The 46,184-nt window shown below is 74.3% G+C and carries 40 protein-coding genes; 18 read left to right on the top strand and 22 right to left on the bottom strand.

The window, feature by feature from the left end; translation table 11 throughout:
- Nucleotides 1–33: 33 nt before the first annotated feature.
- The gene (locus tag ACR807_RS21595; RefSeq protein WP_438923183.1) at nt 34–234 is read right to left on the bottom strand and encodes an antitoxin; all 201 of its coding nucleotides are present in this window, start codon (nt 232–234) and stop codon (nt 34–36) included.
- Nucleotides 235–544: 310 nt separating this feature from the next.
- On the opposite strand from ACR807_RS21595, the gene ACR807_RS21590 reads away from it, so the two are divergent.
- The gene (locus tag ACR807_RS21590) at nt 545–3,358 is read left to right on the top strand and encodes an AfsR/SARP family transcriptional regulator (protein ID WP_438923182.1); all 2,814 of its coding nucleotides are present in this window, start codon (nt 545–547) and stop codon (nt 3,356–3,358) included.
- A gap of 55 nt (nt 3,359–3,413) precedes the next feature.
- Here the strand turns inward: ACR807_RS21590 and ACR807_RS21585 are convergent, their stop codons facing one another.
- The 5 genes from ACR807_RS21585 to ACR807_RS21565 form a co-directional block, all read right to left on the bottom strand.
- On the bottom strand, nt 3,414–5,021 hold the full coding sequence (locus ACR807_RS21585; protein WP_438923181.1) for a S8 family peptidase: 1,608 nt from the start codon (nt 5,019–5,021) through the stop codon (nt 3,414–3,416).
- Between the two features lie 264 nt (nt 5,022–5,285).
- Entirely contained in the window at nt 5,286–5,963 is a 678-nt protein-coding gene (locus ACR807_RS21580) for a hypothetical protein (protein ID WP_438923180.1), read from the bottom strand.
- A 143-nt stretch (nt 5,964–6,106) separates the two neighbouring features.
- Nucleotides 6,107–6,547, bottom strand: coding sequence for a DUF4383 domain-containing protein (locus ACR807_RS21575; RefSeq protein WP_438923179.1), 441 nt, complete (start codon nt 6,545–6,547; stop codon nt 6,107–6,109).
- 32 nt (nt 6,548–6,579) lie between these two features.
- Nucleotides 6,580–6,975, bottom strand: a complete 396-nt coding sequence (locus tag ACR807_RS21570; RefSeq protein WP_438923178.1) for an STAS domain-containing protein — start codon at nt 6,973–6,975, stop codon at nt 6,580–6,582.
- 11 nt (nt 6,976–6,986) lie between these two features.
- Entirely contained in the window at nt 6,987–7,913 is a 927-nt protein-coding gene (locus ACR807_RS21565) for a Ppx/GppA phosphatase family protein (protein WP_438923177.1), read from the bottom strand.
- A gap of 98 nt (nt 7,914–8,011) precedes the next feature.
- Between ACR807_RS21565 and ACR807_RS21560 the strand changes: the two genes are divergently transcribed.
- Entirely contained in the window at nt 8,012–8,815 is an 804-nt protein-coding gene (locus tag ACR807_RS21560; protein ID WP_438923176.1) for an SDR family NAD(P)-dependent oxidoreductase, read from the top strand.
- 187 nt (nt 8,816–9,002) lie between these two features.
- Here the strand turns inward: ACR807_RS21560 and ACR807_RS21555 are convergent, their stop codons facing one another.
- Nucleotides 9,003–9,125 (bottom strand): hypothetical protein, encoded by a 123-nt coding sequence (locus tag ACR807_RS21555; RefSeq protein WP_438923175.1) that lies wholly within the window; start codon nt 9,123–9,125, stop codon nt 9,003–9,005.
- A gap of 51 nt (nt 9,126–9,176) precedes the next feature.
- Here ACR807_RS21555 and ACR807_RS21550 point away from each other — a divergent pair, with 51 nt between their 5' ends.
- The 6 genes from ACR807_RS21550 to ACR807_RS21525 all read left to right on the top strand — a co-directional run bounded on the left by ACR807_RS21550 (nt 9,177) and on the right by ACR807_RS21525 (nt 13,572).
- Nucleotides 9,177–9,554 carry an SRPBCC family protein gene (locus ACR807_RS21550; protein WP_438923174.1) on the top strand — a complete coding sequence of 126 codons (378 nt, stop codon included), beginning with the start codon at nt 9,177–9,179 and terminating at the stop codon, nt 9,552–9,554.
- A 10-nt stretch (nt 9,555–9,564) separates the two neighbouring features.
- Nucleotides 9,565–10,071 (top strand): GNAT family N-acetyltransferase, encoded by a 507-nt coding sequence (locus ACR807_RS21545; RefSeq protein ID WP_438923173.1) that lies wholly within the window; start codon nt 9,565–9,567, stop codon nt 10,069–10,071.
- 40 nt (nt 10,072–10,111) lie between these two features.
- The gene (locus ACR807_RS21540; RefSeq protein ID WP_438923172.1) at nt 10,112–11,035 is read left to right on the top strand and encodes an anti-sigma factor RsbA family regulatory protein; all 924 of its coding nucleotides are present in this window, start codon (nt 10,112–10,114) and stop codon (nt 11,033–11,035) included.
- A 154-nt stretch (nt 11,036–11,189) separates the two neighbouring features.
- Nucleotides 11,190–11,921 carry an alpha/beta fold hydrolase gene (locus ACR807_RS21535; protein WP_438923171.1) on the top strand — a complete coding sequence of 244 codons (732 nt, stop codon included), beginning with the start codon at nt 11,190–11,192 and terminating at the stop codon, nt 11,919–11,921.
- 38 nt (nt 11,922–11,959) lie between these two features.
- A complete protein-coding gene (locus ACR807_RS21530) occupies nt 11,960–12,607 on the top strand; it encodes an HAD family hydrolase (RefSeq protein ID WP_438923170.1) in 648 nt (215 codons plus the stop codon).
- An 8-nt stretch (nt 12,608–12,615) separates the two neighbouring features.
- The gene (locus tag ACR807_RS21525) at nt 12,616–13,572 is read left to right on the top strand and encodes an LLM class F420-dependent oxidoreductase (RefSeq protein WP_438923169.1); all 957 of its coding nucleotides are present in this window, start codon (nt 12,616–12,618) and stop codon (nt 13,570–13,572) included.
- Between the two features lie 17 nt (nt 13,573–13,589).
- Here the strand turns inward: ACR807_RS21525 and ACR807_RS21520 are convergent, their stop codons facing one another.
- Together ACR807_RS21520 and ACR807_RS21515 are read right to left on the bottom strand one after the other, a co-directional pair.
- Entirely contained in the window at nt 13,590–14,945 is a 1,356-nt protein-coding gene (locus tag ACR807_RS21520; RefSeq protein WP_438923168.1) for a serine/threonine-protein kinase, read from the bottom strand.
- A 254-nt stretch (nt 14,946–15,199) separates the two neighbouring features.
- A complete protein-coding gene (locus ACR807_RS21515; protein WP_438923167.1) occupies nt 15,200–16,450 on the bottom strand; it encodes a PucR family transcriptional regulator in 1,251 nt (416 codons plus the stop codon).
- A 71-nt stretch (nt 16,451–16,521) separates the two neighbouring features.
- Here ACR807_RS21515 and gabT point away from each other — a divergent pair, with 71 nt between their 5' ends.
- The 5 genes from gabT to fxsT all read left to right on the top strand — a co-directional run bounded on the left by gabT (nt 16,522) and on the right by fxsT (nt 26,471).
- Nucleotides 16,522–17,778, top strand: coding sequence for a 4-aminobutyrate--2-oxoglutarate transaminase (gene gabT / locus ACR807_RS21510; protein ID WP_438923166.1), 1,257 nt, complete (start codon nt 16,522–16,524; stop codon nt 17,776–17,778).
- A complete protein-coding gene (locus ACR807_RS21505) occupies nt 17,775–19,202 on the top strand; it encodes an aldehyde dehydrogenase family protein (RefSeq protein WP_438923165.1) in 1,428 nt (475 codons plus the stop codon). Before gabT ends, ACR807_RS21505 begins: the two co-directional genes overlap by 4 nt.
- A gap of 452 nt (nt 19,203–19,654) precedes the next feature.
- Entirely contained in the window at nt 19,655–21,154 is a 1,500-nt protein-coding gene (locus ACR807_RS21500) for a VMAP-C domain-containing protein (protein ID WP_438923164.1), read from the top strand.
- Nucleotides 21,151–22,158: an AAA family ATPase gene (locus tag ACR807_RS21495; protein WP_438923163.1), complete on the top strand. Its 1,008-nt coding sequence runs from the start codon at nt 21,151–21,153 to the stop codon at nt 22,156–22,158. The genes ACR807_RS21500 and ACR807_RS21495 overlap by 4 nt, the downstream gene beginning before the upstream one ends.
- Nucleotides 22,155–26,471 (top strand): FxSxx-COOH system tetratricopeptide repeat protein, encoded by a 4,317-nt coding sequence (gene fxsT, locus ACR807_RS21490; protein ID WP_438923162.1) that lies wholly within the window; start codon nt 22,155–22,157, stop codon nt 26,469–26,471. Before ACR807_RS21495 ends, fxsT begins: the two co-directional genes overlap by 4 nt.
- 8 nt (nt 26,472–26,479) lie before the next feature.
- Here fxsT and ACR807_RS21485 read toward each other — a convergent pair whose 3' ends face one another.
- A complete protein-coding gene (locus ACR807_RS21485; RefSeq protein ID WP_438923161.1) occupies nt 26,480–28,216 on the bottom strand; it encodes an HEXXH motif domain-containing protein in 1,737 nt (578 codons plus the stop codon).
- Nucleotides 28,213–28,446 (bottom strand): hypothetical protein, encoded by a 234-nt coding sequence (locus ACR807_RS21480; RefSeq protein ID WP_438923160.1) that lies wholly within the window; start codon nt 28,444–28,446, stop codon nt 28,213–28,215. The genes ACR807_RS21485 and ACR807_RS21480 overlap by 4 nt, the downstream gene beginning before the upstream one ends.
- Nucleotides 28,447–28,632: 186 nt before the next feature.
- On the opposite strand from ACR807_RS21480, the gene ACR807_RS21475 reads away from it, so the two are divergent.
- The 3 genes from ACR807_RS21475 (at nt 28,633) to ACR807_RS21465 (ending at nt 31,177) form a co-directional block, all read left to right on the top strand.
- On the top strand, nt 28,633–29,274 hold the full coding sequence (locus tag ACR807_RS21475) for a hypothetical protein (RefSeq protein WP_438923159.1): 642 nt from the start codon (nt 28,633–28,635) through the stop codon (nt 29,272–29,274).
- Nucleotides 29,271–30,167: a DUF4231 domain-containing protein gene (locus tag ACR807_RS21470; RefSeq protein ID WP_438923158.1), complete on the top strand. Its 897-nt coding sequence runs from the start codon at nt 29,271–29,273 to the stop codon at nt 30,165–30,167. Before ACR807_RS21475 ends, ACR807_RS21470 begins: the two co-directional genes overlap by 4 nt.
- A gap of 494 nt (nt 30,168–30,661) precedes the next feature.
- Nucleotides 30,662–31,177 carry a lytic polysaccharide monooxygenase auxiliary activity family 9 protein gene (locus ACR807_RS21465; protein ID WP_438923157.1) on the top strand — a complete coding sequence of 172 codons (516 nt, stop codon included), beginning with the start codon at nt 30,662–30,664 and terminating at the stop codon, nt 31,175–31,177.
- Between the two features lie 378 nt (nt 31,178–31,555).
- Here the strand turns inward: ACR807_RS21465 and ACR807_RS21460 are convergent, their stop codons facing one another.
- Both ACR807_RS21460 and ACR807_RS21455 read right to left on the bottom strand, forming a co-directional pair.
- Nucleotides 31,556–32,185: a UdgX family uracil-DNA binding protein gene (locus ACR807_RS21460; RefSeq protein ID WP_438923156.1), complete on the bottom strand. Its 630-nt coding sequence runs from the start codon at nt 32,183–32,185 to the stop codon at nt 31,556–31,558.
- On the bottom strand, nt 32,175–32,357 hold the full coding sequence (locus ACR807_RS21455) for a CsbD family protein (protein WP_438923155.1): 183 nt from the start codon (nt 32,355–32,357) through the stop codon (nt 32,175–32,177). Before ACR807_RS21455 ends, ACR807_RS21460 begins: the two co-directional genes overlap by 11 nt.
- 380 nt (nt 32,358–32,737) lie before the next feature.
- Between ACR807_RS21455 and ACR807_RS21450 the strand changes: the two genes are divergently transcribed.
- On the top strand, nt 32,738–33,241 hold the full coding sequence (locus ACR807_RS21450) for an ANTAR domain-containing protein (protein WP_438923154.1): 504 nt from the start codon (nt 32,738–32,740) through the stop codon (nt 33,239–33,241).
- Here the strand turns inward: ACR807_RS21450 and treZ are convergent.
- The 6 genes from treZ to ACR807_RS21420 all read right to left on the bottom strand — a co-directional run bounded on the left by treZ (nt 33,207) and on the right by ACR807_RS21420 (nt 42,624).
- Nucleotides 33,207–34,940, bottom strand: coding sequence for a malto-oligosyltrehalose trehalohydrolase (gene treZ / locus ACR807_RS21445; protein ID WP_438923153.1), 1,734 nt, complete (start codon nt 34,938–34,940; stop codon nt 33,207–33,209). The genes ACR807_RS21450 and treZ overlap by 35 nt on opposite strands.
- Nucleotides 34,937–37,117 (bottom strand): malto-oligosyltrehalose synthase, encoded by a 2,181-nt coding sequence (gene treY, locus ACR807_RS21440; protein ID WP_438923152.1) that lies wholly within the window; start codon nt 37,115–37,117, stop codon nt 34,937–34,939. Before treY ends, treZ begins: the two co-directional genes overlap by 4 nt.
- Nucleotides 37,114–39,237 (bottom strand): glycogen debranching protein GlgX, encoded by a 2,124-nt coding sequence (gene glgX / locus ACR807_RS21435; protein WP_438923151.1) that lies wholly within the window; start codon nt 39,235–39,237, stop codon nt 37,114–37,116. Before glgX ends, treY begins: the two co-directional genes overlap by 4 nt.
- Before the next feature lie 51 nt (nt 39,238–39,288).
- Entirely contained in the window at nt 39,289–39,636 is a 348-nt protein-coding gene (locus tag ACR807_RS21430) for a hypothetical protein (RefSeq protein WP_438923150.1), read from the bottom strand.
- 88 nt (nt 39,637–39,724) lie between these two features.
- A complete protein-coding gene (locus ACR807_RS21425) occupies nt 39,725–41,593 on the bottom strand; it encodes a 4-alpha-glucanotransferase (RefSeq protein WP_438923149.1) in 1,869 nt (622 codons plus the stop codon).
- A gap of 107 nt (nt 41,594–41,700) precedes the next feature.
- The gene (locus ACR807_RS21420; RefSeq protein WP_438923184.1) at nt 41,701–42,624 is read right to left on the bottom strand and encodes a LacI family DNA-binding transcriptional regulator; all 924 of its coding nucleotides are present in this window, start codon (nt 42,622–42,624) and stop codon (nt 41,701–41,703) included.
- 106 nt (nt 42,625–42,730) lie between these two features.
- On the opposite strand from ACR807_RS21420, the gene ACR807_RS21415 reads away from it, so the two are divergent.
- A complete protein-coding gene (locus ACR807_RS21415) occupies nt 42,731–43,192 on the top strand; it encodes a peroxiredoxin (protein ID WP_438923148.1) in 462 nt (153 codons plus the stop codon).
- A gap of 51 nt (nt 43,193–43,243) precedes the next feature.
- On the opposite strand, the gene ACR807_RS21410 is transcribed toward ACR807_RS21415, so the two are convergent.
- The 3 genes from ACR807_RS21410 to ACR807_RS21400 all read right to left on the bottom strand — a co-directional run bounded on the left by ACR807_RS21410 (nt 43,244) and on the right by ACR807_RS21400 (nt 45,681).
- Entirely contained in the window at nt 43,244–43,825 is a 582-nt protein-coding gene (locus ACR807_RS21410) for a TetR/AcrR family transcriptional regulator (RefSeq protein ID WP_438923147.1), read from the bottom strand.
- Between the two features lie 3 nt (nt 43,826–43,828).
- Nucleotides 43,829–44,779 carry an LLM class F420-dependent oxidoreductase gene (locus tag ACR807_RS21405; protein WP_438923146.1) on the bottom strand — a complete coding sequence of 317 codons (951 nt, stop codon included), beginning with the start codon at nt 44,777–44,779 and terminating at the stop codon, nt 43,829–43,831.
- A 113-nt stretch (nt 44,780–44,892) separates the two neighbouring features.
- Nucleotides 44,893–45,681 (bottom strand): M23 family metallopeptidase, encoded by a 789-nt coding sequence (locus tag ACR807_RS21400; RefSeq protein ID WP_438923145.1) that lies wholly within the window; start codon nt 45,679–45,681, stop codon nt 44,893–44,895.
- Nucleotides 45,682–46,184: the final 503 nt, after the last annotated feature.

Genomic DNA, 46,184 nt, shown 5'->3' with positions numbered 1-46,184 from the left:
GGTGCCGCCGGCGCGGTGTCACCGGGCCGCGCGTCAGCGACCCTCGGCGAAGCGGTCGAGGCCCTCCTTGGCCTTGTCCGCGCCCTGCTGGACGTGCTCCGAGTGCCGGCCACCGGTCTTCTCGTCGATGAGCTGACCGGCCTTGTCGACGCCCTGGTCCGCCTTGTCGCCGTGCTGGCCCAGCGCGTCCTTGGCCTTGTCCTTCAGCTCGTCGAACTTGTCACCGATACCCATGTCCGCTGGAACCTCCTCGCCGGCGCGTCCCCCGTGGACACCCCGTACCAGCGGTTACCCGGATCGCGCGCCGCAGACCTCCGACTCACCCGAACGAGTGAGGCCGGAGGTCGGACGTCCCCGGTCGGCGGCCCGTCGGCCGCACGCGCGGTTGTGGAAGGCTTGAGCGAGGCGACCCGCTCCCCCACGCTGACGGGTCGCCTCGACGTGAACTGTGCACGACTTGTCGTGCGAACTGCTTGTACCTTCCTGCAATGCGCAGGTGGGGGTGGGTACCGGTGGGCGCGGGCCCGGGGCGCATGGGGGTGGTATGGCGGTCGGGATCGGGCTGCTCGGCGAGGTCGCGGCGTGCGTGGACGACCAGGTGGTCGACCTCGGTCCGGCGCGGCAGCGGTGCGTGCTGGCCGCGCTCGCCGTCGACGTCAACCAGGTCGTGTCCGCGGACCGGCTGGTGGAGCGGGTCTGGGGGGACGAGCCGCCGCGGCGGGCGCAGGCCACGCTGTCGAGCTACGTGTCGCGGCTGCGGCAGGCGCTCGGCCCGGCCGCGAGCCTCGTGCGCCGGTCCGGCGGCTACGCGCTGCTCACCGAGCGGACCGCCGTCGACCTGCACCGGTTCCGCGACCTGAGGACCCGGGCGACGACCTCGGCCGGCGACGACGCGCGGGTGCACGAGCTGCTGGGCTCGGCGGTGGAGCTGTGGCGCGGCGAGGCGTTGACGGGGCTGGGCAGCGCGTGGGCCGCCGCCGAGCGCGACCGGCTGCACCAGGAGCGGTTCGTCGTCGAGTGCGACCTGACCGACGTGCGGCTGCGGCTGGGGCAGGGCGAGCAGCTGGTGGCGGAGCTGTCGCTGCGGGCCGCCGAGCACCCGCTGGACGAGCGGGTCGCCGGGCAGTACGTGCTGGCCCTGTACCGGGGGCGGCGCGCCGCCGACGCGCTGGAGCACTACCAGCGGTTCCGCGCGCGGCTGGTCGCCGAGCTGGGCGCGGACCCCGGCCCGGAGCTGCGGGAGCTGCACCGGCGCATCCTCACCGCCGACCCCTCGCTGCTGCCCTCGCCGCCCCGGCCCGCGGCCCCGCCCGCCCCGGCGCCCGCGCCCGTCGTGCCGGCGGTGACACCGCGCCAGCTGCCGGGCGCGCCGACGTCGTTCGTGGGCAGGCAGGACGAGCTGGCCGCGCTGGACGAGAACCTGGCCCGGTCGTCGCGGGCGGTGGTGATCTCGGCCATCGCCGGGTCGGGCGGCATCGGCAAGACGTGGCTCGCGCTGCACTGGGCGCACCGCTACGCCGACCGCTTCCCGGACGGCCAGCTGTTCGTGGACCTGCGCGGGTTCAGCCCGGACCGGCGGCCGATGGACCCCTCGGTCGCGATCCGGGGGTTCCTGGACGCGCTGGGCGTGGAGCCGGGCCGCGTCCCGGTCGCGCCGCACGCGCAGGGCGCGCTGTTCCGGTCGCTGGTGGCCGACCGGCGGCTGCTGGTCGTGCTGGACAACGCGGTGGACACCGCGCAGGTCGCGCCGCTGCTGCCGGGCACCGACTCGTGCCTGGTGCTGGTGACGAGCCGCAACCAGCTCAGCGGCCTGATCTCCGGGCACGGCGCGGAGCACGTGGCGCTCGACGTGCTGTCCGACGACGAGGCGCGGAACCTGCTGGCCACCCGGCTGGGCCGGGCGCGGGTGACCGCCGAACCGGGCGCGGTGGACGAGCTGGTCCGCCTGTGCGGCGGCCTGCCGCTGGCGCTGAGCGTGATCGCGGCCCGGGCGCGGATGAGGCCGGACGTCCGGCTGGGCGCGCTCGCGGCCGAGCTGCGCGACCTGGGCCCGGAGGCGCTGGACGACGACCCGTCGGTGGGCGTCTCCGCCGTGCTGTCCTGGTCGCACCGGGCGCTGACCGCCGAGCAGGCGACCGTGTTCGGGCTGCTGGGCGTGGCCCCCGGCCCGGACCTGGACCTGCACGCCGCGGCGAACCTGACCGGCCTGGAGCCGGCCCGCGCGCGGGCCGTGCTGCGCGACCTGGAGCAGGCGTCGCTGCTCTCCCGCGACCCGCGCGGCCGGTACCGGATGCACGACCTGGTGCGCCGCTACGCCGCCGGGACGGCGCGGCGCGACCTCGACGCGGCCGACGTGGACGCCGCGCTGCGCCGCGTCGTGGACTTCTACGTGCGGACCTCGCACACCGGCTACGGGGTGCTCGACCCCGCCGCGACGCCCGTGGAGCTCGCGCCGCCGGTGCCGGGCTGCCGGCCGCTGCCGCTGCCGGACGACCTGACCGCGGTGGCCTGGTTCGAGGCGGAGCAGGGCTGCCTGCTGGCCGTGCAGGCCGCCGCCGCCGAGCGGGGCTGGTGGGCGCCGGTGTGGCAGCTCGCGATGCTCACGATGCCGTTCCACGTGCGCCGCGGCCACCTGCACGACAACCTGCGGCTGTGGCAGGGCGCCCTGGTGGCGGTCGACCACGTCACCGACCCGTCGACCCGCGTGCTGGTGCTCCGCAACGTCGGCTTCTCCTGCGCCAAGGTGCAGCGGCACGAGGAGGCGATGCGCCACCTGGACCGGGCCGTCGCGCTGGCCTCGGCGACCGGCGACGGGTACCTGCTGGCGCACACGCACGTCGCGCTGGCGTGGGCGTGGGAGCTGCACGACGACGTGCCGCGCGCCCTGGAGCACAGCCTCCGGGCGCTCGACGTGCTGCGGGCGGGCGACAACCGGGCGCGCGAGGCGGTCGCGCTGAACATGGTCGGCTGGTACTACGCGCTGCTCGACGTGCCGGACCGGGCCACCGAGCACTGCGAGGCGGCGCTGGCCCTGCACCGGCAGCACGGCGACCGCAACGGCATCGCCGCCTCCCTGGACAGCCTCGCCTACATCGCGCAGAGCGCCGGTCGGCACGAGCAGGCCCTGGAGCGCTACCTGGAGGCCCTCGGCCTGTTCCGCGAGCTCGACCACGTCTACGGCGCGGCGGAGGCCCTGGAGGGCATCGGCCACCCGCTGGTCTCCCTGGGCAGGCTCGACGACGCCCGGGCCGCCTGGGAGGAGGCCGTCGAGCTGTTCCGCGCCCAGGGGCGGGTCGTCCCGGCGGCGCGCGTGGAGCGCGAACTGGCCCGCCTCGACCAGCTGCCGCAGCAAGCCTGACGCCCGGTGCCCGGTGTCAGGCACCGGGCACCGGGCGCGAACGCTTGCGCGCCGGTCAGCCGCCCGCGGCCCCGGCGGTGTTCCCGAAGGTGATCGACCAGCCCTCGACGGTGCCGGTGTCGTAGGTGTGGACGTCCTTCACCCGCAGCTTCCAGGTGCCGTCGCGGTTCTCCGCCGAGGTGTCCACGGTGAACTCCTGGTGGATGCCGTCGGACGAGTTGGGGCCGCCCGCCTCCCGCAGGGGGATCACCGCGCCGCTCGGCGCGACCAGGTCGACGGCCAGGTCCGCCGTGTACGGGTGCGCGATGTCGACCTCGACCGACGTGGACGCCGTGCCGCGACCGTCGCAGCCGGACACGGTGATCGAGGACGTCACGGCCTCGCCCGCGTCCGGGATCGCCACGTCCTCGGTGTTCGAACCGCCCTCGCAGGCGGGCGGCTCCGGGTCGTCGCCGCCGATGAAACCCGTGTGCAGCAACCTGTTCGGCGAACCGGAGCCCGGCGCCTCGACCACGTCGGCGGTGGCGTTGTCGAGCAGGGCCTTGGCCACGGCGTCCGGGGTCGCCGCGGCGCCGGTGGCGTTGGCCGACAGGTACAGGGCCGCCGCGCCCGCCACGTGCGGCGCCGCCATCGACGTGCCGCTGATGGAGTTGGTGCCGCCGTTGTTCCACGTCGACGTGACGCTCGTGCCGGGCGCGAAGACGTCCGTGCAGGAACCGTAGTTGGAGAACGCCGAGCGGTTGTCCGAGCTGTCGGTGGCGTTGACCGTGATCGCCTCGGCCGTGCGCGCCGGGGACGTGGAGCAGGCGTCGCGGTTGTCGTTGCCCGACGCCACGGCGGTGGTCACGCCCGAGGCGACGAGCCGCTTGACGGCGCTGTCCACGGTGGAGTTGGCGGCGCCGCCCAGGCTCAGGTTGGCCACCGCGGGCTTGGCGGCGTTGCGCGCCACCCAGTCGACGCCGCCGATGATCTGCGACCACTGGCCGGAACCCTGGCAGTCGAGGACCCGCACGCCGACCAGCTTCACGCCCTTGGCGACGCCGTACGTGGCCGACCCGATGGTGCCGGACACGTGCGTGCCGTGGCCGTTGCAGTCCTGGGCGACCTCGTCGTCGTCGATGAAGTCGTGGCCGTCGGACGCCCGGCCGCCGAAGTCCGAGTGCGCCTTGTGGATGCCGGTGTCGATGACGTACGCCGTCACGGTGGACGCGGTGTCGGGGTAGGTGTACTTCGAGTCCAGCGGCAGCTTCTCCTGGTCGACCCGGTCGAGGCCCCACGTCGGGTTGTCCTGCGTGCCGGTGGCCCGGGCGACGGCGTCCTGCTCGACGTAGGCCACCGCCGGGTCGGCGGCGAGCCTGCGTGCCTGCGCCTCCTCCATGGTGACCGAGAACCCGCGGACGGTCGCGCTGTAGGTCAGCTCGACCCGGCCGCCGTACCGGGCGGCGAGCTGCCCGGACTGGAGCTGGACCTGCTGGCCCACGGCGGCGTCGTCGCGCAGCACGACGATGTAGCTGCCCTCCACGGCGCCGGGCCCGCCGACGCCGAGGACGGTGCCCTCCGGGGGCGCGGCGCCGTGGCCGGAGCCCGCCCAGGCGAGGAGCAGGGCCCCGGTCGCCAGGCAGGCGGTGACGACCCGTCGCCGGGTCGGGCGGTCGCGTCGCATGGTGGTTCTCCGTTCCACTCGGCCGCCCAGCGGGGGAAGGGTGAAGACCGGCGGCCACGTGGCACCACCTGCGGGTGACCGGTGACCCCGAACGATCCGGGAGCCGTGCGCGGGGCTGCGCAAGTCAGCCCCGCGTCCCCGTCGCCGGCGGGGTCGGCCGGGGGCGGGGGCGCGGGTCGCGACGGGTCCTCGTCATGCTCGGTTGTCTACCCGCGCGGAGGCCGGCCATTCGCGCGGGCATGTCACCTGATCAGGGAAAACCTGTCACCTGGTCGGGGAACTCCGGCCACTCCGGCTGCCCCGGTAGGCCCGGTCGCGCAGGCGCGCGAGGACGGCGGGCGCGAGGGTGACGCCGGCGGGCAGGGCGCGCAGCGGGTCGAACGGCTCCGGGTCGTCCACGTCCGACGGCCGCACGACGAGCGTGCCGACGGGCCGCCACGGGCCGCTCACCTCCAGCGTGAACCGCAGCTCGTCGGGCAGCTCGTCCAGGTCGGCCGACCCGGCCTGCCCCGGCTCGGGCACCGCGGCCAGCCACACCGCGCGGCCGTGCCGGCGGAACGGCGTGATGCTGCCGTAGCGGGCGCTCGACCAGGTGCGGGTGGGTCGGGGCAGGACGCGGGCGAACGACGTGGACAGCAGCACGTCCCACGGTCCGGGCAGCCGGAACGCCACCCCCAGCACGTCGGGCAGCCCGCCGGGGGTGCCGGCGCCCTTGGACAGCCGCGCGACCACCTCGGTGACGCCCTCGGGCAGCGGCAGGGCCGGGTCGAACGTGGTGGTCACGGTGGCCGTGCACCAGCGCCCGCGCGGGTGGAACGCCCGCGCGCCCCGCCCGCGCGCCAGGGCGCGGAAGGCGGACGCGACCACGCCCCACCGCCCGCCCGTCACCGGTTCCCCGGCCGCCGCGGCTTCCCCGGCCCTCGTGCGTTCCCCGGTCGTCATCCGTAGTTCCCCGGTCCTCGTCCGTTCCCGCTCGTCGGTTCCCGCTCGTCGGTTCCCGCTCGTCGGTTCCCGCTCGTCGGTTCCCGCTCGTCGGTTCCCGCTCGTCCGTTCCCGCTCGTCGGTTCCCGCTCAGGCGCTCCCGCTCAGGCGCTGCGCGCGACCGGGCTGCCCTTGAGCGCGAGGCCGAGCGCGACCATGCCCGCACCCAGCCCGAGGTGCAGCCAGTCGTCGGCGTCGTTGAGCGGGACGAAGTTCGCCGCGCTGCCCTTGTCCACGACCAGGCCGTAGAACCACAGCACCAGGTACACCGAGCCGCCGCCGATCAGGTAGCCCCGCGCGCCGAGCACGGTCCGCGCCAGCAGCAGGCCGACCGCGCCGAACAGCAGGTGCACCAGGTTGTGCAGCACGGACACGTGGAAGACGCCGAGCAGGTGCGCGCCCGAACCCGGTCCGGCGAACGCGATCCGGTCCAGGTGGGCGGTGATGCCCGGGACGAACCCGAGCAGCCCCACCAGCAGGAACACGGCCGACACCGCGATCGCCGCACCGCGCACCGGGTGCGGAACGTGCGTGGTGGTGCTCATGCGCTCGTCCTCATGCGCTCGTCCTCCCGGGGTCACCTCGCCTGGGACGGTGGTCCCGGCTCGGCTACCCGACGGGGCGGCGGTGAAACGGCGCGGCCGGTCGCCGCCGATCCCACGTCCGGGTAACGCGGGAACAACCGGTCCAGGTCGGTGCGCTCGAACACCCGCCGGACGTGCGGCGGCACGGCGGCCAACCGCAGCCAGCCACCCGCGCGCTGCGCCCTGGCCCGCGTGCGCACCAAAGCGCTCATCGCCTGCGCGCCGCAGAACGCGACACCGGACATGTCGAGCACGATCCGGTCCCGCCCCTCCGTCACCAGGCGGTCGAGCTTGTCGAGGACCCGGCGCGCGCCGGGCAGGTCCAACTCCCCGGTCGCCACGACCACCGCGCACCCCGTCCGGTGAGTCTCGACCGACAGCGCCAGCATCGCCGTTCCCTTCACGCCACCCGGCAGTACTCGTCATCGGCCTGCGCGCCCAGTTCGAGCAGCAGCCCCTCCCTGGTGGACCAGGGGCAGATCTCCACCACGTCGTGGCCGGTGGCCACCATCAGCGCCTCGGCCACCAGCGCCCCGGCCGCCGACTGCTCGGCGCGGTGCCGTGAGATGCCGGGCAGGCGGGCGCGCTTCGGCGCGGGCATCCGGGCCAGTCGCGGCACCCAGTGGCGCAGGTCGTCCAGGCGCAGCGAGCGCGGCACGAACGGCCCCTCGTGCTGGGGGCGCGCGCCGGTGAGGCGGGCCAGCTGCTGGAACACCTTCGAGCAGCCCACCGCCCGGTGCTCCGCGGAGGACACGTCGCGCGCCACGTCGTCCAGGGCGGCGCGCACCTTGTTCAGGACCTGCCGGCGGTCCACGACGAGGCTGCGGGTCAGCGTGCGGGCGCCCAGCGGGAGCGAGCGGGTCAGCGTCGGCGAGATGCCGTCGCCCGCGGCGACCTCGACCGTGCCGCCGCCGACGTCCAGCACGAGCAGCGGGCCGGCGCCCCACCCGAACCAGTGGCGCGCGGCCACGTACGCCAGGCGCGCCTCCTCGTGGCCGGGCAGCACCCGCAGCACCGTGCCGGTGCGGCGGGCGACCTCGGCGATCACCTCGGCGGAGTTGCCGGCGTCGCGGATGACGGAGGTCGCGAACGGCACCACGTCGACCACCCCCGCCCGCTCGGCGGTGCGGCGGGCCGCGCGCACGGCGGCCACCACCCGTTCGACGCCTTCGGGGATCAGTCGGTTGTGCCGGTCGAGGAGCCGGTCGAGCCGCAGGCGGGTCTTGTGCGAGAGGACCGGGTTCGACGGCGAACCGTCGACCACCACGAGGTGGGCGCTGAAGCACCCGACGTCCAACACCCCGACCTGGGTCCGTCTTCCGGACATCCGTCACCGCCGTTCGCATGAGAGGGGCAGTGGGGGTTGCCCACTGGTGGGTCGGGTGAAACCTGATTGGGTGACTTGACTGTGGGTAGTGGAAGACTATGAGTACATCGGAGAACCGCCCGCTGGCGGTCGTGACGGGCGCGTCGCGGGGGATCGGCCTGGAGCTGGCGCGGGTGTTCGCCGCCGAGGGCTTCGACCTCGTCGTGGCGGCGGAGGACCCGGCGGTGGAGGACGTGGCGCGCGAGCTGTCGGCGGGTGGGGTGCGGACCGAGGCCGTGCGCGCCGACCTGGCCTCGTACAGCGGCAACGAGGACCTGGTGGCGGTGGTCGAGCACCTGGGGCGGCCGGTGGACGCGCTGGCGGTGAACGCGGGCGTCGGCATCGGCGGCGACTTCGTCGACGACAGCGACCTGCGCGCGCACCTGCGGGTGGTGGAGCTGAACGTCAACTCGGCCGTGCACCTGGCCAAGCGGCTCGTGCCGCCGATGGTGGACCGCGGTACCGGACGGGTGCTGTTCACCTCATCGGTGGCGGCCACGGCTCCCGGACCGTTCCACTCCGTGTACGCGGCGACGAAGGCGTTCCTGGCGTCGTTCTCGCAGTCGTTGCGCGAGGAGCTGCGGGACAGCGGCGTCACGGTCACCGCGCTGATGCCGGGGCCGACCGACACCGACTTCTTCCGCCGCGCGGGCATGGAGGACACGAAGATCGCGAACGGGCCGAAGGACGACCCGGCGGAGGTCGCGCGCGAGGGCTTCGACGCGCTGATGGCCGGCAAGGACCACGTCGTGGCGGGCTCGCTGCGCAACAAGGTCCAGGCGACGGCGGGCCGCGCCCTCCCCGACCCGCTCAAGGCCCGCACGATGCGCACCATGACCGAACCGGGCAGCGCCCCCTCCTAACCGCGAGTCATGCACTGACGACCCGCGAGTCATGCATCGGCGACCCGCGAGTCATGCGCTCGCGACCCCTGTGTCATGCACTCGCGACCTGCGTTCCGGCGCCGAGTGCATGACACGAGGGTCATAAGCGCATGACTCGCGGGTCGCGAACGCATGACTCGCGGGTCATAAGCGCATGACTCGCGGGTCAGGTGGGGGTGGGTTCGTCGCCGATCAGTTCGCGGTACTCGTCGACCTCCTGGGGCGTGGGGTCGATCGGCGCCTCTTCGGCCAGTTCGTCCGGGTCTACCGGTTCTTCGGCGGTCGTCATGGCGTCCGGTTACCCGGTGTGCGGCGGACCGAACGGGGTAACCGGGAGGCCGTGAGCATCCACGCCCGACGGGACATCCCCGCCCTGCCCGACCTGGTCTTCAACGCCGCCGCCGATCCCTCGCGGCTGGCGTCGTGGCTGCCCGGCCCGCACGAGGTGGTCGGCCGCACGGACGACGTGCTGATCCTGCGCGACGGTGAGGGCGACGGCCAGCGGCAGGTGCAGCTGGCCGTCGACTACGACCAGCTGCTGCTCACGTGGGAGCCGTTGGCCGACGAGGGCTGCCGGGGCGAGCTGCGGGTGTCGCTGGCGGGCGCGGCGGGCAGCGTCGCCGAACTGCGCGTGGACGACTGCGCCGACGAGCAGTTCGCCGCACGCTTCCTGGAGGCGCTGGCCGACGAGGTTGAGCAGAACCTGACCGCCGGCTGATCATCCCGGGGTGACGCCCCGCACCCGTCCCGCCCGACCGGACGAACTGCCCCTCCTGCCCGAGGTCGAACGCGCCTCCGGCGAACCGTTCCGCGACCACGGCATGCCGGAGGTCGCCGACGACGACCCGATGCCGCTGAGCACCCTGGAACGCCTGCACGTGTGGGTCGCGGTCGACCCGCACCCGGTCGCCTGGATCGCCGCCGAGGAGCTGGACGGCGCCGCGCACGTCGAGCAGGTCAGCGTCCACCCCGCGCACGCCCGGCGCGGCATCGGCGCGGCCCTGCTCGACGAGGTCGGGCGGTGGGCCGCCGCGCGCGGGCTGTCCGGCCTGACCCTCACCACGTTCCGGGACGTCCCGTGGAACGCGCCCTACTACCGGCGGCTCGGGTTCCGCGAGGTCACGGACCCGTCGCCGGGGCTGCGCGCGGTCGTGGCGGCCGAGGCGGCGCGCGGCCTGGACCCGGACACGCGGGTTTGCCTGCACCGTCCGCTCCGCGCGGACCACGGGGGGTGATACTGAGGGGGTTGACCCCCACCGCCCGGAGGTTGCCCCCGTGGTCGATTTCGTGCACGAGGCGTTGCTCTACCGCGATGACGAGCAGTACCTCGCGGGAGCGGTGCCGTTCGTGCGCGACGGCCTGGCCGCGGGCGAGCCGGTGCTGGTCGCGGTGCCGCGGCGCGGCATCACCCTGCTGCGCGGCGCGCTGGGGCCGGCGGCCGACCACGTCGAGTTCCTCGACATGAGGCAGGCCGGCCGCAACCCGGGCCGCATCATCCCCGGTGTGCTGGCGGCGTTCGCCGACAACTCGTCGGCGGCGCGGGTGCGGATCGTCGGCGAGGCGGTCTGGCCGGAGCGCACCGAGCTGGAGTACCCGGCGTGCGTGCAGCACGAGGCCATGGTCAACACCGCGTTCGAGGACCGCCCCGCGTGGATGCTGTGCCCCTACGACGCGTCCGCCCTCGCCCCGCACGTCGTGCGCGACGTCGAGACCACTCACCCGGTCGTGGCGGACGGTGGGCGGCGCAGGCCGAGCACGGGCTACCGGGAGCCGTTCCTCACCGCCGAGGAGTTCAACCGGCCGCTGCCCGAGCCGCCCGCCGACGCCACCACCTGCCGGTTCGACCTGGACGCGCTGGCCGACGCGCGCCGGCTGGTCGCGGGGTTCGCCACCGCGACCGGGCTGTCCGCCGACCAGGTCGAGGACCTGGTGCTCGCGGTCAACGAGCTGACCACCAACAGCGTGGTGCACGCGGGCGGCACGGGCACGCTGCTGGTGTGGCGCGAGGACGACGTGGTGGTCTGCGAGGTCCGCGACACCGGCCGGCTGGACAACCCGATGGTCGGCAGGCACAACCCGGGCGCGCGCACGCCCGGCGGCTACGGCGTGATGCTGGTGAACCTGCTGTGCGACCTGGTCCGGGTGCACGCGCACGGCGACGGCACGGCCATCCGCGTGTACGTCGGCCCGCCGGCCTGACGCCCGGCGGGTGCCGCGCCGTCGGCGTGCCGAAGCGGTCGCGGTGTGTGCTTGACCACGAACCGGCCCCGGATGTCCGTTTTGACCGGTTGCGGAGCGTGCTTCGGGCGGAAGTGGCGGCGCCGTGCGGGTGACGCCCGGCAGAATCGAACGGGTGACTCCCGCACTCCTCCTCGCCCACGGGGCCGGTGGCACCGTCCGGGCGAACTTCAGCCCGCTCATCCCGACGCTGTCGCGCAAGCGGAAGGTCCACGCGGTGGACTTCCCCGGCTCGGGGGCGACACCGCGCGCGGCCGGCCCGCTGGACCTCGACGACCTGGCCGACCGGCTCGTCGCCGCCGCCGACGGCGAGGAGCGGTTCGCGGTGGTCGGGTTCTCGATGGGCTGCGCGGTGGCGGCGCGCGTCGCCCGGCGCTACCCCGACCGGGTGACGGCCCTGGTGCTCACCGCCGGGTTCGCCCGCATCGACGACGAGACGCGGGCCCGGATGGCGGAGTGGCGGCGCCTGCTGGGCGGCGACCGGGCCGAGCTCGCCCGGTTCCTCGTGTCGATCGCGGTGGGCGAGCCCACCCGGCGGCGGATGACCGCCGAGCAGCTGGACGGGTTCCTGGAGCTGGTCGCGCTGACCGTCCCGCCCGGCTCGGCCGAGCAGGTGGCCCTGGTGGAGAGCGTGGACCTGACCGACGAGCTGCCGTCGCTGGACGTGCCGACGCTGGTCATCGGCACCAAGCACGACCGGATGATCTCGCCCGGCACCACGCGCCGGCTGGCCGACCTCATCCCGGGCGCCCGGTGGGCCGAGCTGGACAGCGGCCACGCGCCCGCCGTGGAGGCGCCCGCCGCGTGGGCGAGGCTGGTCGAGGAGTTCCTGGACGAGGTCGGCTGACCTGTTTGCCCGTGGTCCGGCCGGGTTAACCCCCGCCCATGACCAACACGCTCGTCCTCGACGTCGACGGGACGTTGGTGGACACCAACTACCACCACGCGGTGGCCTGGTTCCGCGCGTTCCGCCGCTTCGACATCACCGTGCCGACGTGGCGCCTGCACCGCGCCATCGGGATGGGCGGCGACAAGCTGGTCGCCGCCGTCGCGGGCGACCACGTGGAGCGCGAGCGCGGTGACGACCTGCGCGGCGCGTGGGAGGCCGCGTTCGAGCCGATGCTGGCCGAGGTCCGCCCGCTGGAGGGCGCGCACCGCCTGGTCGCCGCCGCCCTGGAGCAGGACTTCACCGTCGTGCTGGCCAGCTCGGGCAAGCGCCGGCACGTCGACCACTACGTGAAGCTGATCGACGCGCCCGGCGTGGTGTCCACGTCCTCCGACGACGTCGAGGAGAGCAAGCCCGCGCCCGACCTGATCGAGGTGGCGCTGAAGCGGGTCGACGGCGACGGGCGGGCCGTGGTCGTCGGCGACTCGGTGTGGGACTGCGAGGCCGCCAGGCGGGCCGGGCTGCCGGTGGTGGCCCTCCGCACGGGTGGTTTCGGCGAGGCCGAGTTGCGCGAGGCCGGCGCGTCGGCAGTCTACGAGGATCTCGACCGGTTGCGGGCGGACCTGACCGACCTGCCCATGGCGTAGGAGGAAGCGTGCGGATCGGCTACACCCTCATGACCGAGCAGGCCGGCCCCCGCGACCTGGTGCGGCACGCCGCGCTCGCCGAGCAGGCCGGGTTCGACTTCGAGGTGATGAGCGACCACTACTCGCCGTGGCTCGACGAGCAGGGGCACGCCCCGTACGCGTGGAGCGTGCTGGGCGCGGTCACCCAGGCCACCAGCCGGGTCGAGCTGATGACGTACGTGACCTGCCCGACGGTGCGCTACCACCCGGCCGTGGTGGCCCAGAAGGCCGCGACCGTGCAGCTGCTGTCGGGCAACCGGTTCACCCTCGGGCTGGGTGCGGGCGAGAACCTCAACGAGCACGTCGTGGGTCGCGGCTGGCCGCCGGTGAACGTGCGGCACGAGCTGCTGCGCGAGGCCGTGGAGATCATCTCCACGCTCTTCGACGGCGGGTACGTCAACTACTCGGGTGACCACTTCCGGGTGGACTCGGCGAAGCTGTGGGACCTGCCGGAGCAGCGCGTGCCGATCGCGGTGGCGGTGTCCGGCCCGCAGTCGGTGCGCACGTTCGCGCCGCTGGCGGACGCGATGGTGGCCACCGAGCCGGACCCCGAGCTGAGCAAGGAGTGGGACGTCTTCCAGAGCGGCGGGTCGCGCAAGATCGGGCAGCTGCCGATCTGCTGGGACCCCGACCGGGAGCGGGCGGTGGCGCGGGCGCACGACCAGTTCCGCTGGTTCGCGGGCGGCTGGAAGGTCAACGCCGAGCTGCCGGGCACGGCCGGGTTCGCCGGGGCGACGCAGTTCGTGCGGCCCGAGGACGTGGCCGGGCAGATCCCGTGCGGTCCCGACGTGGAGCCGGTCGTCGAGGCGGTGGCGAAGTTCCGCGAGGCCGGGTTCACCGACCTGGCGCTGGTGCAGATCGGCGGCGACCACCAGCAGGAGTTCCTGGACTTCGCCAAGGGCGAGCTGCTACCCGCCCTGCGCTGACCACCGCCCCGGGGTCGCTACTCCCGGCCGTTGTCGTTGCCCTTCCCCCTGCCCGGCGGCTCCGGGACGACGACGACCGGCGCGGGGTTCGGGGTCCGGGCCTGGGTGGTGCCGGGGGCCTGGCTCGTGCCCTGCTCGGGCGGGGTGCCCTGGTCGGGGGGCGTCACCGGGGGGTTCGGGTTGGCGGTCTTCTCCGGCTCCCGCGCCTCCTCGGCCCCCTCCTCCCCCGGACCGGCCGGCGCCTCGCGCACGACGGTCACCGCGGACCGGTCGGCGGCCTGCGGCGCGACCGCCCCCGTGGTGGCCGGCGGCACGGCGGCGACCGGGCGCACGTCCGTGGTGGACGTCGTGCCACCGGGCCGGCCCACCTCGTCCGCGGGCCGGGTCGGGTCGGCGAGGTTCACCGCGGCCAGCACGACCAGCGCCGCCGCGGCGGCCACCGACCCCGCGACCAGCACCTTGCCGCGCAGGCCCCGCGCGTGGTGGTCGGGGCGGTCGCGCGGGGGTTCCCGGTCGTCGACCGGGTCGTCGGCGACCACGAGCCCGGTCAGGGGCGGCACGTCCGCGCTGGCGCGCTCGGCGAGGGCGAGCAGCCGCTCGCACTCGGCGGCCGACGGCCGGTCGGCCGGGTCGGGGGCGGTCATCGCGGCGAGCACCGCCGTCCACTCGGCGGGCAGGTTCGCCGGGACGCGCGGCGAGCGGTGCAACCGGGCCAGCGCGGCCTCCGTGTCGCCGCCGGGGTACTCGGAGCGGCCCGTCAGGCACTCCAGCAGCACGAGGCCGAGCGCGTAGACGTCGGCGGCGGGCGACACGTCCGCGCCGCGCACCTGCTCGGGCGCGAGGTAGCCGGCGGTGCCGACCAGCACGCCGGACCGGGTCACCCTGGTCACCTGGGCCTGGAGCGCGAGGCCGAAGTCGGCTAGGTAGGCGCGCCGCCCGGCCGGGTCGAGCAGGATGTTCGACGGCTTCACGTCGCGGTGCACGACGCCGTGGTCGTGCACGTGGGCGAGGACGCCCGCGACCTGCGCGCCGACGTGCGCCACGACGGCGGGCGGCAGGGGGTCGCGCATCCGGCGGCGCAGCGTGCCGCCCTCGACGGGCTGCATGACGAAGTACGGCCGGCCGCGGTGCAGGCCCGTGTCGTAGACCTCGACCAGGCCGGGGCAGCTCAGCTCGCCGAGCACCCGGGCCTCGCGGTCGAGCCGGATGCGGTCCTCGTCGCCCGCCTGGCCCAGGAAGAACTTGACCGCGACCCGGCGGTCCAGCAGGGTGTCCCGGCCGCGGTACACCTCGGCCATGCCGCCGGAGCCGTACAGGGGGCCCAGCGAGTACCTGCCGTCGACCAGCTCGCCGGTCAGGTCACCGTCCCACATCCGGTAGAACCTCCACCGCGTCGACGCGTCCTCGGAACGGCGGAAGTTACCGGCGACCGTTCCGACTGGCCACAGCCTTCACCGCTTCGGGACCCCGATACCCGTACAAATGCGGGTACAAACCACCCGTTCGTACGACGTTGTTCGGGTTACCGAACGCCGGTTCCGCCCACCCGGGCGACCCCGGCCCCCGGCGCGGTGGCCCCTCCGGGGACTGTCGCGGCGGTGCCCGCCCACCCTACTGCGCGGCGTGCCTACTGCGCGGCGTGCAGCGCCAACCAGAGTTCGGCGCGGGTCCCCGCGGCGTCCAGCGAGCGGCCCAGCAGCTGCTCGGCGCGCCGCACGCGGTTGCGCACGGTGTGCCGGTGCACGCCGAGCCGGGCGGCGGCGGGGTCGGCCTGGCCGTGGTGCGACAGCCACACCCGCAGCGTCTCGCGCAGCACGTCGTCCAGCGGCGCGAGCAGCTCCCGCGCGTGGGCCCCGGCACCGGGCCCGAGCAGGCCGGACGCGGCCACGTCCTCGAACCGGTCGACGCCCTCCTCCAGCGCCCGCAGCGCCTCCCGGTAGCCGCGGGCCACCTCGGTCGGCCCGACCGGTCGCGACGCGGCGGCCGGCACGTCCAGCTCGCGGGCCAGCACGACGACGCGCCCGTCCACCTCGGCCCAGAACCCCGGCGGGTCGGCGGGCGCGCCGCGCAGCACGAAGACGCGGAACGGCGGTTCGGGCAGCCCCTCGACCTCGGCCCCGGCCAGCAGCAGCCGGAACCGCAGCTCCCGGCGCACCGCCTCGACCTCGGCCGACCGGGCCAGCGCGAGGGTGAGCAGCGACGCGGCCACGTTGACCACGCCCGCGTCCAGCACCGGGGCGGCCACGGCCAGGTGCCCGTGCCCGGCCAGGGCCTGCACGCCGACCTTGCGGTCCCCCTCCCACCAGGTGGCGCTCCCCGCACCAGGCGGCTCCCCCGGGCCCGGCAGCTCCCCCAGGTCCGGCGGGTCGCCCGCGACGTGCACGGGCGCGCGGCGCGCGTCGAGCAGCACGACCGCGCCGCCGACGAGCCGGGCCAGCGCCTCGACCACCCCGGCGGGGCCCCGCGCGACCGCCGCCCTGGTCAGCACGCGGTGCGCCTCGTTGACCCGGGCGACCGCCGCCCAGGCGGCCCGGGCGACGGCCTTGGTGATCGCGATGAACGGCGTGGCGCGCGGCACCTCCAGCAGCGCCAGCCCGGCGTCCCGCGCGGCGCGCACCAGGTCGGCGGGCACCTCGTCGTGGCTCAGGCCGGTGCCGAAGCCGAGGCCCACCACGCCCGCCGCGACGAGCCCGCGCACGTACTCGTCGGCGGGCACCGGCGCGAGGCCGGTGGTGAGCAGCAGCTCGCCGCCCTCCAGGAACGGCGCCGGGTCGGCCAGCTCGGTGCTGTGCACCCAGGCGACCTCGCGGTCCAGCCCCGCGCCCACCAGCACGGTCAACCCGACCTCGCGGGCCAGCTCGCCCACCGTCAACGACATGGACACTGTGTACACGCCACTGGCCACAACGGCGAATGGCCGCACCCGCCCGGCGGGATCATGCTGGTGGCATGACGAGACTGCGCACCGAGGTCCCCGGTCCGCGCTCCCGGGAGCTGGGCGAGCGCCGGAGGGGCGCCGTGGCGGCCGGCGTGGGGTCGACGCTGCCGGTGTTCGTCGACCACGCCGAACCGGGCCTGCTGGTCGACGTGGACGGCAACCGGTTGATCGACCTGGCGTCGGGCATCGCGGTGACCGGCGTCGGCAACCCCGCGCCGCGCGTCGCGGCGGCCGTGCACGAGCAGGTGGACCGGTTCACGCACACGTGCTTCATGGTCACGCCCTACGAGGGGTACGTGGAGGTGTGCGAGCGGCTGGCGGAGCTGACGCCGGGCACGCACGAGAAGCGGTCCGTGCTGCTCAACTCGGGCGCGGAGGCCGTGGAGAACGCGGTCAAGATCGCCCGGCACGCGACCGGCCGGCCGGGGGTCGTGGTGTTCGACCACGCCTACCACGGCCGCACGAACCTGACGATGGCGCTGACCGCCAAGGAGATGCCCTACAAGCACGGCTTCGGGCCGTTCGCGCCCGGCGTCCAGCGGGTGCCCGGCTCCTACCCGCTGCACGACGGCCTGTCCGGTCCGGAGGCCGCGCGGCGGGCCGCCGCGGCGGTGGAGCGGCCGGACGAGGTGGCGTGCGTGGTGGTCGAGCCGATCCAGGGCGAGGGCGGGTTCGTGGTGCCCGCGCCGGGGTTCCTGGGCGAGCTGGCCGCGTGGTGCCGCGAGCACGGCGTGCTGCTGGTGGCCGACGAGGTCCAGACCGGGTTCTGCCGCACCGGCTCGTGGTTCGCGTGCGACCACGAGGGCGTGGTGCCGGACCTGGTGGTCACCGCGAAGGGCATCGCGGGCGGCCTGCCGCTGTCCGCCGTCACGGGCCGCGCCGAGGTGGTGGACGCGGTGCACGTCGGCGGGCTCGGCGGCACCTACGGCGGCAACCCGATCGCCTGCGCCGCCGCCCTGGGCGCGATCGACACCATGCGCGAGCTGGACCTCAACGCCGCCGCGCGCCGGGTCGAGGCGGCGGTCCTCCCCCGCCTGCGCGCCCTGCCGGGCGTGGTCGAGGCGCGCGGCCGGGGCGCGATGCTGGCGGTGGAGCTGGGCACCGCGCGGGACGCCGCCCGGGTCGCGGCGCACTGCCACGCGGCGGGCGTCGTCGTGCTGACCTGCGGCACGCGCGGGAACGTGCTGCGCCTGCTGCCCCCGTTGACCATCCCGGACGACCTGCTGGCCGAGGGCCTGGACGTGATCGAAGGAGCGATGCAGCGGTGACGACGCCGTACTGGGTTGCCGGTTCCCCCGCCGAGGGCGGGGACCGGGTCGAGGTCCGCACGCCGCACGACGGCGCCCTCGCGGGCGTGACGTCGAACGCGTCGGCGGCGGACGTGGAGCGGGCCGTGGCCGCCGCGCACGCCGCGGCGGGCGGGTTCGCCGCCTTGCCCGCGCACGCGCGCGCCGCCGCGCTGGACCACGTGTCGCGGCGGCTGGCCGAGCGGGCGGACGAGGTGGCGTCGCTGATCACCGCCGAGTCCGGCAAGCCGGTGAAGTGGTCGCGCGTCGAGGTGGCGCGGGCGGTGTCGACGTTCCGGTGGGCGGCGGAGGAGGCGCGGCGGTTCTCCGGCGAGCTGCAGCGGCTCGACACCGACCCGGCGGCGAACGGCAGGCTGGCGCTGGTCCGGCGCGCACCGCGCGGGCCGGTGCTGGGCATCGCGCCGTTCAACTTCCCGCTGAACCTGGTGGCGCACAAGGTCGCGCCCGCCCTCGCCGTGGGCGCGCCGATCGTCGTGAAGCCCGCGCCCACGACCCCCCTGGTGGCCCTGCTGCTGGGGTCGCTGCTGGCGGAGACCGACCTGCCGGCGGGCTCGTGGTCGGTGCTGCCGCTGCGCAACGAGGACGCGGGCCGCCTCGCCGAGGACCCGCGCCTGCCTGTGGTGTCGTTCACCGGCTCGGGCCCGGTCGGCTACTCGATCCTCGACCGCGTGCCGCGCAAGCACGTCGTGCTGGAGCTGGGCGGCAACGCGGCGGCGGTCGTCTGCCCGGACTGGGACGACCTCGACTTCGCCGCGTCGCGGATCGCGTCGTTCTCGATGTACCAGGGCGGGCAGTCGTGCATCTCCGTGCAGCGGGTGTACGCGCACGCCGACGTGTACGGGGCGCTGGAGGAGGCCGTGGTGGCGCACGTGCGGCGGCTGGGCACCGGCGCGCCCACCGACCCGTCCACCGACGTCGGCCCGCTGATCACCGAGGCGGCGGCCGAGCGGGTGGAGTCCTGGGTGGCCGAGGCGGTGGCGGCCGGCGCGCGCGTGCTCACCGGCGGCACCCGCGACGGGGCCTCCTACGCCCCCACCGTGCTCGCCGACGTGCCCGCGGGCTGCCGCGTCGTGGACGAGGAGGTCTTCGGCCCGGTGGTCTTGCTGGAGCGGGTGGCCGACGTCGACGAGGCGTTCGACCGCGTCAACGCCTCCCGCTTCGGCCTCCAGGCCGGTGTGTTCACCCACGACGTCCGCCTGGCCTTCCGCGCCTCCGCGCGCTTGGCCGTGGGCGGCGTGATCGTGGGCGACGTGCCGTCGTTCCGGGCGGACCAGATGCCGTACGGCGGCGTGAAGGAGTCGGGCACCGGCCGCGAGGGCGTGCGCGCGGCGATGGACGACCTGACCGAGCAGCGCGTCCTGGTGCTGACCGGCCTGGAGCTCTGACCGACCGGTCACCCCGCCGCTCCGCCGATCGGGTCACGCGATCGGCGGAGCGGTTTTCGCTGTGCCGTACCACGAACCCTGTGATCTGTGTCACCCAATAAAAGCGCGCGGCCGTGACGGACGGTCACCCGCGCCCGACTGTCACCCGAACCGCTCATCCCCCGCTGTCACGTCCGGAGGCTCGACCGGACCAGCGGCGACGTTCCGTCACAACGGTTTCCGCACGAGCACGGGTCGATTGGACATCTCCACTAGGTTATTCCCATCTCGTGACGCATATGGGCGCATATGGGATGCATATGTATCGAACGAACACGGTGTTGACGCGCGCTTCGGGCAACCGGTGTTACGACTGCACGAGGTAAGCCGAAAACCCTAACGTGGAGCGCGAACCGGGGCCATGCTGACAGGGGGCCGACCTGCGCACAGAACGCTCGAACGGGGGACCACCGATGGTCCACGCGGACGACAACGGCGGCCGGGGCCTGCTCATTCCCCTGGTCGACGCGCTGAGTCGCGTTCCCGTGCTGGCCGACCGCGCCAGCCGCAATCTCGTCATCCGCATGGTGTCCGCAGAACTGCGGGAGACGCTGCTGGTCGAGGAGCACCCGACGGCCACCGGGCACCTGTTCAGCCTGGCCGAGGTGTGCCAGCAGAGCCCCGAACGGCTGGCCGCCCTCGTGCGGGTCGTGACGAAGTTCGAGGCCGATTCGCACGCGATGACCGAATTGCGCCGGATCATCGCCGAACTCACCCCGCTGGACCTGTTCCCGACCTCTGAACGGGCGAGGTTGTTCACGTTGCTCTCCGGGGTCGTCGTGCCCGACATAGCCGACATCTACCGCGCGGTCGCCGGCCCGACCGCGCCCGGCCTGTTCGGACCCACCACCTATTTCGAGGTCTTCCGCGTTCTGGAAACGCTCAATGCCCGCCCGGATGGAATACCGAGGCCATTGGTCTTCGTCGAACACCTCGCGGCGAAGGTGCGCACCGAACTCGCCATCGAGCTGCACCGCTGGAACGAGGCGCAGGCCGAGCGGATGGACCGGCTCGACGAACTGCTCCTGATCCGCCGGGGCCTGCGACCGGACGTCGCCGAACCGCTCACCCCTCCCGTCGGCGCGCCCGCGTACCTGGTGGTGCGGATAGGCCGCGAGGGCCCGACCGGCGACCGCTACCGGGTGTCGCACTGGCGGCAGCTCGGCGAGCCGCAGGAGTGGTCACCGCTGCACGGCGAGGACGTCGTCGGCACGCTGGACAGGGTCAAGCAGGCCGTCGCCGCGCTGGTCGAGAAGGTCGAGGACGACTGGGCGCAGTACGGCCCGGACATCCGGATCGAGTTCGTCCTGGACTACGAGAACCTCAACCTCGACGTGGACCAGTGGCCGTGGGAGAACGACCCCTTCCTGGCCCAGCCGATGGGCTGCCGCTACCCGGTGGTGGTGCGCAGCCTGGAGCGGATGACGACGCGGCGCTACCACCGGGAGTGGCGGCAGCGCTGGGACGAGCTGGCCCGCCAACTGGCGGGGGCGCGGACCCTCGACCGGGCCGCGACGTGCCGGGCGCAGTCGGGCGCCGAAGCGGGGCTGCGCGCGTTGCAGACGCGGTTCAACCGGGAACGCGGGTTGGTGTCGCTGGTGCTGTCCGCGCCGCCGCGCACCGGGGCGACCGGGCGCGACGAGGTGGCGGTCGGGGTCAAGGCGGGGGTGCCGCTGATCCTGTGGCACCGCGACGACTGCGGTTCGGCCGAGTTCGCCGACCTGGTCGAGTCGCTGCTGCACGACCAGGACGAGGACCACCTGCTCGAACGGGTCCGGTTGGCCCGGACCACGGCGTACGCGGAAGGCCCCGCGCGGCGCCACGTCGGCCAGGCGCTGACGGTGCTCTACGACGACCCCCGGCGGCTCGTCGTGCCCAGCAGCCCGGGGCCCCCGGAGGGGGTTGCGGTATGAGCCAGGCACACGTCGGGGGTCCCGTCTACCGCGGCACGGGCGAGGTCGCGCGGACCCCGGTCACCGACCTGCCCCCACCGCCGCCGTGGCGCACGTTCACCGGCACGGGCACCGCCTCGCGGCCCGACGACGACGGCGGCGAGGGCGACCGCCGCGTCGGCGCCGTGCGCAGCGTCCCCCGCACGCCGCAGCCCGACGAGGTGGCGATGGTCAACGCCGCGATCCGCCTGCGCCGGCCCCTGCTCGTGACCGGCGCGCCGGGCACCGGCAAGTCCTCCCTGGCCTACCTGGTCGCCCGGGAGCTGGGGTTGGGCCCGGTGCTGCGCTGGGCGGTGACCAGCAGGACCACGCTCAAGGACGGCCTGTACCTCTACGACGCCATCGGCCGCGTGCAGGCGGTGGGCTCGGGCGACCCGGACTCCGGCATCGGCGACTACGTCCACCTCGGCGCGCTGGGCACCGCGCTGCTGCCGCACGACCTGCCGCGCGTGCTGCTGATCGACGAGCTGGACAAGGGCGACATCGACCTCCCGAACGACCTGCTCAACGTCTTCGAGGAGGGCGAGTACGAGATCCCGGAACTCGTCCGCCACGCCAAGCACGAGGCCGAGGTGGAGGTGCTCACCGCCGACCGCGGCCACACCGCCACCGTGCACCACGGGCTGGTCCGCTGCCGCGAGTTCCCCGTCGTGATCATCACCAGCAACGGCGAGCGCGAGTTCCCGCCCGCCTTCCTGCGCCGCTGCCTGCGGCTGCACGTCACGCAGCCCGGCCGCGAACAGCTCGGCCAGATGGTCGCCGTGCACTTCGGCGACGCCCACGGCGTGGACCTCGGCCGGCTCATCGGCGACTTCCTGCACCACCGCGACGACGTCGGCACCGTGTCCGCCGACCAGCTCCTCAACGCCGTGCACCTCGCGACCTCCGGCGCCTACCAGCAGGACGAGGAGTGGACCGAACTGCTCAAGGCCATCTGGCACCCCCTGTCGGCGGAGGCCGGATGACCGGACCGCGCGACGGGACACCGGTGCGCGAGGTGCTGCTCCAGCACCTCGACGCCACCGACGGCCGCGTCGAGGAGCTGCGCACCGCGGACCTCACCCTGCGCGAGGTCCGCGACTCGCTGTGGCTCGCCCGCACCACCCCCGCGCCGCCACGACCCCCGACGCACGACGCACGACCGGTCCCGTCACCGCCGGACCGCCCCGACGAGCCGACCACCGGGCCGCTCGAACCGCCCGAGGACCCCGGCGAACCGCCCGCCCGCGAACCGGTCGCCGCCGCGCCCGGACCCGACCCCGACCGCACCGGCCTGCAGCGCTGGACGCCCACGCCGACCACGATGGCCCGCGCCGACCCGGTCATCACCCTCGACGGCGCGGTCAGCGCCGTCTCCGCCTGGCCCACCGTCCCGGCCCTGGCCGAACGCCGCGGGATCAGCCGCGCCCTGCGCCCGCTGACCCGCCGCCGCACCTCCCCCCGCGTGCGGGTCCTCGACGAGGAAGCCACCGCCGTGCGCGCCGCCCAGGACCACCTCTGGCTGCCCGAGTGGCGCGACGCCCCGTGGCGGCGCTTCGAGGTCGCCCTCGTCGTGGACACCACCGTCGCCGCCGAGATCTGGCGGCAGACCGTGCACGAGTTCCGCGACCTGCTCGAACGCCAGGGCTTCCGCGACGTGCGCACCTACGAGCTCGACTCCACCGGCCCCGACCCCGAGCACGTCACGCTGTGCTCCGAGGGCGGCACCACCCACGCCTGGCCCTACCTCGTCGACCCCGCGGGGAACCGCATCGTCCTGGTGCTGACCGACACCGTCGGCCGCGCCTGGCACAGCGGCGCGGTCGGCCACGTCCTGCACCACTGGGGCCGGCACGTGCCCGTGGCCGTGGTGCAGACCCTCGCGCAGCGCCTCTGGTCCTGGGGCGGCCTGCCCACCCGCCGCATGAAGCTGTCCGCGCCCGCGCCCGGCGCGCCGAACCACCGGCTGCGCGTCGCCGGCGCGGACACCCCGGCCACCCCCGTGCCCGTCCTCGGCCTGTCCGCCGAGTGGATGACCCAGTGGGCCAGGCTGATGACGGCCCCCGGCGCCGAGTGGGTCGAGACCACGGCGGCCCTCGTCGTGCCCCGCACCGAACCCGCCCCCGAACCCGAGGCCGAGGAACCGCTCCCCGCCGCCGAACGCGTACTGCGCTTCCGCACCTACGCCTCCGTCGACGGCTTCCACCTCGCCGGCCTCCTCGCCGCCACCCCGCTGAACCCGCGGCTCATGGGCCTGGTGCAGCGCGTGCTGCTGCCGGGCTCCGACCTGTCCGCGATGGCCGAGGTCATGCTCGGCGGCCTGATGACGCGCCTGCCCGGCGTGGACGGCGACACCGACGCCGTCGCCTACGACTTCGACGCCGGCGTGCGCGAGGAGCTGCTGTCCACCTCGCGCCGCTCCGACACCGCCCGCGTCGCCCGCGTGCTCGACCAGTACGCCGGCGACGGCAACGAGGCCCTGCGCAACTACCGCCTCGCGCTCGACGAGCCCGACTCGACCGAGGCCCTCGCCCCGTCGGCGGAGAACCTCCCCTACCTCAAGGTCCAGGAAGCGGTGTTCCGCGCGCTCTCCGGGCCGTACTCCCGCAGGTCGCGGCGCATCGCCGCCGCGATCGGACTGGACCGCCGGCGCTCGGCCGGCGACGCGGACGACCACCCCCCATCCAGTGCGGAGCACCACTTGACCAGTACGAAAACCCAGCCCGCCCACACGGCTGGGTCGCAGCCGTTCGAAGGAGAAGACATGACCTCTCCCGGAACGTCGTCGTTCACCGGCGATCGGCTGCCCGGCGGCACACAGCCGCAGGTGTGGGGTCACGTCCCGCTGCGCAACCCCGACTTCGTCGGTCGCGGCGAGCTGCTCGAACAACTGCGGTTGCGGCTGAGCGAGGCGGGCCCGACCGCGGTGCTGCCGGAGGCGCTGCACGGCATGGGCGGCGTCGGCAAGTCCCAGACCGTCGTCGAGTACATCCACCGGCACGCCGGCGAGTACGACGTCGTGTGGTGGATCTCCGCGGAGCGGGACGCCCAGATCAAGGCGAACTTCGTGGAGCTGGCCAACCGGCTCGGTGTCGCCGCGTCCGGGGCCGCGGACACCGCGGTGCCCGCCGTGATGGAGGCGCTGCGCCTGGGCCAGCCGTTCGGCAGGTGGATGCTGGTCTTCGACAACGCGGACCGCCCGCAGGACGTCCGGCGCTACTTCCCCGCCGGCAACGGCCACATCATCGTCACGTCCCGCAACTCCGACTGGGCCGGGTTCGCCCGACCGGTCGAGGTGGACCTGTTCACCCGCGAGGAGAGCGTCGAACTCCTGCACCGCCGGGGCGGCGACCTGGACGACGCCGAGGCGGACGCCCTCGCCGAGGCCCTGGGCGACCTCCCGTTGGCCGTGGAGCAGGCCGCCGCGTGGCGCGCGCAGACCGGCATGCAGGTGTCGGAGTACCTGGAGCTGCTGTCCCAGAACCGCACCGAGCTGCTGGAGTCGGGCACCTCCAGCGAGGACCAGCTCCCGGTGGCGGCGGCGTGGAACGTCCCGCTCAACCGCCTCAAGCACGACCACCGCGCCGCCCTGGAACTGCTCCAGGTGTGCGCGTTCTTCGGCCCGGAGCCCATCTCGCAGCAGCTCTTCCGCGGCGTGCGCGACGCACCGGTGCCCGAGTCGCTCGGCGACGCGCTGCGCGACCCGATCAAGCTCAGCCGGGCCGTGCGCGAGATCAGCCGGTACAGCCTCGCGAAGATCGACCACCGCGCCAACGCCCTGCAACTGCACCGGTTGGTGCAGACCGTGCTCAAGAACCAGCTCGACGAGACCGGGCAGGACGAGATGCGGCACGCCGTGCACGTGCTGCTGGTCAACGGCGACCCCGTCGACCCGGACTCGACCGCGAACTGGCCGCGCTACGCCGAACTCCTGCCGCACGCGATCGTGTCGCGCGCGGTCGACTGCCCCGACCGCTGGGTGCGCGGCCTGGTCACCAACCTCGTCCGCTACCTGCTCAACGCGGGCGACTTCGACGGCGCGCGGGAACTGGCGTCGCAGGCCATGGAGTCCTGGCGCGAGTCGTTGGGCGAGCGGGAGTTCGACACGCTGGAGATCACCCGGCGCTACGGCATCTCCCTGCGCAGGCTGGGGCGCCTCACCGAGGCCCAGCAGCTCAACGAGCGCACGCACCAGCTGTTCCGCGAGGTGGTCGGCGACGACCACGAGAGCATGCTGAACATGCTCGACACCATCGCCCTCGACCGGCGCGCGCAGGGCTACTTCGCCGAGGAACTGGACATGCGCCAACAGGTCTACGACCGCGCGGTGCGCATCCTCGGCGTGGACGACCCCACCACGTTGACCTACGCCAACAACCTGGCCAGCTCGTTCCGCCTCATGGGCGACTACGCGCGGGCGCTGGAGATCGACGAGCTGACCCTGGGCCGCCGGGCCCAGGTCCTCGGGCAGGACCACTCCCTCACCCTGGCCAGCCGCAACAGCGTCTACATGGACATGCGCGAACTGGGGCGCTACGTCGACGCGGCGAAGCTCCAGGACGAGGCGCTGGTGGTCCAGCGCGAGCTGTTCGGGGACGACCACCCGCGGGTCATCGGCGCGAACCGCAGCCTGTCGGTCGCCCTGCGGAAAGCGGGTGAGCACGAACGGGCGAAGGCGCTCTCCGAGGACTGCATGGTCCGGTACCGGCGCCGGCACGGCGAAGACCACGAGGACACGATCACGGCGCGGATGAACCTCGCCATGGACCTGCGGCACCTGGACGACCTGGACGGCGCGCTGACCCAGGCGACGCGGAGCTACGAGCGCTTCAAGCGGGTCATGGGCGAGAGCCACCCGTTCACCCTCGTCGCCGGGATGAACCTGGCCGTGACGCTGCGCCTGCTCGGTGAGGTCGGCGAGGCGCTCGACCTCGACCGCGACGTGCACGCCAAGCTGGCCGGGGTGTTCGACACCGACCACCCCTTCACCCTCGTGGCGGCCACGAACCTGGCCAGCGACCTGGCCGCGACCGGCGACCACGCCGGTGCCAGGAAGATGGACGAGGACACGCTGGAGCGGTCGACCCGCGTCCTGGGCGCCGAGCACCCGTCGACCCTGGCGGTGGCGCTGAACCTGGCGATCGACCTGGCCGAGCTGGGCGAGGAGAACGAGTCGGCGGTGCTGCACGCCCGCACGGTCACGTCGTTCCGCAAGGTCCTCGGCGACGAGCACCCGGCGACGGTCGCGGCCACCCAGTACGTGCGGGCCAACTGCGACGCGGACACGATGCAGTTCTGACCCACCGGTCACCTGGTGGCCCGGTCGAACCAGCCCACCAGGTCCACCGGCGGTGGCGGTGCGCCCGTGCGCGCCGCCACGCCCCGGTGGACGGCCCGGACGAGTTCCGGGGCGCGGCGCAGGGTCGGGGAACCGAGGGAGAGGCCCAGGCCGGCCCAGGCCGCGACGTCGTGCGGTGCCGCGTCGAGCCGCGCGCCCCACCCGTCGACCGCCGCCGCGCGGTCACCGCGCAGGTGGGCGAACTCCGGCCCGCCCCCCGGCCGCAGGCGGTCGTACTCGTCCGGGTCGAGCGCGCGCAGCCTGAGCAGCGCCGCGAGCAGCGAGTCGCCGGAGGCGGTCGAGGGCACGACCTCGCCGCGGCCGGCCGCGCCGCGCGCCGGCCGTCGTCCCAGCCAGGCGTCGACGGCGTCCTCGACCTCGTCGCCGTCCGGGCGCACGTGCCGCAGGCGCCAGGTCGTGGCGTGCTCGGCGGTGAGGTCGGCGACGGCCGCCACCAGGTCCGGCGGCAGGTCGCCCGGTTCGCACGCCGCCAGGCGCACGGAGACCGCGGCGACGAACCGCCGGCCCAGGTCGGTGAGCTCGACCGCACCGCGCAGCCCGGCGATCGCCGCACCGACCTGGTGGGCGCGCAGGGCGAGGCCGAACTCGGCCCGGCGGGTCGGTGACGCGGGTGCCCGGCCGCGCTGCACGTGCCAGAACTCGACGACGCTGACGAACGCGTAGACGCCGTGCAGGAGGCCGTCCACGGGCCGCGGGTCGTCCCGCCACGGCGCGTAGAACCTCGGCCACGCGTCCTCCTCGTGCAGGCGCACGAGGTCGAGCAGGGCGTTGACCTTGGAGTGCTGGAGCTCGTGCACGAGCGCTTCGCCGAACTCCGTCGCGGACCGCTTCGGCGACATGGCGACGGCGCCGAACGCCGCGGCCGAGGAGGCGGCGAAGACGTCCCGGCCGGCGGGGAGCGGGACCACCGCCGACAGCCCCGCGGACAGCTCCTCCGCCGCCTCGGGGTGCTGCGCGGTCAGCAGGTCCCACGCCTCGCCGAGCAGCTTGCGCCACTCGGCCCACTCGACCTCGTCCAGCGGGTCCGGCGGCACCGGGCTCGTGAACTCGCGGTACGGGTCGAGGTCGTCCACCACCACCTCGACCGCCCGGCCGCGCGCGGTGGCCCGGTGGCGCTTGACCGGTTCCCGGCGCACCGGCGCGGGCCGGCCCGCCACCTCGACCTCCACGCCCCCGGCCGCGGAGCGCAGCGTCGCGTGCCCCACCGGGAAGCGGTTCGGCAGCACGTACGCCCCCAGCGACGGCAGGGTCACCGCCCCGTGCACGACGGGCACGACGAGTTCGCACGCGAGCCCGGCCCGAACGGCCGCGGCGGCGACGACGGAGTGGAACCACCCCACCTCCGACCACAGCGGCGTGGCGTCGGCGACCGTGCCCAGCGCCTGGCGCAGGGCGCGGCTGAGCCACACCCCGACCGACGGGTGCATCAGCACGTCCTCGACGGCGTCCGGCGCGACCTCCTCCGCCCGCGCCAGCAGCACCCACGAGGAATCGAGGTCGGCGAACGGTCCCAGGCGGTCCTCGACGGCGGGAGCGGCGTCGAGCAACGCGCGCAACCGCAACCTGCGGACGCTGTACTGCGTTTTCCGCAAAATTGCCATTCCGGCCGCCGAGACCGAACCGGCGCAGATCTCCTCGAACACGAAACCCGGCAGCCGGTGGCCGCTCAGTCGGGTCGACCTCACACCGGTACCGGGAGCAGGTTCCCCTGCGACTGCTGCTGCACGGAATCACCCGCTCGGCCCCGGCGGAAGCGGTCCAGCGTCCGGTGAATCGCCCGGTCCAGCGCGGGGTCGTGCAGTGATCTCATCTCGGACAACGACGTCGAGGTCAGGTCCAACAACTCCGAGGACAGTTCTTCTGGTGTTTCCACCGCCATGTCGACCGCCTCCTGGTGCCCGCCCGAATCCATCATGCCCGAACGCGTACGCGTTCGGCAGCGGCCAGGCGGATATTCCCCCCACGGCCATCAGGTCCATTCCGCCGCGGGGAACGCGATGCGCGCCCCGGCGCAATGCACGGGCGTGCTCACGTGCACCACCGCGCCGCCTTCCGCCGGAGCACGGACACCGGGCCCCGCGCGCGGGTACGGTCGCCGATCATGGAGACGGTTCGGGTCACGTCGAGGGCCGGGCTGGCCGGCGCGGGGCTGCCGGCGGGACGTCCGGTGCTGGTGCTGGTCGGCGGCGCCGACGGCATGCCCACCGACGACGTGGACCTGCTGGAGCGGGTGCTGCGCGACCTCGTGCCGCTGCTGGAGGAGCACCGCGCGGTGGTGGTGGACGGCGGCACGGACGTGGGCGTGATGCGCGCCGTCGGTCGGGCTCGGGCGGCCGGGCGGGGGCGGTTCCCGTTGGTCGGGGTGATCGTCGAGGCGCTGGCCGGGGAGGCCGTGACCGAGCCGAACCACACGCACCGGGTGCTCGTGCCCGGCTCGGGCTGGGGTGACGAGGCGGCGTGGCTGGCCGAGGTGGCCGACGTGGTGGCGGGGCCGCGGCCGTCGTTGACGGTGCTCGCCAACGGCGGGGCCGTCGCGTTCGACGACGCCGAGCAGAGCCTGCTGCGCGACCGGCCCCTGGTGGTGCTGCGCGGCACGGGGCGCACGGCGGACGCCATCGCGGGCGGCGCGGACGAGCGCTCGGCGAGCGTCGCCGGGTCGCCGCTGACCACGGTGCTGGGCGCGGAGGAGCTGCGCGCGCACGTCGAAGGGGTGTTCACGGTCCGACCGGGAGGTACTGGATGACCGCGAGGGGCTTGGGGGACGAGGACCTGCCCGGCTTGTTCGAGGCGGCCGACACGGCCTCGGTGGACGGCCAGCGGCGGTACGTCCGCACCGTGCGATTACGGCTGCTGCTGGCCGTGCTGGCCGCCGCGACGGGCGCGGTGCCGCTGCTGGTCGGCCGGGTGGACGTGGCGGCGATCGGCACGGCCGTCGCGCTGGCCGCGGTGACCGTGACCGAGCTGAACCTGAAGGCCGCGCGCCCGGAGGACCGCTGGTACGACGGCCGGGCGCTGGCCGAGTCCGCGAAGAGCCTGGCCTGGAAGTACAGCGCGGGCGGCAGGCCGTTCGACCGGCTGGGCCCCCTGGACGCGCAGGCGGACGAGCGCCGGTTCATCCGGCAGGTGCACCAGCTGCTGGAGGACGCGCCGCCGACGAGCATCCGGCCGTCCCGGCGGCCCGCGGTGACGCCGGCGATGAGGGCGCTGCGCGCCGCGCCGCTGGCCGAGCGCAAGGCGGCCTACCTGAAGGCGCGGATCGTCGACCAGCAGGACTGGTACACGGCGAAGGCGGCGCGCAACGAGCGGCTGGCCGGGTGGTGGCGGGCCGGGCTGCTGGGGATCGAGGTGTTCGGCATCTGCGCGGCGCTGGCCAAGGCGGTCGGCGCGGTGACGTTCGACCTGGCGGGCGTGGTGGCGGCGGTGATCGCGGCGGGCACGGCGTGGATCAGCCTGCGGCAGCTGTCCACGCTGGCGCGCGCCTACACGTTCGCGGCGAACGAGCTGGCGATCGTGCGCGGCAGGCTGGAGCTGGTGGAGGACGAGGCGAGCTGGGCGGCGGAGGTCGCGGACGCGGAGGACGCGGTGAGCCGCGAGCACACGATGTGGCGCGCGTCCCGGACCCGCCCGGCGGGCTGACCGGCTGTCCCGCCCGGCGGGGTGACCGGGTGTCCCGCACGGCGGGGTGGCAGGGCTGCTCCCCCTCGTGCCCCGGCCCCCACCCGTTTTCGGGCGCGCGGGAACTTCACCCACCGGAGGACGGACCGGGAGCGCCCGGCCCGATCAGCCGCGGTCGCTTCTCGCGAGCGCCCCGGTCCAGGATCGCCACGTCCGAGGTTGCTCGTCCTCGTGATCCTGGAGGAACCCGACCTCCGCAGCGGTCAGCCCCGTCATCGGCGCCTCTTCCCGCGCCCCACGTCCCGGAGCCGGGTCCGGAGACCGCGAGGTCCGGGTGGACGGGACACCGGCGACAGGTCTGGACCTCTTAACGGTTGTCACCGGGCAATCACAGAGAGTATGGTCTAGACCTGCCGCCGCGTTTGGGTGAACGTCACGCTCGACCACCCAGCGCACCTCACGGGTTGGCGTTCGCCCGAGCGTCTTCGCCAAATCCGACAAGAGGAGTCCCTGACATGCCACTCCGTCGAAGGATCGCCGCGGTAGCGGCGGGCGTGCTGGCCGCCCCGCTCGTGACCGTCGCGCTGCCGAGCGCGCCCGCGTTCGCGCACGGCTACATCTCGTCGCCCGCGAGCCGCCAGGCGCAGTGCGCCCGGAACCTGGTCCCGTGCGGTGACATCAAGTGGGAGCCGCAGAGCGTGGAGGGCCCGAAGGGCCTGCGCAGCTGCAACGGCGGCGTCGCCCGGTTCGCCGAGCTGAACGACAACAACAAGGGCTGGAAGGTCGCCTCGACCGGCCGGACCGTCACGTTCAACTGGACCTTCACCGCGCGGCACGCCACGGCCAACTACGAGTACTACGTGAACGGCCAGCGGGTGGGCAACTTCAGCGGCAACAACCAGCAGCCGCCGGCCACCGTGTCGCACACGGTGACGCTGCCCTCGTCGGGTCGCCAGACGGTGCTCGCCATCTGGAACATCAGCGACACGTCCAACGCGTTCTACTCCTGCGTCGACGTGAACGCGGGCTGACCGCGGGTCCGGGTCGCGCCGTCGCGGCGGCGCGGCCCGGCACCCCGCCGCACCACCACCGGCCCCGCTGACGGGGCTCCGGGGACCGTGGCGCACGAGACAGGATTTTCCGTTGCACGCCACCGCGCACCTCGCATAAGTTCGAGGTACACGAGGAAGGAGGTGGTCCGAAGTTGCATAGCTACAGGACTCGTCGTGAGGTGGCTGTCCGCTAGGACCGGCCTTTCCCAAGGTGGTCTGGGCGAATCCCAGGCAGCCACCCGGCCCCCGTGACCCCGAGCCCAGTCCAGCTCGGCCCCGCGCTCGGCGTGGGGAAGCGGTCAGGGGGCCGTTTCACGTTTTAGCTCGTTCGTGGCAGTTGCGTCACACGAACGGGGATCAGGATGACGCGTACAGGTGGTCGTGCACGACGCGCAGGTCCGCCACGAAACCCCGGTACGCCTCGTCCCGGTCGGGGGCGCGCAGGATCGCCGACGGGTGGATGGTCGCGATCACCGCCTGCTCGCCGACGTGCTGGAGCGTGCCGCGCAGCTCGGTCACCTTCGCGGAGGGGCCCAGGACGGCCTTGGCCGCCGTCGCGCCGAGGCACACGACCAGGTCGGGCCCGATCCGCGCCAGCTCGGCCTCCAGCCACGGCAGGCAGGCCACGACCTCGCCCCGCGCGGGCGACTTGTGGATGCGCCGCTTGCCGCGCTCCTCGAACTTGAAGTGCTTGACCGCGTTGGTCAGGTAGGCGCCCTCGCGGTCCAGGCCGGTCTCGGCCAGCGCCTTGTCGAGCAGGCGACCGGCGGGGCCCACGAACGGTTCGCCCTCGCGGTCCTCGACGTCGCCGGGCTGCTCGCCGACCAGCACGAGGCGCGCGTCCTCGGGTCCCGTGCCGAACACGGTCCGCGTGGCGGGCGCGTGCAGGTGGCAGCCCTCGCAGGAGGCCGCCGCACGGCGGAGCGCCGCCAGGTCCGCGCCTTCCGGCACGAACTCGGCGGCGCTCGTGGAGTTCCTACTTGCCATTGCCGCGGAACGCGTCCTTGACCTTCTCCGCCGCCTGCTTGAGGGAGCCCTTGGCCTGCTCGGCGCGGCCCTCGGCCTGCCACTGCTCGTTGTCGGTGGCGTCGCCCACCGCGGCCTTGGCCCTCCCCTTGAGCTCCTCGGCCTTGTTGTCGAACTTCTCGTCGGCACCCATGGGCCGTGTCCCTTCGCTCGACATCCGTTCTCACGAACGGGGTACCCGCCGCACCCGGCGGGAAACCCGGCGCCCGTCGCGCACGGCCGGCGACCCGCACCTGACCTCACGGCATCGCCGCAGGTCGGAGCCTTACCCAAGGCTGCGTGGCGTGGTCGGCTCGCCACGGAGGGGGCAGTCCAGTTGCAGCGGGCCACCCTCCCTCTACTACGGTGATCGTCTACGCGGTTGAAAAGCCAGCCGCAAGCCACCCCGGGAGCCCGCGAGGGCACGAGGGTCAGCGAGAGCTGTGGGCTTGCCGGTGTTGGCACCCGCGTGTCCACGACTCTCGCACTGCTGGCCTGGCTACCGGTACCGACGTGCGAGAGAGGAGCCCGACCGTGGTCGGGGACAACGGCCGAGACGATTCGCTGACCGCGCGGATCGCCAGCCTCGAGGCCGAGGTGGTGGGGCTGCGCAAAGCCGTGCAGACGCGCACGGTGATCGGTCAGGCCACGGGCCTGATCTCCGCCGTCCAGGGCTGCACGCCCCAGGAGGGCTTCCAACTGCTCGTGCGCATGTCGCAGCACCACAACGTCAAGCTGCACACGATCGCCCTGAAGCTGCTCGACCTGTCCGTCGAACTGGGGCCGCGCCAGGCTGTGCGCGCGGTGCACCACTCGGCCGAGACCAACGGGCGGGTCGCCGCGTCCGAGTGGCCGGGGGTGGACGTGGTGCACGCGGCGCGGCAGCTCGTCGCCGCCTACGACGCCTACGCGGCGGCGCAGGACTCCGGTGACGAGCAGGCCGAGGTGCGAAGACAGCTGGCCGACCAGGTGACCCTGGCCGGCCAGCTGCTGGCGGAGAAGCTCACCGAGGTCGGCTGGCTGCCCGAGGAGAGATGACGGCGAAGGAGTCGGCGGGCAGGTGCACCGCCCGTCCGACCACCTTCACGCCCTCGGAGGCCAGCAGCAGCTCCCCCGGCTCGACGTCGAGGTTCACCGCGGTGTCCGGACCCAGGTTGGCCGCGACCCGGAGGTCGCCCCGGTGCAGCACCAGCACCGAGCCCTCCTCGCGCACCGCGAACCGGTCGAGGCCCGGGTCGGCCAGCTCGGGCCGCGCCCGGCGCAGGCGGATCAGCTCCCGGTACGCGCCGTGCAGCTCCCGGTGGCCGGGCTCGGCCACCTCGTCCCACTCCAGGGTGGACCGGCGCACCGTCTCCGGGTCCATCGGGTCGGGCACCTCGGACTCGCCCCACCCGTGCCGGCCGAACTCGCGCCGCCGCCCGGTGCGCACGGCCTCGGCCAGCTCCGGGTCGGGGAACGAGGCGAAGAACTGCCACGGCGTGCTCGCCGCCCACTCCTCGCCCATGAAGATCATCGGCGTGTACGGCGAGGTGAGCACGATCGCCGCGCCCACCGCGAGCCGCCGCCACGGCACGGTCGCGGACAGCCGGTCGCCGGTGGCGCGGTTGCCGACCTGGTCGTGGTTCTGCAGGTAGGCCAGGAAGCGGTAGCCGGGCAGCCTCGGGTCGACCGGGCGGCCGTGCCGGCGGCCCCGGAACGACGACCACGTGCCCGCGTGCAGGAACGTCCCGCGCAGCGTCGTCGCCAGCTTCCCCGCGAAGTCGGGGTAGTAGCCGGAGGTGTCGCCGCTGAGCGCCACGTGCAGCGCGTGGTGCAGGTCGTCGGCCCACTGGGCGTGCAGCCCGTACCCGCCGGCCTCGCGCGCGGTGACCAGGCGGGCGTCGTTGAGGTCGGACTCCGCGATCAGCGTCAGCGGCCTGCCGAGGCCCGCCGACAGCGCGTCGACCTCGACGGCCAGCTGTTCGAGCAGGTGCACCGCGCTGCGGTCCACGAGGGCGTGCACGGCGTCCAGCCGCAGCCCGTCGACGTGGAAGTCGCGCAGCCAGCCCAGCGCGTTGTCGACCACGTACCGGCGCACCTCGTCGGCGCCGGAGCCGTCGAGGTTGAGGCCGGGGCCCCAGTCGTTGCTGCCCGCGAAGTACGGCCCGAACCGGTCGAGGTAGGCCCCGGACGGCCCGAGGTGGTTGTAGACCACGTCGAGCAGCACGGCGAGGCCCCGCGCGTGGCAGGCGTCGACGAACCGCTTGAACCCGTCGGGCCCGCCGTAGGGCTCGTGCACCGCGCCCCACAGCACGCCGTCGTAGCCCCAGCCCGCGGTGCCGTCGAACGAGTTGACCGGCATCACCTCGACGTGCGTGACGCCGAGGTCCACGAGGTGGTCGAGCCGCTCGACGGCCGCGTCGAACGTGCCGCCGGGCGTGAACGTGCCGACGTGCAGCTCGTAGACGACCGCGCCGGGCAGGGCGCGCCCGGTCCACGCGCCGTCGGTCCAGGCGAACGCCGAGTGGTCGTAGACGCGGGACGGGCCGTGCACGCCCCCGGGCTGCCACGCCGAGCGCGGGTCGGGCAGCGCCTCGCCGGAGCCGTCCAGCACGAACGCGTAGTCCGTGCCGGGCGCGTCCGCGCCGGGGACGTCGGCGTGCCACCACCCGCCCGCGCCCGCGGTCATCTCGTGGTCGCGGCCGTCGACGCGGACCTGGACGCGGTCGCGCGACGGCGCCCACACCGAGAAAGTCACTGGTCTCCTCGCACGAGCAGGGCCACCGGGTAGCGGTCCAGCAGGTCGGCCAGCCGGGGGGCGCCCGACAGGCCGGACCGGGAGGTGAGCACGTCGGTCCACTCCCCCGGCGGCAGCGGCAGCGCGGTGCCGCCCCAGCCGCCCGCGTCGGCCAGGCCCAGGGGCAGGCGGGTGGCGACCGCGACCACGCCGGTCCGCTCGAACGCGACCGCGTGCGCCGCGGCCGGTCCGGAGGCGGGCAGCGGCCGGTAGCCGCGGAACAGCTCCGGCCGTTCCCGCCGCAGCCGCAGCGCGTGGCGCACGACGTGCAGCTTGGCCGCGCCGGAGTCGTCGACGTCGGGCAGCCAGCCCCCGTCGAGGCGGGCCAGCAGCCGCCGCCGCACCTCGTAGTCGACGGGCCGCCGGTTGTCCGGGTCGACCAGCGACAGGTCCCACAGCTCGGTGCCCTGGTAGACGTCGGGCACGCCCGGCGCGGTGAGCTGCACGAGCTTCTGGCCGAGCGCGTTGGACCAGCCCGGCGCCACGACCCGGTCGACGAACGAGGCGACCTCGGCGGCCACCGGCCCGTCCAGCACCTCGTCGGGCCACGCGGCGACGGCGGCCTCGAACTCCTCGTCGTGGTCGGTCCACGTGGTGCGGACCTTCGACTCCTTGGCGGCCTTGTCCAGGTAGGCGCGCATCCGGTCGGCGGTGGTGGGCCACGCGCCGACCAGGGACTGCCAGGCCAGCGCGTTGAGCGACGGCTCGTCGATCGGGTGCGCGGCGGTCCACCGGCGCACGTGGTCGGCGAACTCGCCGGGGATCTCGGCGAGCACCGCGAGCCGGGCCCGCACGTCCTCGGACCGCTTGGTGTCGTGCGTCGACAGCGTCGTCATGGCGTGCGGGTGGGACGCCTCGCGCGCCGCCTGCCTGCGGTGGAACTCCTCGACGGGCACGCCGAACCGGTCGGGCGCGCCGCCGACCTCGTTGAGCGCGACGAACCGGGTGTACCGGTAGAACGCGGTGTCCTCGGTGCCCTTGGCCACGACCATGCCGGAGGTCTGCTGGAGCCGGGTGGCCAGCTCGCCGCCCGGGTCGGCGCGGACCTGCTCGTCCAGGGCGCGGGCCGCGGGCGACGTGGCCGAGGCGATCGCCGCCTCCCACGCGTCGAGCCCCTCGGGCAGGTAGGAGCGGTAGACCGGGAAGCCGACCATGACCTCGGCGACGGCGCGCTCGGCGGCGTCCCGGTCCGGGTGGTCGACCAGCGCCGCGATCCGCCGCACCTCGGCGCGCAGGATCGTGCGCGCCACCAGCTCGCGGGACTCGCGCTCCACGGCGTGGAAGTCCACGGGCACGCCCAGCTCCTCGGCCAGCGCGGTGAACCCGGCCTCGCCGGCGGGGTCGACGAACAGCCCGCACACCTCGCGCAGCGCGTCGTAGCCGGTGGTGCCGTCCGCGGGCCAGCTCGCGGGCAGCGGCTCGTCGGCGCCGAGGATCTTCTCCACGACCAGCCACGCGCCGCCCGAGCGCTCCCTGAGCCGCCGCACGTACCCGCCGGGGTCGGCCAGGCCGTCCGGGTGGTCCACGCGCAGGCCGGTGACCTCGCCCGCCGCCACCCAGCGCAGCACCTCGTCGTGGGTGGCGTCGAACACCTCGGGGTCCTCGACGCGGACCGCGGCGAGCGTGGTGATGTCGAAGAACCGGCGGTAGTTCAGCTCGGTGTTGCCGCGCCGCCAGAACACCAGGTCGTAGTGCTCGTGGTGCTCCTCGGAGCCCTCGTCGCCGGCGAACGGCAGCTTGAGCGGCCCCGAACCCCAGTCCACGTCGAAGTACTTCGCGTACACCGAGTCCCGCCCGTGCCGCAGGACGTCCTGCCACCACGGGTTGACCTGCCCGTCGTCCACGGCCATGTGGTTGGGCACGATGTCCAGCACGAACCCGAGGCCGGCGCGCCGGACGGCCTTGCTCAGCGCGACCCGCCCGGCCTCGCCGCCGAAGTCCTCGCGGGCCTTCGTCGGGTCGGTCACGTCGTAGCCGTGCGTGGAGCCCGGCACGGCCTCCAGCAGCGGCGACGCGTACAGCGCGCCCGCGCCCAGCGCGTCGAGGTAGTCGACGACGGCCTCCGCGTCGGCGAAGGTGAAGTCCGGCGTGAACTGGAGGCGGTAGGTGGCGGACGGCGGCGTCCCCTGCCCGCTCATTCCTGACCCGTCCGCTGGAGCACGACCAGGGACCGGGCGCGCAGCGCGAGCGTGCCGCCCGCCTGCACCGGTTCACCCTGGTCGGGGCTGGTCACCGCGCCGGTGGCGGTGTCGACCACGGGCGTCCACTGCACGCCGTAGCCCTCCTCCGGCAGGGTCACGTCGATGTCCTCGTGGTGGGCGTTGAACGCCACCAGGAACGAGTCGTCGAGCACCCGCATGCCGCGCTGGTCCAGGTCCGGGATGCCCTCGCCGTTGAGGAACACGACGATGCACTTGCCGAACCCGTCATCCCAGTTCTGCTCCTGCATTTCTTCACCCGAAGGTGTGAACCAGGCGATATCGCGCAGCTCGTCGCCCTTGCGGATGGGCTTGCCCGCGAAGAACCGGCGGCGGCGCAGCACGGGGTGCTGCTTGCGGAACTCGGTGAGCGCCGCGGTGAAGTCGACCAGGTCGCGGTTCTTCTCGGACAGCGTCCAGTCCACCCAGGACAGCTCGGTGTCCTGGCAGTAGGCGTTGTTGTTGCCCTGCTGCGTGCGACCCATCTCGTCGCCGTGCAGCAGCATCGGCACGCCCTGCGACAGCAGCAGCGTGGCCAGCATGTTCCGCTGCTGGCGGGCCCGCAGCTCGTTGACCTCGGGGTCGTCGGTGGGCCCTTCGACGCCGCAGTTCCACGACCGGTTGTCGTCGGCGCCGTCGCGGCCGTCCTCGCCGTTGGCCTCGTTGTGCTTGTCGTTGTACGAGACCAGGTCGTTGAGGGTGAAGCCGTCGTGCGCGGTGACGAAGTTGACCGACGCGTACGGCCGCCGCCCGTCGTCCTTGTAGAGGTCCGACGAACCGGTGATGCGGGAGGCGAACTCGCCGAGCGTGGCCGGCTCGCCGCGCCAGAAGTCGCGCACCGTGTCGCGGTACTTGCCGTTCCACTCGGTCCACAGCGGCGGGAAGTTGCCGACCTGGTAGCCGCCGGGCCCGACGTCCCACGGCTCCGCGATGAGCTTGACCTGGCTGACCACCGGGTCCTGCTGCACGAGGTCGAAGAACGTGGACAGCCGGTCCACGTCGTAGAACTCGCGGGCCAGGGTGGCGGCGAGGTCGAAGCGGAACCCGTCGACCCGCATCTCGGTCACCCAGTACCGCAGCGAGTCCATGATCAGCTGGAGCGTGTGCGGGCTGCGCACGTTCAGCGAGTTCCCGGTGCCGGTGTAGTCCATGTAGAACTTCTGGTCGTCCTCGACCAGCCGGTAGTACGCCTGGTTGTCGATGCCGCGCATGGACAGCGTCGGCCCCAGGTGGTTGCCCTCGGCGGTGTGGTTGTAGACCACGTCGAGGATGACCTCGATGCCGGCCTCGTGCAGGGCGCGGACCATGCCCTTGAACTCCTGCACCTGGCCCGCGTTGTCCCTCAGCGCCGCGTAGTCCTCGTGCGGGGCGAAGAAGCCGATGGTGTTGTAGCCCCAGTAGTTGCGCAGGCCCTTCTCGCTCAGGCCGTGGTCGGTGACGAACTGGTGCACGGGCATCAGCTCGATCGCCGTCACGCCCAGGCCCTTGAGGTGGTCGATCACCACCGGGTGCGCCAGGCCCGCGTAGGTGCCCCGCAACCGCTCGGGGATCTCCGGGTGCTGCATGGTCAGGCCCTTGACGTGGGCCTCGTAGATGACGGTCTCGTTGTACGGGGTGTTCGGCGGGCGGTCGTTCGCCCAGTCGAAGAACGGGTTGACCACGACCGACAGCGGCACGTGGCCCGCCGAGTCCTCGTCGTTGCGCTGGTCGGGGTCCCCGAACGGGTAGCCGAACAGCGACTCGTGCCAGTGCACCTCGCCCGTGATCGCCTTGGCGTACGGGTCGATGAGCAGCTTGTTCGGGTTGCAGCGCAGGCCGCGGTCCGGGTCGTACGGCCCGTGCACGCGGTAGCCGTAGCGCTGACCCGGGCCGACGCCGAGGAGGTAGCCGTGGTGGACGAAGCCGTCCACCTCCGGCAACCGCACGCGCGTCTCGGTCCCGTCGTCGTCGAACAGGCACAGCTCGACGTAGTCCGCGACCTCCGAGAAGAGGGTGAAGTTCGTGCCGACGCCGTCGTACGTCGCGCCGAGCGGGTAGGGAGTACCGGGCCAGGGCCGCACAGGGATTTTCCTCCGGACGAGCTGAGACGTTCCGACCCCTACCGTTCTAGGTCACGGTCGGCCGGCGTGCGACCTGACGAGCTGCCCGCGGGCCGCGACGAGCAGCAGCCTGGCCTCCTGGAGCTCCAGGTAGCGCAGGTGCTCCGCGGCGGCCTCGGCGCAGGCCACGGCCTGCGACAGGGCTTCGTCGGAACCCGCGTGGGTCCGCCGCAGGGCGTCCCGCAGGGACTCCTCGGCGTGGTGCGCGCCGGACCGGGGGTCGGCGAGGGTGGACGGGCGGACAGCCGCCAGGACGCGTTCGACGGCCACTTCGAGCGCGTCCGCGGGGGCCGCCGACGGGATCATCTGCTCGGGCAACTCGGGCACCAGCCCGGTGCGGGCCACCAACTCGGTGTTCACGGGTGAACGCCACCTCCAACCACTGCACGGGTGACTTCTGGACGATACTCCGCAGGTGGGGGGCCCGCGGTGACGCACGTGTTGCGGATCATCGGCCGCGTCCGCCCGCGAGGGCCGCCGCGACCCGGCGCACTCCAGGGTCGTCGAACAGGCCGTCCAGCGCGACCGGGAGCGGGATGCGCCAGTTGGGGTACTGGTCCGTGGTGCCGGGCAGGTTGGGCTGGCGGGTCTCACCCAGTGCGTCCTGGGGCGATGTCAGCACGAGCACGGAACGGGCCTTCGCGAGCAGGGCGTGGAACGCGGTAACCAGGTCATCGGCAGGCACACCCTCTTGCTTGAGCAGTTCGACCAACTCCGCGCGCTCGCGCGCGGCTGCCTCGTATTCCCCGTCGACGGGGCCTTCAAACTGCCCCAGTTCGGCCCGCACCCGAACGTGTTCCGCGGCCAGGAAACCGGCGGCCGTGGGCAGGTCGTGGGTGGAGATGCTCGCCATGGCCGACGCGGTCCACTTCTCCGGCGGGATCAGCGGGTGGTCGGGCAGCTCCCACTCGCGCTGGAACCACAGCACGGCCGAGCTGAGCATCCCGTCGCGGTGCAGCGCCTCGGTGACCTTCGGCTCGACCGTGCCCAGGTCCTCGCCCACCACGACCGCGTTCGCCCGGCTCGCCTCGACCTTGAGCACGGCGAGCATCGCGTCCGCGTCGTAGTGCACGTACGTGCCGCGGGTGGGCGGCTCGCCCGGGGGGATCCACCACAGCCGCCACAGGCCGGCCACGTGGTCGATGCGGATGCCGTCGGCGTGCCGCAGCACGCTGCGCACCACCTGGCGGAACGGCTCGTAGCCCTGCTCGGCGAGCCGGTCGGGCCGCCACGGCGGCAGGTTCCAGTCCTGGCCGAGCTGGCTGAACGCGTCGGGCGGCGCGCCGACCGTGACGTCGGCGGCGAACGCGTCGCGCACCGCCCACGTGTCCGCGCCGCCGGGGTGCACGCCCACCGGCAGGTCGTGCACGACGCCGACCGCCATGCCCGCGTCGCGCGCGGCCCGGCGGGCGGCGGCGAGCTGCTGCTCGCACAGCTCCTGGAGCCAGGCGTGGAACGCCACCCGCTCCGGGTCGGGGGTCGCGGTGGCGGGGTCGCGCTGCTCCTCGGGCCACTCGCGCCAGTCCGGGCCGTGCACCTCGGCCAGCGCGCAGAACCGGGCGAAGCCCTCCAGCTCGCCCTCGGGCGTCCGGTGCTCGACCAGCGGCCAGAGCAGCTCCAGGGCGCGGGCCTTGGCGGTCCACACCGCGTCGTAGTCGATCAGCTCGGTGTCGTTGCCCGGGTTGAGGGCGTCGATCTCGGCGCGCAGCTCCGGCGGGGCCGCGCGGTACGCCGGGACGTCCGACACCCGCAGGTAGAGCGGGTTGGCGTAGCGGCGGCTGGCCGGCGAGTACGGGGAGCGCTCGACCGGCGTGGTCGGGCTGACCGCCTGCACCGGGTTGACCAGCAGCACGCCCGCGCCCAGCTCCTCGGCGCTGCGCCGGGCCAGGGTGGCGAGGTCGGCGAAGTCGCCCATGCCCCACGAGTCGGCCGAGCGCGCCGCGTACAGCTGGAGCATCCAGCCCCACGCGCGGGGCACCGGGTCGAGCTTCGCGGGGGCGACGATCACCGTGCGGTCGCCCTGCCGGTGGTAGCCGACGGGCAGGGCGGCGGGCAGCTCGACCGCGCCGCCGTCCTCCAGGTCGACCGCGCCGGTCCCCCCCAGCACCTCGCCCTCGGTGAGCACCACCGTCCGGGGCGGCGGCTTCGGCGCGGCGAGCGCGCGCCGGACCGCCTCGGGTGTGGAGGCGTCCACGTCGAGTTGGGCGAGGACGGCCACCACGACGTCGGCGTCGACGTCCGCGCGGCGCTGCCCGGCGTCCTCGTAGTGGGTGGCCACGCCGTGTGCCTCGGCCAGTGCCGCGAGCTCGTCGTCCACGCTGGACAGCTTGGTCTCCTCTGCCGGTGCGCGGCCAGGCCGGTAGGGCCTGGTCACCCGATGGTTGCAGGAAGTTCTCGGTGGTTAATGACCCGGACGCGCGGTCGTCAAACCAGCGGTCCGGAGGAATCCCGTGCGACCAGTCGGGCGCCGGGCCGCTCGTGCTCCGCGTCCTCGCCCCGCAGGGTGGCCAGGAGGACGCGCACGGCGTGCTCGCCGCGCTCGCGCCAGGAGCCCTCGACGGCGGTGATGCCCATGGCCCGGGTCAGGTCGACGCCCTCCAGGCTGACCACCGACACGTCGCCCGGCACGGCCCGGCCGTCGCGGCGCAGCCGCAGCAGGGCGCCCAGCGCCACCTCGCCGCTCGCGCTGATCACCGCCGTGGGCAGGTGCTCGCCGTCGAAGAGCACCTCGACCACCTGCTCGCCGGCCGCGACTGTCGGCGACGACCACAGCGTCCACTCGGGACGCACCCGGAGGCCCTCGGCGACCAGGGCGGCCTCGTGGTGCTCGTCGACGTCCTCGCCGAGCACCAGCGCCACGTCGCGGTGCCCGAGCCGCGCCAGGTGGCGGGCGGCGAGGCCCAGCGCCTCGCGCGGGTCGTCGGCGCGGACCGCGACCACCGGCACGTCGAGCGCGGCCAGCGCGGCGTCCTCGGCCCCGGTGAGGCCCACGCTCAGCGCGAGCACGCCGTCGACCCGCCGGGCCAGCGGCAGCAGCTCGTCCTCGAAGAACCTGGTCCGCGCCGCCGCGTCGCGCAGCCCGTACAGCAGCACGTCGTACCCGGCCTGCCGCAGCGCGCCCTCGGCCCCGGCCAGCAGGTCGCCGCGCGCCACGTCCCCGGTGAGCACGGCGATCGCGTACCGCCTGCCGCCCGCGAGGCTGGAGGCGTCCCGGGCGATCGCGTACCGCATGCGCTTGGCGACCTCGGTGACGTACCGGCGGGTGGCCTCGGACACGCCGGGCTCGCCGCGCAGCGCCCGCGACACCGTCGCGGCGGACACCCCGGCGGCCCGCGCCACGTCGGACATGCTCGTCAACTTCCACCTCCCGGCCTGGTACGAGCCTAGCGAGAACCGTACGGTGGACCCGGCGCGAACCCCGCGACGTGATCGGCCCACCGGTGGAAGGACGTTCGTGACGAAGCCAGGAGACGTCGCCCCCGACTTCACCCTGCCCGACCAGGACGGCACGCCGCGCTCCCTGTCGTCGCTGCTGGCCGGCGGTCCGGTGGTGCTGTTCTTCTACCCGGCCGCGATGACGTCCGGCTGCACGGCGGAGAGCTGCCACTTCCGCGACCTGGCCGCCGAGTTCGCCGAGGTCGGCGCGCGGCGGGTCGGGATCAGCCCGGACGCGGTGGACCGGCAGAAGCGGTTCGCGACGCTGAACGACTTCGACTACCCGCTGCTCTCGGACGCCGACGGCGAGGTGGCGGCGGCGTTCGGCGTGAAGCGCCGCTTCGGACCGCTGCCGGTGAAGCGGCACACGTTCGTGATCGACACCGACCGGGTCGTGGTCGAGGTGATCAAGTCGGAGTTCGCCATGAACGCCCACGCCGACAAGGCGCTCGCCGTCCTCCGGGAGCGCGCCGCTCGCTGACCCAGGAGCCCGAGCCCAGGAGCCCGAGCCCCGGGCCCGACCCCGCAGCGCCTAGGGCCGCAGGCCGGCCAGCACGAAGTCCGCGATCTCGACGCCCAGTTCGGTGGGCGACTTCGGGCCGTCCGGCCGGTACCAGGTCGGCAGCTGGTTCACCACGCCGAGGGCGATCAGCACGGCGGTGTCGGCGGGGACGCGGTCGCCGAACACGCCGTCGCGCTGGCCCCGCCGCACCACGTCGCGGAACGTCTCGTGGTAGCGCCGCCGCTCGGCGCGGAACTCGGCCACCCGCTCCGCGTCGAGGCGGTGCATCTCGCGCACGAACACGGCGGTCTCGTCCACGCTCTCCGCCGTCGTCTCGACGAGGCTGACCAGGATGTGCCGCACGGTGGTGCCCGCGTCCAGCCCGGCGGCGACGATCGAGTCCAGCTCGGCCATCTGCCGGCCGATGAGGGAGCGGTAGATGGCGAGCAGCAGGTCGTCCTTCGACCCGAAGTAGTGGTAGAGCGCGCCCTTGGTGACCGACGCGGCCTCCACCACCTCCTGCACGGTCGTCGCGTCGAACCCCTTGGCCGCGAACAGCCGCACCGCCGCGGCGACGATCCGCTCCGGGGTGGCCCTGGTGCCCCGCGCCACCGGTCAGGCCCCCGGTGCCAGGGCGCGCACCAGGTCGAGCTGGTCGGCGCCGGTGGGCAGCAGCGCGATGACCGGCGTGTCCACCCCGTTGGCCCGGTACCGCGCCACGTGCGCCCGGCACTCGTCGACGCCGCCGTGCACGATCAGCTGGTCGACCACCTCGTCGGGGACGAGCGCGCCCGCGCCGCGCCGGTCGCCCGCCGCCCACGCCTCGTTCATGGGCCGCAGCGCCTCGCCGCGCCCCAGCCACTCGTGGAACGCCGCGTAGGCGGGCACGGTGAGGTAGGTGCTGATCAGCATCCGCCCCAGCGCGCGGGCCGCGTCGGCGTCCTCGGTCGGGCACACGAAGATCCGCGCGGCCAGCTCGCCCTCGCCCAGCTCCTCGCGCACCCTGGGCACGTCGTCCGCGCCGAGCCAGTTGGTGATGGCGCCGTCGGCCTCGCGCCCGGCCAGCCGCAGCATGCCCGGCCGCAGCGCCGCCAGCATGATCGGCACGGGCCGCTCGGGCGCGCGCTCCAGCCGGAAGCCGCGGACGGCGAACGTGTCGTACTCCCGCGTGACCTTCTCGCCGGCGAGCGCGGCCTTGAGGAAGCGCAGCGTGTCCCGGGTGCGCTTGAACGGCTCGCTGAACTCGACGCCGTTCCACCGCTGCACGATGGCGGGCGAGGACGACCCGATGCCCAGCACGAACCGGCCGCCGGACACCTCGGCGAGCGTGGCCGCCGTCATGGCCAGCGTCGCGGGGCCGCGCGTGTAGACGGGGGCGATGGCCGTGCCCAGCCGGAGGTCCGGCGCCCACTGCGCGGCCAGGGCCAGCGGCGTGAACGCGTCCGTGCCGGCGGTCTCGGCCGACCACACGTCGGTGTAGCCGAGGCCGGCCAGTTCGGCGACCAACTCCCGGTGGTCGAGCACGGGCACCCCGGTCAACGGCAGCGTGATTCCCCAACGGCCCACTGTTCGCCTCCTCAGCTCCGGGCCACCGTACCCCAGGTACCGACCAGTCGGTATGCCGGAGCGGACCCGCCGGGGACGCCGACGGGTCCGCTCCGGGACGGGGGGGTGAGGGGTCAGAGGGTGATGCCGCGCTCGCCGAGCCAGCCGACGGGGTCGATCTTCTGCGCGCCGCCGACCCACACCTCGAAGTGCAGGTGCGGCCCGGTCGACTGGCCGCGGTTGCCCATGGTGGCGATCTGCTGACCGGCCTTCACCTGCGCGCCCTGGGCCACGAGGATCTCGTTGACGTGCCCGTAGATCGTGATGGTGCCGTCGCCGTGCCGGACGCGCACCCACAGGCCGAACCCGGAGGCCGGGCCCGCCTCCACGACCACGCCGTCCTCGACGGAGAGGATCGGGGTGCCGATGGAGTTGGCGATGTCCACGCCGTAGTGGGTGTCGCCCCAGCGCGCGCCGAACCCGGACGTGAACGAGCCCTCGGCGGGCTTGACGGCCTTCGGCCGCGCCGCGACGGCGGCGGCCTCGGCGGCGAGCCGCACGTCCTCCGCGTCCTTCGCCGCCTGGGCGTCCTTCGCGGCCTGCTCGTCCTGCTGGCGCTTCAGGTCGGCCTGGCGCGCGGTGTAGCCGTCGGACGCCTGCCGGATGGCCTGGTCCACGTGCTGCCGCGCGTACAGCGCCTCGGACCGCATGAGCTTCGCGGTCTCCAGGCCGGGCTCGACGGCGTGCACCGTCCGGATCTCGGTGGCCCGCGGGGCGGCGCTGTGCGCCAGGGCGGCGGCCACGTCGGACCCGGCGCCGAGGGGGATGAACCGGGTGTCGTCGGAGCCGAGGCCGGTGGCCGCGCCGATGCCGGTGGTCAGGGTGCCGACCGCGACGACGGTGGCCGCCACGCGACCGCTCACGGGGAACCGGTCGCAGCTCACGCGGTGGGTTCCGGGTCGACCGGTGGTCCTCGGGGGCGCGGCGAACGCGCGGCGACCACTGGCCTGGGAGTGCCGTGCCAAGGTTGTGCCTTCCTGCATCGGGGAGCCCGGTCGGGACGCCTGGCGGGGGAACCGGGCGGAGCCGCTTTCGGGGAGCGACGCCGTGTCCCTTTGGTGACCGAACCGTGACATGCGGCAGGGAACGTAACCGGCCGTGACCGATGGAGGCAAGCTTTCGCGCAACTCCTGCGCCTGGATGGTGAGATACCCCACCGTTTATCACTCAGCGTGTTCAGATACGCGCTGGTTTCGCATAGTGCCGTTATCGAAGGTCGCGTCGGGAACCGAGAAGTGCAGGTAGGGCACCGCGTAGCACGGGTCGCCGCGCGCGTGGCGGGACCGGTGACCCGCCGTGGTCGGGCACACCCCGGACGAGGGGCGTCCCGGACGACGTTCGCGCAGGTCGGGACGGGTGCGGCGGC

Origin of the sequence: Saccharothrix sabaoui (assembly GCF_051756985.1) — a bacterium.
GTDB lineage: Bacteria > Actinomycetota > Actinomycetes > Mycobacteriales > Pseudonocardiaceae > Actinosynnema.
The sequence above is the reverse complement of the archived record's forward strand: the minus strand, read 5'-3'. Positions and strand labels throughout refer to the sequence as shown.

What these genes read in the sequence shown, in the direction of transcription:
- ACR807_RS21480 (WP_438923160.1), bottom strand. Translation starts at nt 28,446, where the DNA reads ATGATGGATTCGGGCGGGCACCAGGAGGCGGTCGACATGGCGGTGGAA.
- ACR807_RS21520 (WP_438923168.1), bottom strand. Translation starts at nt 14,945, where the DNA reads ATGTGGGACGGTGACCTGACCGGCGAGCTGGTCGACGGCAGGTACTCG.
- ACR807_RS21455 (WP_438923155.1), bottom strand. Translation starts at nt 32,357, where the DNA reads ATGGGTGCCGACGAGAAGTTCGACAACAAGGCCGAGGAGCTCAAGGGG.
- ACR807_RS21470 (WP_438923158.1), top strand. Translation starts at nt 29,271, where the DNA reads ATGACCGCGAGGGGCTTGGGGGACGAGGACCTGCCCGGCTTGTTCGAG.
- ACR807_RS21495 (WP_438923163.1), top strand. Translation starts at nt 21,151, where the DNA reads ATGAGCCAGGCACACGTCGGGGGTCCCGTCTACCGCGGCACGGGCGAG.
- treY (WP_438923152.1), bottom strand. Translation starts at nt 37,117, where the DNA reads ATGAGCGGGCAGGGGACGCCGCCGTCCGCCACCTACCGCCTCCAGTTC.
- ACR807_RS21590 (WP_438923182.1), top strand. Translation starts at nt 545, where the DNA reads ATGGCGGTCGGGATCGGGCTGCTCGGCGAGGTCGCGGCGTGCGTGGAC.
- ACR807_RS21515 (WP_438923167.1), bottom strand. Translation starts at nt 16,450, where the DNA reads ATGTCGTTGACGGTGGGCGAGCTGGCCCGCGAGGTCGGGTTGACCGTG.
- ACR807_RS21465 (WP_438923157.1), top strand. Translation starts at nt 30,662, where the DNA reads ATGCCACTCCGTCGAAGGATCGCCGCGGTAGCGGCGGGCGTGCTGGCC.
- ACR807_RS21585 (WP_438923181.1), bottom strand. Translation starts at nt 5,021, where the DNA reads ATGCGACGCGACCGCCCGACCCGGCGACGGGTCGTCACCGCCTGCCTG.
- gabT (WP_438923166.1), top strand. Translation starts at nt 16,522, where the DNA reads ATGACGAGACTGCGCACCGAGGTCCCCGGTCCGCGCTCCCGGGAGCTG.
- ACR807_RS21595 (WP_438923183.1), bottom strand. Translation starts at nt 234, where the DNA reads ATGGGTATCGGTGACAAGTTCGACGAGCTGAAGGACAAGGCCAAGGAC.
- fxsT (WP_438923162.1), top strand. Translation starts at nt 22,155, where the DNA reads ATGACCGGACCGCGCGACGGGACACCGGTGCGCGAGGTGCTGCTCCAG.
- ACR807_RS21500 (WP_438923164.1), top strand. Translation starts at nt 19,655, where the DNA reads ATGGTCCACGCGGACGACAACGGCGGCCGGGGCCTGCTCATTCCCCTG.
- ACR807_RS21460 (WP_438923156.1), bottom strand. Translation starts at nt 32,185, where the DNA reads ATGGCAAGTAGGAACTCCACGAGCGCCGCCGAGTTCGTGCCGGAAGGC.
- ACR807_RS21530 (WP_438923170.1), top strand. Translation starts at nt 11,960, where the DNA reads ATGACCAACACGCTCGTCCTCGACGTCGACGGGACGTTGGTGGACACC.
- ACR807_RS21570 (WP_438923178.1), bottom strand. Translation starts at nt 6,975, where the DNA reads ATGCTGGCGCTGTCGGTCGAGACTCACCGGACGGGGTGCGCGGTGGTC.
- ACR807_RS21555 (WP_438923175.1), bottom strand. Translation starts at nt 9,125, where the DNA reads ATGACGACCGCCGAAGAACCGGTAGACCCGGACGAACTGGCCGAAGAG.
- ACR807_RS21475 (WP_438923159.1), top strand. Translation starts at nt 28,633, where the DNA reads ATGGAGACGGTTCGGGTCACGTCGAGGGCCGGGCTGGCCGGCGCGGGG.
- ACR807_RS21575 (WP_438923179.1), bottom strand. Translation starts at nt 6,547, where the DNA reads ATGAGCACCACCACGCACGTTCCGCACCCGGTGCGCGGTGCGGCGATC.
- ACR807_RS21565 (WP_438923177.1), bottom strand. Translation starts at nt 7,913, where the DNA reads ATGTCCGGAAGACGGACCCAGGTCGGGGTGTTGGACGTCGGGTGCTTC.
- ACR807_RS21420 (WP_438923184.1), bottom strand. Translation starts at nt 42,624, where the DNA reads ATGTCCGACGTGGCGCGGGCCGCCGGGGTGTCCGCCGCGACGGTGTCG.
- ACR807_RS21580 (WP_438923180.1), bottom strand. Translation starts at nt 5,963, where the DNA reads ATGACGACCGGGGAACGCACGAGGGCCGGGGAAGCCGCGGCGGCCGGG.
- ACR807_RS21560 (WP_438923176.1), top strand. Translation starts at nt 8,012, where the DNA reads ATGAGTACATCGGAGAACCGCCCGCTGGCGGTCGTGACGGGCGCGTCG.